This window comes from Streptomyces sp. NPDC090741 (assembly GCF_044769045.1).
Taxonomy (GTDB): Bacteria; Actinomycetota; Actinomycetes; order Streptomycetales; family Streptomycetaceae; genus Streptomyces.
This window is the reverse complement of sequence record NZ_JBIVXF010000025.1, coordinates 1-55,590: the sequence shown is the minus strand read 5'-3', so window position 1 is coordinate 55,590 and position 55,590 is coordinate 1. Positions and strand designations below refer to the sequence as shown.

Here is a 55,590-nt window from a genome sequence, read left to right as displayed (position 1 = left end):
GCTCTGCTCGGCTCCGCGATCCTCGCCCACATGGCGTTCATCCCCGGATGGGTCGGGCAGCGACCCGCCGCGACGGAGCGCATGGTCGCGGCCCGCACCTACAGTCGACGCGGACAGGCCGGCGGCCACTTCGCGGCCTGGCTCGATGCGGTCGAGGCGGAGTGCGCCACCCGCTGCGGGGACACGCGAGCGGCCCTCGACCTGATCGCCCACGGGGAGACCGTCATCGAGGACACCGGCAGTCAGCCCGCACCCGAGTGGATGGACTGGTTCAGCCCGATCCGTCTTGCCGCCTTCAAGGGCAACGTGCAGCTGAGTGCCGGGCACCTGCCGCAGGCCCGCGAGACGCTCCTCCACGTACTCGACGAACTCCCGGGCGATGCCGACAAACAACGCACGGTCATCCTCGGAGACCTCGGTGCGGTGGAGGCCGCCGCCGGGCGGCCGCAGGAGGCGGCCCACTACGCCCTCCGCGCGCTGGAGCTGCTGGAAACGCACTGGTACGCCACTGGGCTGGAGCGGGTCCGCGAAGTGCGGCGTGCACTCGGCCCGTGGGAGCACGAGCAGTACGTCCGCGACCTCGATGACCGGCTCTACGGCTGGGGGGCCGTCGTCAGCGCCCTTGGCTGTTGAACTCCGCGATCCTGGGGGACAGGTCGGCGAGGCTCTCGATGCGGAACGTCGGCAGCTCGCGAGCCTCGGCGGTATCCCATTGGATCGTGGCCCACGGGCCCCGGCGGACGAGCGCGGTATGCATCCCCGCCTTCGCGCCGGGCCGGAGGTCGTTGTCCACCCGGTCACCGACGTAGAGGATCTCGTCGTTGGCGAACGGCACCGCGTCGGCGACCCGTTCGAAGAACTCCAGGTCGGGTTTACTCGCGCCCCAGTCGTCCGACGTACCGATCAGGTCGACGTCGTCGCTGAAGAGGCTCCGCAGGATGCCGCCCGCGCGGATCGTCTGGTTCCCGGCGATGCCCAGCCACAGACCGTCGGCACGCAGCTCGGCCAGGGCCGGGCGGACATCCGGGTAGAGGTCGCTCTCGTCGAAGTGTTCCGGACGGCCGGCGGCCGCGCGGGCGTCACGCTGCTCGGTGAGGTCGAAGCCGGGGCGAAACTCCTGGAAGACTTCCCGGTAGTCGCGGCCCTGTGCCACGACCGCGCCGAACACGGCCGCGAAGGTGTGCCGGGGCACTCCGAGCCAGTCGGCCCACGTTCCGTACTCCCGGGTCTCGTCCACGAGGCACTCGCCGACATCGAACACCACAGCGCGAATCGTCATGCCGGGCAGCCTAGTGCTGCGACCGGCGAGGTTCACCGGGTCACGACGCCCACCTCACGGAACGGCGAGCGCGAACCCGAGCCGGTTCCGGTCCCCGCCCCGTCAGGGCGATTCCTGGAGGTAGGCGGCGATCAGGGCGAGGTCGTTGGCGATGGAGAGGACGTCGGCGGTGTTCGCGGTCGGCGTGGAGGCGCCGTTGACGCCCGCGTAGAAGGTGTCGAAGCGGCCGCCGCCCTTGTCGAGGTAGCCGGCGATGGTGATGGCGCCGACGGCGAGCCGGTCGTTGAGGGCGTCCCCGCCGACGGCCGCGCCGGTCTTCGCGAACACCTTCCCGCGCGCCGGGCAGCCGCGGCAGTTCTCGGCGAGCAGGCCGTCCACGCCGAGGACGGGCAGGGCCTCCCGGAAGCGCCGGGCGTCGGGGGTGCGCTGCCAGTAGGCCAGCATCTGCACCAGCGCCTGCGGGGTGGCCCGGTCGGCGGGGTTGCCGCCCCGGCCGTCCATGAGCTCCACCTGCTCGCGGTCGACGCCGGCCCGGTCCAGGAAGGCGGCGAGCACCGGGAAGCCGTCCTCGCACTGCGTGCTGCCGGTGGAGACGGCCATCAGGCAGATGCCGAGGTTGGCGCCGAGGTTGTGGCTGACCTTGAGGATCAGCTTGGCGTACTGCTCGTACGGGGGTGAGGTGTACGCCGCCACCCGCGGGCGGCCGTCGTAGTCGCGCGGCAGCCGGGCGGCCGGGTTGGGGCCGGTCGGGTCCGCGGTGACCCGTACGCCGGCCCGGGCGAGGGCCTCGATCAGCGCGCTGCGGCCGAACGCGGCGGGATCCGTGACGGGAGCGGTGCGCAGCAGGGGCTTCGCGTCCGCGGCGATGGTGCCGGAGAGCAGGATCCGGCTGCCGCCGTCGGTGGCGGTCACCGTGACGTTCGTGGGCTTGCCGGCGGCGACGGTCTTCACCGTGGAGGTGACCGCGTACGGGGCGACCTTCGGCCGCCAGTCCAGCCGGGCGTCGGCGCCCGCCCGGTCTCCGGGCGTGGTCAGCAGGTCGATGAGGTTGTCGTTGATGATCAGGGGGGTCGGGGTGGGGTCGAGGACCGGGTCGGGGGCGAAGAGGCGGCTGTCGACGATGACGTCGCCGTCGACGCGGGTGATGCCGGAGTCGCGGACCTGCCGGGCGAGCTCGTCGATGCCGGCGAGGGGGTTCTCGGGGGTGAGGGTCGCTCCGGGGAAGTCGTTGGCGTAGGTGTGGTCGAGGTCGGTGTACGCGACGGTGCCGTCGGGGCGCGTACGGCCGCCGAGGGTGAGGTCGCCCTGGGCGACGAGGTCGAGGTCGCCGGTCAGCGTGGCGCCGGTGCGCCGGCCGACGGCGTAGACGGGGGTGACGAAGCGGTGGTCGGTGCCGAGGGTGCGCCAGGTGCCGGAGACGGCGAAGAGCTTCGCCGTGGAACCCGGGATGAAGAACTGGCCGGGGAAGAGGCTGTGCAGCACCCGCCCGTCGTCGGGCCGGGTCTGCAGGAGCCCCCACTGGGCGTGCCGGTACTCGGGTTTGCGCATGATCTCGGCGATGCGCGGATCCAGCCCGGCCTGGGACGGGGAGCGGGTCGGGCTCGGGGTCGGGGAGCGGGTCGGGCTCGGGGTCGGGGAGGGAGCCGTGCCGGTGCCCGCGCCCGAGGCGAGGGCGACCAGCAGCAGGGCGCCGCAGGCGGCGGCCGCCCGGCGCCGCAGCGCCGCGACACGTATCGGACGTCCCACAGCACGCTCCGTTCGTCGCGGCTGCCATCTCCCGAGGCCTGCGAACAGGGTGGCACGCCCCCATCCGGCGCGCATGCGGGTGACATGCGCGGAGCCGCGCCGTGGGCTATTCCTCCCGGGCCGGGCGCAGTACCCGGCGCACGGCGCCACGCAGCCACTGGTGGGCCCCGTCGGCGGTGTGGCGAGGGTGCCAGGCCATGCCGATCGTCAGTGTCGGCAGCGGCAGCGGGACGTCCAGCAGGCGCAGTCCCAGCGCGTGCGCCGCGTCGCTGAGTGGTGAAGGGGGCTCGCCCGGCAGGGCGGTCGGCACCAGGCAGACCACGTCGCCGACCGCGGCCAGCGCCATCGCAGCCAGATGTCCGTGCAGGACGGCGCCGACCCGCCGGCTGAGCCCTTGCTCGGCCAGGGCCGCGTCCAGCGGGCCGGTGAAGCGTCCCCGGCGGCTGACCGCCACGTGCTCGGCCGCGGCCAGTCCGGCGGGCGTCAGGGTTCCTTCGGCGAGCGGGTGCCCGGCCCTGACGCCGGCCGCCATCCGCAGTGTGGTCAGCTCCTCGACCCGGGTCTCCGGGTCCACGTGGTCGATGACCCCGATCTCCAGATCGACCCGGCCCTCGCGCAGCGCGGGGCCCGCCTCCCCTTCCTCGGCCAGCACCCGCAGCGAGACTCCCGGCGCCTGGCGCCGGGCCAGCCCGAGCAGACCCGGCGCCAGCGCCGCGCCGACCAGGTCCGAGGCCTGGACGGTGAAGGTGCGCCGCAGCGCGGCGGGGTCGATCCCACCGCTCGGGGTGAGCAATGCCTCCAGCCGGCGCACCACCGCGGCGGCCTCGTCCCGCAGCGCCTCGGCGCGGGGTGTGGGCACCATCGCCTGTCCCGCCCGCACCAGCAGCGGATCCTGGAGCACCCGGCGCAACCGGGCCAGGGTGCGGCTCATCGCCGCGGGGGAGGTGTGCAGCCGCGCGGCGGCACGGGTGACGCTCTGCTCGGTCAGCAGGGCGTCGAGGGCGACGGCGAGGTGGGCGTCGAGGTTCGGGGCTGGGCTGCTCACCGGCATTATTCCGTTCCAGGCAATGATTGGATGCTGAAGTTCCCATTGTGGCAATGCTGTTGGCGTCTGCACGATGAAGGGGCGTACAGATCCGACAAAGACCCGAGGTTTTCATGATCGTCATTACCGCCCCCACCGGGAACATCGGCCGGCGGCTGCTGTCACTGCTGGTCGAGGCCGCGCCCGCACACGGAGAGGAGTTGCGCGTCGTGGTCCGCGATCCCGCCCGGCTACCCGAGGCCGTGCGCGGACGGGTCGAGGTGGTCACCGGCTCGCACGGCGACACCGCGACCGTCGAGCGGGCCTTCACCGGGGCCGACGCCGTCTTCTGGCTGGTGCCGCCGGACGTCTCGGCCACGCCCGACGAGGCGTACAGCGGCTTCACCCGCCCGGCCGCGCGGGCGTTCGCCGCCCACGGCGTCGGCCATGTCGTCGGCGTCTCGGCGCTCGGCCGCGGCACCCCGCCGGCCGCCCGGGCCGGGCTGGTCACCGCCTCCCTGGCCATGGACGACCTGATCGCCGACTCCGGCGTCGCCTACCGCGCCCTGGCCAACCCGTCCTTCTTCGAGAACCTGCTGGAGGACGCCGAATCGATCCGCGAGGACGGCATCTTCACCGACACCGTCGCCGCGGACCGCAAGGCACCGCTGGTGGCCACCGCCGACATCGCCGCGGCGGCGGCCGGGCTGCTGCTGGACCGCTCCTGGACCGGCGTCGGCAGTGTTCCGGTGCTCGGCCCGCAGGACCTGTCGCCCGACGACCTGGCCCGCATCATGACCGAGGAGCTGGGCCGCCCGGTCCGCTACCGGCGCCAGCCGCTCGACGAGCTGCGTTCTGCCCTGCTCGGCTACGGTCTGGGCGAGGCGTTCGTCGAGGGCATGGTCGACATGAAGCGCGCCAAGGACCAGGGCCTGGACTCGGGCGTCGTCCGCTCGCCGCAGGCGGGCCCGGCCACCGGATTCGCGCAGTGGTGCGCGCAGACCCTCAAGCCCGCCGTCCTCGCCACCCCGGAGGCAACCGGTGCCCGCTGACCGAACCGAGCCGCCGGTCACCGCGTTCATGCTGGTCAAGACCACGCCCGAGTGGCTGGCGATGACCGTGGCCGAACGCGTCGAGGCCTTCACCACCCACGTCGCCCCGGTGATCGAGGCCCGTACACGCGGCGTCCGCTCCCGCTTCTACGACACGGAGTTCTACTCGGCGCGGGTCACCGACATCTGGGTCTGGGAGGCGGACGACCACGACGCCTACCGGCTGCTGATCGACGCGCTGCGCGAAACCCCCTTCTGGGACCGCTACTTCGAGGTGGTGGACCTGCTCGTGGGCATCGAGAACGGCTACGCCCGCACCTACGGCCTGGAGCCGGTGGCCACCTTCGCCACCTGACGCTCCTCCCTGACCGGCCGGTGCCGCCACCGCCCTGCGGAAGCACCGGCCGGCAGTTCACGGCCTGAGGTCGTGTCTTTTGGATCATGCCGGGCCCGCGGCGTCTGGCCTGACCCAAAGACACGGCCTAAGCCTGCGCGGTGGGGCGGACAACGATGTCGCCCACATCCACGTTGTCCGGCTGCTCGACGGCGTAGGCGATGGCGCGCGCGATGGCGTCCGGCGGGATCGCCATCGCATCCATGCGGTCGCGGACCTGCGCCCGCATCTGCGGTGACATGGAGTCCGGGAAGTCCGTGCGCGTGACGCCCGGCGAGACGACCGTCACGCGCAGGCTGTCACCGGCCTCCTGACGCAGGCCCTCGGAGAGGGTGCGTACGGCGTTCTTGGTGGCGGCGTACACCGCCTGGAGCGGAACGACGCGCAGTCCCGCCGTGGAGACCGTGTTGACGAAGTGCCCGGTGCCCTGCTCCCGGAAGACCGGCAGCGCGGCGGCGATCCCGTACAGGACGCCCTTGAGGTTGACGTCGATCATCTTCTCCCAGTCCTCGACGCGGACCTCGTCCAGCGGGGAGATCAGGCCGATTCCGGCATTGCTGACGAGGACGTCGAGGCGGCCGAACCGGCCGCGCGCCAGTTCGACGAGCCCGGTCAGGTCCTCGCGCACCGTGACGTCGGTGCGCGTCCACGCGGCTTCGCCGCCGGCCTGTTCGATACGGGCGGCCAGGGCTTCGAGCCGCTCCGAGCGGCGCGCCCCGAGGACGACCTTGGCGCCGCGTTCGGCGAGCAGCAGGGCGGTCGCCTCGCCGATACCGCTGCCGGCGCCCGTGATCGCCACGACCTTGCCTTCGATTCCCGACATGAGCGGCAGTCCTTCCAGGAGGAATACGGGCAGGCCAGGGCATGCCCTAGAGTCAAGTGGAGGCGCCACCACTTAGTGAAAGGCTAACTGGGCGCGCCTCCACTTAGCAACCGGACAGAGCGGGAGAGAGGACGGCAGCCGCCGATGAACCCGGACGCAGCACGCCCGTTGAGAGCCGACGCGCAACGCAACAGGGACAAGATCCTGGCTGCCGCGGTACGGGTGTTCACCGAGGAGGGACTGGACGCGCACCTCGAACGCATCGCCAGGGAAGCGGGCGTGGGCACCGCGACCCTGTACCGCAACTTCCCCACCCGCGAGGCGCTCGTCGAGGCGGCCTACCGCAACGAAGTGGCCCAGCTGCGCGACGTCGTCCCCGGGCTCCTCGCGGCGCAGCCCCCGTACGAGGCGCTGCGCGCGTGGACCCGCCTCTTCATGGACTACGCCACGGCCAAACTCGGCATGGCCGACGCCCTGCGCGCCATCGCCGCTTCGGGGAGCAACCCGTACGCCCACAGCCACGACATGATCCAGAGCGCCATCACCGCGCTCATGGACGCGTGCGCCGATGCCGGGGCGATCCGGACCGACATCAGCGCGACGGACCTGTTCGCCGCCCTCGCCGGCATCGCCCTCACCTCGGCCAAGCCCGAACAGCGGGAGCAGGCCGAACGCCTGCTGGACCTCACCCTGGACGGGCTGGCACCCCCTCGATCGCCGCGATGACCTCGCGCGCCCACTCGGCGGGCGGCGGGGTGTTCAGGAGGGCGGCGAGGCGGGCGGTGTGCGCCCGGCGCTCCGCGGGGGACATCGCCAGGGCGGTGCGCAGCTTCTCCACCATGTCGTGCGGGGAGTACGGATCGGTGAGGAGGGCGCGGCCCTCCATGTAGGCGGCGGCGCCGGCGTGGCGCGAGAGGATCAGCACGCCGGAGCGGCCGGTCGCCGCCTGGACCGTGAGGAACTCCTGGGCCGTGAGGTTCATGCCGTCGGCCAGGGAGCTCACCCAGAAGACGTCGGCCGCCAGGTAGTGGTCGACGACCTCCTCGAAGGGCAGACCCCGGGACATGTACTCGACCGGCTCCCAGCCGGCCTTCCGCTGGCGCCTGTTGAGTTCCCCGATGGCACGTTCGAGCTGGCTGCGGGTGGTGTCGTACGCGCGGATGCCCGGCTCGGGCGGCGGGCAGACGAGGCGGTAGCGCAGCCGCCCGCGCAGTTCCGGCTGCCGGTCGAGGAGTTCCGCGAGAGCGTGGATCTTGTGTACGGGGGCCTTGGCGTAGTCGAGCCGCTCCACGGAGAGGATCACCGGGCCGTCGTCCCGGCCGCCGGTCGTGGCCGTGTCGGCGGCGCGGGACCGGGCGAGGGAGGCGACGGCCCGGCGGTCGATGCCCAGGGGGTGCACACCGGTGCGCGGTATGCGGGAGGCGGCCGCGCCGCTCAGCAGGGTGCGGAAGTTCTCGGCGAACGCGGCGGTGTGGAACCCGGCCCAGTCCAGCTGTCCGAGGGACGCGCACAGCTGCGCCGCCGCGGGCAGGCGCCGGAACGTCCGCGGGTCGGGGAAGGGCGTGTGGTGGAACAGGCCGATCGTCAGATCCGGCCGGTGCCGCTTGAGCAGGCCGGGGACGAGCCAGAGGTTGTAGTCGTGCAGCCAGACCGTTCCGCCGTACGCCGCGTGGACGCTGACGTGCTGCGCGAAAGCGGAGTTGACGGCCTCGTAGTCCGCCCAGTCGGCCGGGTCGTGCCGGATGAGGTGCGGCTGCGAGGTCAGGGCGGGCCACAGCGTCTCCTTGCAGGCCCGGTGGAAGTACCCGGCCCACTGGCCGGCCGGCAGCGGGAGGAGGGTCAGGGGCAGCCCCGGCGGGACCGTGGCCGCCGTGGCGGCGTCCTCGGTCGTGGCGGCGGCCCATACGGCGTCCAGCTGCCCGTCGGGGTCGGCCCCGAGGGCGGACACCAGGGTCGGGAGGATGCCGTTGGGGCTGGCCGGCGCCCGCCAGTGTCCCTCGGACCGCTGCCACGGCGGACGGTGGTATCCGATCACCACGCGCCGGGGGCGCCGCAGCCGCACCCAGCCGAGCCGTTCCAGTACGTGCAGTACGGCGGCGGCGCCGTCGAGTGCCGGGTGGTGGACCAGCGGGTCCGCGGCCACCTGCGCGACCAGCGCGGGCTCGGCGTTGCCGACGACGACGCCGTGCGTGCCGAGGCGGAAGAGCGACAGGTCGTTGAGGGAGTCCCCGGCCACGAGCAGGTGTGCGCGCGGCCAGTGCAGGCGGTGCATGAGCGCCCGCAGGGCCGGGCCCTTGCCGGCGCGGGGCGGGAGTACGTCGAAGTACCGGCCCGCGGAGTACGTCCAGGAGCAGCCCATCCGCTCCACGGCCGCCGTGATCTCGTCCGAGAGGTGCTCGGCGGCCAGGTAGTAGGAGCACCGGCCCTGTTGTGCCACGGCGTCCTGGTGTACGAGCTGCGGGAACCGGCGCAGTGCCCGCCGGACGCGACGGTGTCCGGGCCATCCCGTGCGCAGCGGTCCTTCGAGGGACTCGGCATGGGACATGTCCGTGGTGTCGATGATGCTCGCGCCGACGTCGGCGATGATCCACCGCGGCCAGGGGGCGAAGGGGTCGTCGGTGAGCACGGTCCGGACGGAGGCGAGGCCGCGGCCCGTCGCGTAGACCACGGTGATGTCGGGATGCCGGTCCAGCGCGTGGCGCAGATGGCGCCGGCTGTCCTCGTCGCCCGCCAGGAGCGTGCCGTCGAGGTCGGTGACCAGGACCCTTGCCGTGCTGCCCATGACGTGTCCTTCCTACGGCCCCCGGGGTCGGAGGCTCACCAGGCGGGGTCGTGGGTCACCGGGTCGATCGCGGCGGGGCCGGGGGGTTCCGCGGGCGGGGAGCCGGCGGTGTTCCCTTCGGTGTGCAGTGCGTGCTGGACGGCTCGCACGGCCCGGCCCAGCCTCACCGCGTGGACGTCGTCGCTCGCCAGGAGGCGATCGACGCTCTCGCGCGGGGCGTCGAGGGCGCAGCCGAGCAATTCGTCGACCAGACGGGCTCGGGCGTTTTCGGACGGCAGCATCACGGAAACGCTTTCCGAGCCGTGCGGAATGCTGAAGGCGAAGGCGACGTCGCCGCCACCACCACCCTGCCGCGTGGCGGGCGGGTCCTGTGTCAGGGTGACGTGCACGTGGGTGTACCCGTGGGTGTACCCACGGCCGTACCCGTGGCGGGGTCTTGTGTGCTCGATCCTCGGTGGCACCGCAGTACCCCTTCCTGTGAACGGGCAGCGGCTCCAGCATTGCCTCCAGGTGGCGCGCGGGCACCTCGGGAGCGCCCGGGGCTCGGCCGTTGGGGTGACGCCCGGCCCTACGGCGGGGGCGGCGGGGCGGCGGGCGCGGTGAGGAGGCGGTGGAGCCAGCGGGTGCGGGTTTCGCGGGCGGCTCGGGTGAGGGCGGCCTCGGGGGCCAGGCCGTCGAAGCCGTGGTACGCGCCGGGCCAGACGTGGAGTTCGGCGTGGCCGCCGGCCTGCCAGATGGCGTTCGCGTACGCCACGTCCTCGTCGCGGTAGATCTCGGCCGACCCGACCTCGATGAAGGCCGGCGGGAGTCCGGAGAGGTCCGCGGCGCGGGCGGGGGCCGCGTAGGGCGGCAGGTCGGCGGCGCCGTGCCGGTCGCCCAGCAGGGCCTTCCAGCCGGTGGTGTTGGAGGTGAGGTCCCAGACGCCGAGGCCGGTCATCTGGTGGCTGGAGAAGGTGGTGCCGCGGTCGTCGAGCATGGGGCAGAGCAGCAGTTGGCCGAGGGGGACGGGACCGCCCCGGTCGCGGGTCAGGAGGGCGAGGGCCGCGGCGAGGCCGCCGCCGGCGCTCTTGCCTCCGATGACGATGCGGTCGGGGTCGATGCCCAGTTCGGCCGCGTGGCCGGCCGCCCAGAGGAGACCGGCGTAGCAGTCCTCCAGGGGTTCGGGGTACTGCGCCTGCGGCGCGAGCCGGTACTCGACGGAGATGACGGCCAGTTCCAGCGGCAGGGCCCACTCGCGGAGGATCCGCGGGAGGGGGGACCAGGCGTTGCCCATGACCATGCCGCCGCCGTGCACGTAGTAGAGGAGGGGCAGCGGCCGCCCTGCGAGCCCGGACGGGCGGGCGCCGACGAGCGTGACGGCGGGGCCGTCCGGCGGCCCGGGGACCTGGAACTCGCGCACCTCGAAACGGCCTTCGGCGCGAAGGTCCTCGGCCGTGGGCCGGGGCCGGGAGGTGACGTCCCGCTCCTGCACGGCGGCGAGGTTGTCCGGGGTGATCGGCTCGCGCGACCGCGCGTCCAAGGCCGCGAGGGCGACGGCCAGTTCGGGGTCGAAGGGCGGTACGGGTACCCCCGTCGGCGACTGGTTTCCTTGTCCGGTGAGACCCATACGGCGTATCCCATCACACCGTCACCCGGCCGCGGCCGGGCGGAGCATGACAGCTGTCATACGGCACACGTGACCCGGAGCTCTGCCCCCGAGACCCCTCCCCCGGAAAAATAGTGATCATCACACCGACCACGGGGGCAGCAGCATGAACATCCTGAAGAAGAAGACCCAGGGCGCACCGGCCGAGGCGATCGACACGAGCGCCATGGCACCGGCCGACTACCGGCTTCCGCTCTGGTTCTTCGGCTTCGAAGGGGTGCTCGCGGCCGCCTTCGACATCCTGAAGGCCTTCCCTTCGGTCTGGCCCGTGCTGCTGGTCCTGCTGGCCGTGAACATCATCGTCTCGCTGACGATGATGCGCAGGCGGATCAAGCTCGCCAAGGCGCTGTGGCGCGGCAAGGAGACGCGCAAGGTCGCGTTCGCGCTCATCGCCCTGCGGGTCGGCAGCCACTTCGCCCTGAACACCCTGGGCCTGGCCGTGACCTCGACCCTGGGCCACGTGCTCTTCGCCCTCGTCATGAGCGCGATGACGATCGGCCTGCTCGCCTACTCCCAGGAGACCGCCATCCGCGCCCTGACCGCCAGGGGCACCCGCTAGCGGGCGCTGCCTATGTTGCGGTCGGCGGCGGAGCCTTCGAGCATCAGGGTGGTCTCCTCGATGCGGTCGAACCGGCCGTCGGGCGCGAGGTCCGCGAACACGTAGACCTCCATGCTCACGGTCGAGCCGTCCTTCTTCGTGATGTGGGCGGTGTGCCGGTCGGCGTACTTGCTGCCGTCGTACAGCTCCTCGTGCACCTCGACATGGCCGTCGGCCACCAGGCCGCGCACGTGGGTGATGTGCTCGATGAACCCGGCGCGGTCCGCCCACTCCCCGTCCGTGCGCTGGCGGTACTCCGGGGTGAAGTGGCGGTCGGCGGCTTCCTCGACGGTGATGTCGCGGTTGAAGATCAGGTCGTGGAGGGCGGCCTCGATACCGGTGCGCGTCATGGGGATTCCTCACGGGACGAAGGAAGAATGAAGGAGAAGTGCGTGCGAACCGCACGCATCTCCTGCACTGTAACACCAACAGCGTGCGTGGCGCACGCTATTCTTTGTGGTGTGGAGAACGAAGCAGGTCATGAGATCGCGGACGCGCTGGGCATCCTGCTCAGGCGCACCACGCGCACGCAGCTGCACCGGCGGCTCACCGAGGGCATGGACGAGGGGCTGGACGAGCTGACGTACCCGGTACTCAGCGCGCTGGCCCGGACCGGTCCCCGCAGCGCCGCCGATCTGGCTCCCGACGTCGGAGTCGACCGCTCCGGCGTCACCCGCCGCGCCTCCCGGCTGGAGGCCGCAGGCCTCATCCGCCGCGAGCCGGACCCCGCCGACGGGCGCGCGTACCTGCTCGTCCTCACCGAGCAGGGCCGGGCAGCGGTGGCGGAACTGCGGGCCCGGCTGGCCGCCCACATCACGGCGAGCCTGTCCTCATGGCCGCCGGGCGAGGCCGAACGCTTCGCCCACGACCTGCGCCGCTTCACGACCGAGGGCCCGTTCGCCTAGTCCTCGTCCAGGGCGCTTATTTCGGATCACCACTGACCAGATCATGAGGCCGGTGCGGTGGCTTCGGGACGGCCTGGTTCGTCCCGTACAGGTCCGCTGTCGGGTGGTTGGAGAACTTGCCGGTCTCCGGGGAGCCCAGCCGCTACGGTCGTCATAATCACGAAGATCACGAGCAGGGGGAGCGATGGGCCGGACAGGCAGGACGCGACGATGGGCCGCTGCTGCGGCGGGAGTGACGCTGGCGACCGCTGCGTTGGTCGCCTGTGGAGACGGCGGTTCATCGGATGCGAAGTCGTCCGGCAAGTCCGCGGAACCGTCACATGCGGCTTCCGGAAAGCCAAGCCGTCCGGCGTTCGACCCGCCCGTGCGCTTCGACGGGCCTACGGTCGAATTGCCGAATGCCAGCCAGCCGAGTACGACGAGCGGGGGAGCGGCACGGCCTGCGGTCACGCTTGCTGACGGGGTTGCCTACATCACCACCGAGGAGGGGCTGGAGGCGATCGACACCGGGACCGGTGCACCGCGGTGGGACGTGACCACGAAGCACGCCGCAGGGAAGGGCGGGTTCGGAAGTAACCGGGCCGCTCCCCTGGTCTCGGCTGACGGTAAAACCGTGTACGCCGCCTGGAACAGGGATGTGAAGGGTGAAGGCACGACGCCGGATCGAGCCGTCATCGAGGTGCTGGCCGTCGAGACGGCCACCGGCAAGACGGCATGGTCGGCCGAGATCGTGGCCGCTCCCAGCTCCCGCGGGCTCGCCGCCACATCCATCGGGGCCGACGAGATCCTCGCACCGCAGATCATCGGAGTCGATGCCAGCACAGCGCTCGTTACCGCGGCTGACACCACGTATGCCGTCGAACCCTCTGCGGGCACCGTCCGCTGGAAGAAGCCCGACTTCCGTGCGGTGACCTTGGCCGACGGCGTTGTTGCCGGCGGCGAGAAGACGGGGTTCGGCGCGGGCAGGCTGCTGGGCCTTGCCGAGGCCACGGGTGAACAGCGGTGGACCGTGGCGGAGGCGCGGCAGCCGGCCGCAGCCGCGCCGCGACTGCTGAGCGCCACCCTCAAAGACAAGACACTGGTCGTGGATGCCGTCAGCGGTGAGCAGCGAGTGGCGCTCGATGGCGGGGGCTGGCGGTGCCGCCACGACGCACAGTCCCTGGTCCTGTGCTCCAAGTACGGGTACGGGGCGGCAGACCGCGGGATCACGGTGTTCGACACCGCTTCGGTCCAGAAGCGGTGGGCCTTGCCCGACGGTTCCGGACGGAAGGTGCCGAAAGTCAACGGATTCTGGCACGGTGCCGTGTACGGGGAGGTGGGCGACGAACCGATCGTCCTGGACGGCACGACGGGACAGGATCGACAGACGTCTGCCGGCGCGGCGCCATACGAGATCGATCGGTACGGCGGTGTGGTGGGATCGAAGTTCCATCGCGCCGCAGGCTGACAATGGCTGATCCCGGATGCGTCACGGTTTCCGGAACCCTGCCGCGCGCCTGAAGCGTGCTAGGCCGTTTCTTCCGGATCACGGAGAATCGGCCTGCGTGTTGTGAAGCGCGCGTGGGAGTACTCAGCACGCCGCCGGGGCCCGTCAAAAGGGCCCCGGCCGGTGAGCCGCACGATCACACCCCCGGCCGGTCCCGCGGCGGACTGACCACCAAGATTCATCTGGCGGCCGACGGCCGGTGTCGGCCTCTGGCTTTCGTCCGCACTCCCGGCCAGGCCGGTGACGCTCCCGCCTTCACGCAGGTCATGTCCGCGATCCGGGTGAGCAGGCCAAAGGGGAGGCCCCGGACCCGCCCGACGACCGTGCCGGCCGACAAGGCGTACTCGTCCCGCGCGATCCGCGTGCACCTGCGAAATCGTGGCATCCGAGCCGTGATCCCACAGCCCGACGACCAGATCGCCAACCGCAAGCGCCTCGGACGAAAAGGCGGCAGGCCGCCCGCCTTCGACAAGATCGCGTACAAGCAGCGGAACACGGTCGAACGCTGCATCAACAAGCTGAAGCAGTGGCGCGGTCCGGCCACGCGCTACGACAAGACGGCAACCATCTACCAGGCGGCCCTTCACCTCGCGGCCATCCACATCTGGTCCGCGAGGTGATCACTGAGAAACGGCCTAGCCCTCTCGTCCTCTAGTCCTCGTCGATGAGGACCTGTACGCCGTCCAGGATCCGGTCCAGTCCGAAGGCGAGCGGGTCGGCGGCGGGCGGCGGGGCGAACGCGCCGTCGGCGATCGCCTTGGTCAGGGCCGGGAAGCGGGCGGCGTGCCGGTCGAGCAGTTCGCCGGTCAGCCGCCCGAACTCCCGGGCGTGCTCGGCGTCGAAGTCGGCCGACTGCTGGGCGAGGGCCCGTACGTGGCCGACCACCAGGAGGAAGACCTGGTGGCGTTCGGCCGCGGCCAGCCCGGTCCGCTCCAGCGCCGCGTGCGCCTCGTCCAGCCAGCCGAGCTGGTTCGGCCCCATCAGCCGGCGCCGCATCGCGGTGGCGGCCAGCAGCCACGGGTGGGCCTCGTACACCGCGAGCATCCGGTGGGCCCAGGCCGTCAGCCGGGGCCGCCAGCCGGGGCCCGCGTCCGCCACGTCGGGGCGTTCCGCCAGGACGGCCTCGACCATCAGCTCCACGAGCTCGGCCTTGCCGGGCACGTAGCGGTAGAGCGCCATCGCCGAGACGCCGAACTCCGCGCCGACCCTGGTCATCGACACGGCCTCCAGCCCCTCCGCGTCCGCCAGCGCCACGGCCGCGGCGGCGATGCGGGGCGGGGTGAGACTGGGCTTGGGGCCCCGGCTGGGCCGCTCCTGCTCACCCCACAGCAGCGCCATGCCCGCGCGCAGATCACGTGCCTTGTCCTCGCGTGCCTTGGCCATCCCATGTCCCTCGTTCGCGTCTCGGTGCCGTCATGGCGGTCGGCGCCCGGGTGTTGACGCCGCCCAGTAACTGTATATACCTTAAACCCATCAACTGATGACACTATAAACAGTTTAAGGAAGTATCAGTCATGGTCGACGCCGCCCTCCTCGCCGCTTCCGCCTCCGCCGTCCTCACCGCCCCCGCCGCCGCCCTGGCCGGCTACCGCGGGCTGCGGCGCGCCGCCCACGCGCGGCGGCTGCGCATCACCACGCCCCACGGCATCGACGAGGCCGGCTTCGTCCGCATCGGCGGCATCGACCAGTGGATCTCCGTGCGCGGAGACGACCTGTCCAACCCGGTCATCCTTGAGCTGCACGGCGGCCCCGGCGCCACGAACCTGCCCTACGCCCCCCGCACCCGCGCCTGGGAGCGCCACTTCACCCTCGTCCGCTGGGACATGCGCGGCGCCGGCAAGACCTTCGACCGCTCGGGCCCCGAGGGCCGGGGTGAACTCACCCTGGAGCGACTGGAGTCCGACGCCCTGGAGGTGACCCGCCACATCCGCGGCCGCCTCGGCGTGGACCGGGTCGTCCTGCTCGCGATGTCGTTCGGCTCGGTCATCGGCCTCCGACTGGCCCGCCGCCACCCCGAGCTGTACTCCGCGTACGTCGGCACCGACCAGAACATCAACGCCGGCGGGCGCGACCGCGCCGCCTACGACGGCCTGCTGGACCGGCTGACCGCGGCCGGCCGCCGCAAGGAGCTGGCCGCCGCCACCGCGATGGGCCCCGACCGTGCGGCCTGGCAAACCGAGCAGTGGTCGCAGTACAACAAACTGACCGTCGGCTCCGACCCGCTGACGCTCGACACCGTCAAGAAGGTGGTGCTCGGCTCCCTGCTCACCTCGCCCCGGCACGGCCTGGGCGACCTCCGCACCCACATGAGGGCCATGGCCTTCTCCGAGCGCCTCGGGCCGCAGTCCGTCGCCATCGACGAGCGGGCCGAGGGCGTCGACTTCCGGCTGCCGTTCTTCCTCTTCCAGGGCGCCGGGGACGTCATCACGCCGGTCGGCCCGGTCCGCCGCTTCTTCGACGAGGTCGCGGCCCCCGTCAAGGGGTTCGCCCTCATCGAGGACGCCGGCCACTTCGCGGCCTTCCGCCAGCCGGACCGCTTTCTCGACCTCCTCCTCACCAACGTCCGCCCGGCCCTCACCTGCGCCCCGGCAACAGCCGCGACGGTTGTCGCGGGCGTATCGGAAAGCGCATACGCCACCGCAACGGCCCTGCGTCTCCAATGACGGCATGAACCACGACGCACCCCCGCCCGCGCCGTCCGCACCGCCCCGCCGCGCGCGCCGGACCGTGCTCCTCGGCCTGGCGGTCCTGGGCCTCGCGCGCGCCCCGTTCGCGGTACGGGGGCCGCTCATGATGTCCGCTCCGAGGTGCACGGCCGGGCGGTGGCACGGCTGCTTCGGCACCTTCAACGGTGTGGTGCTCATGACGTTGGTCGCGCTGCCGTTGGCCGCACTGGCGGCCTGGGCACTGGCGCGCCGTCGGCGTCCCGCCGGCGTCACATCGGCGTGGCGGATGTCGCTGGCCGAGGTGGGCATGGTCCACGGAACGGTGCCGTTCGTCTGGCCGGCCATGATGCCGGGCGCCGGGGCCGGCGCCGTCCCCGCCCGGGTGAGCCCGGTACCGCTGCGGAACCTGGTCACGACGGCTCCCCGGCACGCCCTGGGAACCCTCTGGCCGAAGGGAGGAGCTGCGGCCGGCCGGGATCGGCCGTCCGGGCGGTGCGACCAGGACGACGGCGAACCTGGCGTGGACGGACCGCAGGGGGGACCTGCTGGGATCGGAGGCCGTCGTGCCTGCTCACCGCGTTGACATCACCCTGCCCGCCACGCCCGAGGCCGCCCGCTCGGCCCGGCGGGCCCTGTCCGAAGCCGTCACCGGCAGTGACCTGGCGGACGACGCCCGCCTCCTCGTGACCGAGACCGTCAGCAACGCGGTCCGGCACACCGTGAGCACCCGCATCCGCATGGTGGTCACCGTCGAACCGGGGACCGACCGGCTGCTGTGCGCCCTGCGCGACGACACTCCCCCACCTCGGCCCCGCGAACCCGGCCGCCGCGGGCTGCGCGAAGCCCGAGTCCGGGCGGGGGCTCGGGCTGATCGCCGCCCTCAGCCAGTCCTGGGGCGTCGCCACGGACGGGGCCGGCAAGTGGGTCTGGTTCCGGCTCGGCGCCTCCGCGAACCGCGCCTGAGGGTGGCAGCGCGGTCCTGAGGAGTCAGCGCAGTACGGACTCGGGCGCGCGGATGGCGCGCAGTGCCCGGTCCACCGTCTCCTGCTGCTCGCCCACCGGGGCCGCGTAGCCGATGGCGCCGCGCGCGGCTTCCTCGCCGAGCGTACGGGTGATCACCCACGCGGCGAGGTACTGCGACGCCAGGCAGCCGCCCGCCGTGGCGATGTTGCCCTCGGAGTGGAACGGCGCGTCCAGCACGGTGACGCCGCAGGCCTCGACGTACGGCCGGCTCGTCAGGTCCGCGCACGCCGGCATCCCGGCCAGCAGCCCGAGCCGGGCGAGGACCAGCGCGCCGGAGCACTGCGAGCCGATCAGCTGCCGCGCGGGGTCCAGGGGCAGCATGGCGAGCAGCCGGTCGTCTGCGACCACGTCGCGCGTCTTCACCCCGCTGCCGATCAGTACGACGTCGGCCTCCGGAATGAAGTCCATGGGGCGCTGGCCGGTGACCTCTACGCCGTTCATCGAGGTGACCACGGGCGTGGGCGTGGTGATGAAGGCTTCCAGGCCGTCCTTGCGGCACCGGTTGATCAGGGCCGACGCGATGAAGCTGTCGAGCTCGTTGAACCCGTCGAAAGTGACCACCGCTACCTGCATCACGACCTCCTGGGCATGGCGTTCGAGGGACCTGGGACCTGGGGGCCAGCCTCTCAGCTGCGCGGGGGCAGGTCACAGGCCAATCCTCTGCCATTGGCCTACCTTTATGCATCCATTCCGATGCATCTTTCTTGATGCATCAAGAAAGATGGATTGCCTTCGTGCCGTGGCCGCCGGAACCTGCCGGGGCGCGGACGGAGGGGTGGGGGACGACATGCGGAAGTGGGCCGGCAATCCCTGGGCGGTCCTGGTGACCGTGTCACTGGGGTTCTTCATGACGCTGCTGGATCTGACCATCGTGAACATCGCCATCCCGGAGATGATCGACGCGCTCGGCGCCTCGCTGGACCAGACCCTGTGGGTGGTCAGCGGTTACGCGCTGGTGCTGGCCGTACTGCTGATCAGTGCGGGGCGGCTCGGCGATCTGTGGGGGCCGCGCAGGCTCTTCGCCGGCGGCGTGGCGCTGTTCACGCTCGCCAGCGTGGCGTGCGGGCTCGCGCCGAGCGCCGGCCTGCTGATCGCGGCCCGCGGGCTGCAGGGACTGGGTGCGGCGCTGCTGGGGCCGCAGACCATGGCGCTGATCGTCTCGGTCTTCCCTGCGCAGCGGCGCGGCACCGCGATGGGCGTCTGGGGGATGGTCGCCGGACTCGCCACGCTGTCGGGGCCCACGCTGGGCGGCATCCTCGTGTCGACCGTCGGCTGGCGGTGGATCTTCCTGGTCAACGTGCCGATCGGCGTGGCCGCGCTGGTGCTCACGTACCTGGTGGTGCCGGACGTACGCAACGGGCGCAGCCGCACGTTCGACCTCGTGGGCGTGGTGATCGCGACCGCCGCGCTGTTCTGCCTCGCGTTCGGACTGCAGGAGGGCGAGCGGTACGGGTGGGGGCGCGGGGATCTGGGCGCTGCTGGCCGCCGGTGTCGCGCTGGTCGCGGGGTTCCTCGTACACCAGCGCGGGAAGCAGGAGCGTGAGCCGCTGGTGCCGTTCGCGCTGTTCGGCGACCGGAACTTCACCGTGATGACCGCGCTCGTGGCGCTGGTGTCGATGGCGATGATCGGGCTGGTGCTGCCGTTCAACCTGTACCTGCAGTCCGTACTGCACATGAGCGCACTGAGGGCCGGTCTGGTGCTCGCGCCGTCCTCGCTCGTGTCGATGGCGGTCGGCCCGTTCGCGGGGCGGCTGTCGGACCGGATCGGCGGCAAGTACCTGCTGATGGCGGGGCTGTCGCTGTATGCGGCCGGGATGGTCGCGATCGTGCTGGTCGCCGGGCCCGCGACGCCCTGGTACCTGTTCGTGCCGGCGACGGTGGTGACCGGCCTGGGGGTCGGGTGCGTGGTGGCGCCGATGTCGACCGAGGCGATGCGGAACGTGGAGCCGCCCCTGGCCGGTGCGGCGTCCGGGGTGAACAACACGATCCGTCAGATCGGCTCGGTCATCGGGGCGGCCTCGGTCGGGGCGCTGCTCCAGGGGCGGCTGGCCGAGGAGCTCGGGGCGGGCAAGGCGTACGCGGACGCCTTCGTCGCCACCCTGCACGTGACGGCGGCCCTGCCGATCGGCGCCCTGGGGATCGCGGTGCTGCTGTGCCTGCTGGTACGCAACCACACGAAGAAGCCGGCACCGGAGCCCGAGCCCGAGCCCGTACGTACGGCTACGACTCCCGGCGCGGGAGCCACGCCGGCGGTCGGAACCTCCGCCGCCTAGACGGCCGGGGCGTCCGGGGTCAGGCGGGCCAGCACCTCGGGCGAGAGGCGCTGCGCGAGGGCGTCCAACAGGGCGACGACCTCGGCGAGTTCGGCGGGGTCGCTCGTGCCGAGCGCGGCGGACAGGGCGCCGTCGACGGAGGCGGAGGCGACCTCGGCCCGCCGGTCGGAGACCTCGGGGTTCCGCCGGAGGAGGGTGCGCCGCCGGTCGCGGGGGTCGGTGGCGGTGACCACGGAGCCGGTCTCGCGCAGCCGGGCCACGCAGGCGGACACCGCGCTCTGCGGCAGGCCCGAGCGGACGGCGATCTCGCCGACGGTGGTGTCGGGGTGGGCGTACACGTCGAGCATCACGATCAGGACCGATCGCGTGCTCGTCGTGCGCGTGCCGACTCCGCCGGTCGGGATGGCCTCTTCGCCGATCTTCATCAGCGTCCGGCCCAGCAGGAAGAGCTGCACTGCGTTCATGCGCCCGACCGTACATCAGGACAGATGCATCTGATCTGATGCAGCCTCCCTGCCCCGGCCGAGAAAAGGCTTGGCAGGGCCACGCATGCGGCGGGTACGTTCCCCTCCATGTCCGGTACGAAGATGCATGCCGACGAGGTCGACATCGACGAGTCGCTCGTCGAGCGGCTGGTCGCGGCGCAGTTCCCGCAGTGGGCTCGGCTGGCCGTACGGAAGGTGCGGTCGGCCGGTACGGACAACGCCATGTACCGGCTGGGCGAGGACATGACCGTACGGCTGCCGCGCGTCCCCGGTGCCGAAGGCCAGGTCGGCAAGGAGCAGCGGTGGCTGCCGCACCTCGCACCCCACTTGCCGCTGGACGTGCCCGTACCGCTGGGGCAGGGGGTCCCGGGCGAGGGGTACGCGTTCGCCTGGTCGGTGTACCGGTGGCTCGACGGCGAGAACCTGTACGACGAGCCCCTCGCCGAACGCGGACTGCGTGACGCGGCCGCCGGGTTGGGGCGTTTCGTCGCGGCGCTCCACCGCGTCGACACCGCCGGTGCGCCGGCGTCGTTCCGGGGCGGGCCGGTGGGTACGGCCGACGAGGGTGTCCGCGCGGCGATACGGGACCTGGGCGCCGACGGCACCCACGACGCCGAGGCCACGACGGCCGCGTGGGAGGCGGCCGTAGGGGCGCCGCAGTGGCAGGGCGCGCCCGTATGGCTGCACGGCGACCTGCTGCCGGGAAACCTCCTCGGCCACCAGGGCCGGCTCAGCGCCGTGATCGACTTCGGCGGGGTGGGCGTGGGCGACCCCGCGTGCGATGTGATGGCGGCCTGGACCCTGCTGACCGCCGACACCCGCGAGGTCTTCCGCGAGGCGGCGGGCGTGGACGACGCGACCTGGGCCCGCGGCCGCGGCTGGGCGCTGCGCTTCGGGGTCACCGCGGAGCACTACTACCGCGTGACGAACCCCGTCCTGGCCAGTGTCGCCCACCGGGCGGCGGCCGAGGCCATCGCCGACCACCACGCCTCCTGACGCCACTTATCAGGCGTCAGACAGGCTTCAGGCGTCAGGCGTCAGGCGTCAGGCGTCAGGCGTCGAAGCGGCGGCAGGAGGCCTCGATCTCGCCGAAGTACCGGTGGGTCCAGTCGCACAGGCCGTCGATCGTCTTGCGCAGCGCCCTGCCCGGCTCGGTCAGCGTGTACTCGACCCGCGGCGGCACGGTGGGGTACGCGGTGCGCTCCAGCAGTCCGTAGCGCTCCAGCATGCGCAGGTTCTGGGTGAGCATCTTGTGGCTGATGCCCTCGACCTCGCTCCGCAGCTCGCTGAAGCGCAGGGTGTCGTCACCGAGGGCCTCGATGATCAGGAGCGCCCACTTGTTGGCGACGTCGGAGAAGATCTCCCGTGGAGGCTGTGCACCATGGCCATCACCCTGCTGAACCCCGCCGGACTGCCCGAGATCCCCGTCTACCGGCAGGTGTCGATCGCGTCCGGCTCGAAGCTCGTCTTCATCGCCGGGCAGGTCGCCTGGGAGGGGGGCGACCTCGCCACCCAGGTCGAGCAGGCCTACCTCAACGTCGCCACCGCCCTGGCCGCGGCCGGCGGCTCGTTCGACGACGTGGCGAAGCTGACCGTGTACGTCGTCGACTGGACCCCGGACAAGATGCCGCTCCTGCTGGCGGGGATCGACCGGGCGACCGCCAAACTGGGCGTCACCCCCGTACCGCCGGCCTCCCTGCTGGGCGTCGCGGCCCTGGACGTACCCGAGCACCTGGTCGAGATCGAAGCCACCGCGGTCCTCGACTGAGGAGGCGGCGCAGGAGGGTGGGACCGCCGCGCGGCGCCGGGGGTGGCAGGGGCGCCGGGGGTGTGAGGGCCAGGATCGTCAGGAGGCTCACTTCGCGGTGATCCTCACCGGGAGGCTCTCCAGTCCGTTGACGACGATGGAGCGCAGCGGTACGGCGGGCCCGGTCTGTTCGATGGAGTGCACGGAGTCCAGGAGTTCCGTGAACAGGATCCGCATCTCCGTACGGGTCATCATCGCGCCCAGGCAGAAGTGCTGGCCGGCCCCCAGGGCGAGGTGCCGGTTGGGGCGGCGGGCGATGTCGAAGGCGTCCGGGTTCTCGAAGTAGCGCTCGTCCCGGTTCGCGGAAGGGGTCCACATGACGACCCGGTCGCCCGGTTCGAGTTGGCGCTCCCGCAGCATGACGGGTTCGGTGACGGTCCGCATGATGTGGGTGGCGGTCGAGGTCCAGCGCAGGACCTCCTCGACCGCCGTGGGCATCAGGCTCCGGTCGGTGCGCAGGCGTTCCCAGTCGGCCGGGCGGTCCAGGAAGGTCTGCATGCCGCCGGCGACCGCGAGACGGACGTTCTCCGTACCGCCCACCAGGAGGTTGTCGCAGTTGAGGAGGATGTCCTCCTCGGTGAGCATTTCGCCGTCGACCTCGCCGTTGACCAGGGCGCTCACGAGGTCGTCCGCGGGCTCGTCCATCCGCCGGTACATGAGCTCCACGAAGTAGGCCATGATCTGCTGGTGGGCGATGCTGCGGGTCTCGGGCTCTCCCGCGCCGAAGGCCTGGCTGGTGAGCGAGAACAGCATCTCCTGCTCGTGCGCGGGCACGCCCATGAGCCGGCAGATGACGTAGAGCGGCAGCCGCGCCGCGATGTCGGTGACGAAGTCGCACTCGCCGAGGGCGGCGGCGCGGGCCAGCACCGCGCGGACCGCCTCGCGCATCGCCTCCTCCAGCGCCCGCACCGAGCGGGTGGTGAACCAGTCGGCCACGAGGGTGCGCAGCGCCTTGTGGCGCGGCGGGTCGGTCAGGGCCAGGGTGCGGCCGCCGCCGGGGTCCTGGCCGTGGCCCTGGGGCCGCAGCAGGATGCCTTGGGCGGAGCTGAAGACGCGGGCGTCACCGTAGACGGTGCGGATGTCGTCGTACCGGGTCACCGACCAGAAGCCCGGGTACTCGGTGGCGCCGTGCCAGCGCACCGGGTCGTTGTCGCGCATCCAGCGGAAGACGGGGTACGGGTCGCCGGTGGCGTAGAGCTCGGGGTCGACGAGGTTGACGCTCTCGGGTGCGAGCAGGGTCATCGGGGGTCTCCTTCGGGCAGCGGCAGGGTGTGGACGAGGTCGGCGAGGCCCTTGAGGAGTTCGCGGGCGACGGTCTGGGGCACCGCGGCGGTGCGGTGGCTGACCGCGAGCCGCAGCCGCCCGTCGGGACGGGGCCAGATCTCGGTGTGGACTTCGAGCGGGAGGTCCAGGTAGGGCGGGCGCAGGAGCCTGGTGCCCAGGCCTGCGAGAGGCAGCTCGGCCGGGGCGTTGTCCTGGAGTACGAGCAGCGTCTGGAAGAGCGGGGGCCGGCCCGTGCGCGGCGGGTTGAGGTGGCGTACGAGGGCGTGGAAGGACACGTCCTGGGCGCCGAAGGCCTCGCGGAGGATCCGCCCGGCCTCGGCGACGGCGGCCGGGCCGCCGTCGAGGACCGGTCCGCGCAGCCGCAGGCAGGCCATCTCGATGTGGCAGCCGACGACGTCGTGGAGCCTGGTGTCGTCGCGCTGGGCCACGGGCACGCCGACGGCGAAGTCGCGCCCGCCGGTGACCCCGGCGAGCAGCCGGCCGTAGAGCGCGAGCAGGACGGCGTACCGGGTGGTGCCGGACCGGGCGGCGGCCGCGTCCAGGCGGGGGCCGGCGTCGGCGTCGAGGAGCAGTTCCGCACGGGCCGTGCCGCCGTCGGGTGCGGGCCCCGGTACGGGGGCCGCGGGCCAGCGCAGTTCGGGTACGTCGCGCAACTCGGCCGCGAGGGCGGCGAGCTGACGGTCCGGGTCGGTCTGGGCGAGCCGCTCGGCGCGCAGCCGGGCCGCCTCGGCGACGGGGAGCGCGGCGGCCAGGGCGACGGGCACGGCGACGGGGAGCGCGGGGTCGGTGGCCCGGCGGGCCGCGTCGTAGGCGGCCGCGAGGTCGGCGCTCAGGACCGATTCGGACCAGCCGTCGAACGCGATGTGGTGCACGACGCAGCCGAACACCCGGCGGGTGCCGCCCTCCAGCGGCACCAGGGCGGTGCGCCACACCTCCCCGTCGGTGAGTTCGAGGGGGTCGCCGAGGATCTCGCCCAGGAGCTCGACGGCCGTGCCGGTGTCGGGGCACGTCTCAAGGATTTCCAGGACGGGGGCCGGGAAGTCGCAGGGCCGGGCCACCGGTTGGGGGTCGGCGACATAGGCGGTGCGCAGTGTCTCGTGGCGTTCGTGCACGGCCTCGATCGCGGATTCGAGGGCTTCGTGGTCGAGTGCGCCGTCGATCTCGAAGAGCAGCAGGCAGTGGGCCGACCGGTCCTCGGGGTGGAGGAGGTGCTGGGTGAGGTAGCCGGTCTGCATAGGCGTGAGCGGTACGTCGGATCCGGCTGCGGCGGGGGCCGCGGCGGCTTCGGCGGGGCCGGCGGCGAGCCACTCGCCCAGGGCCCGGGCACTCGGGTGGGCGTACAGCCGCGACACGGGTACGGGCCGGTCGAGTTCGGCGGCCAGGCGTGCGCAGACCCGCCCGGCCGCCAGCGAGGTTCCGCCGAGGTCGGCGAAGGGGACGTACGGGGGTACGGACGGCAGGCCCAGTACCGCGGCGAACACGTCGGCGGCCAGTGCCACCAGCGGGTGCTCGCCCGCCGCCGTTCCGGGCGCACCGGCCGGGGTCCCGGCGGGCGGGGTCGTCGGGGACGGGGCCGGCGCGCCCGCTGCCCCGGCGGATTCCAGCAGCGCCCGTTCGTCGAGCTTGCCGTTGCCGGTCAGCGGGAAGGCCGCGAGGGCGATCACCGCCTCAGGACGCTGGTAGGACACGAGCGCGCCGCGCAGCACCTCCTCGGCGCCGGCGAGCAGGTCGCCCGGCCGCGCGGGCACGCAGAAGGCCAGCAGGGCCTCGGCGGTGCCCGCCGCGTCCCGGCGGGGCACGACGCGGCAGGCGCGCACGCCGGGCAGTACCGCCTCGATCTGCCGTTCGACCTCGGCGGGTTCGATCCGGTGCCCGCGGATCTTCACCTGCCGGTCGGCCCGGCCCAGGTAGTGCAGTACGCCGTCCTCGTCGAGGCGGCCGAGGTCCCCCGTGCGGTAGACGCGGGTCACGGAGCCGTCCGCGAGGACGATGCGGGGGAACTTCTCCTCCGTGAGCCGGTCGTCGCCGAGGTAGCGCAGCGCCAGCCCGTCGCCGGAGACGCAGATCTCCCCGTCGACGAGGTGGACGCCGGTGCCGGGGACGGGGCGGCCGACGGGGATCCCGCCGGGCAGTTCGCAGTCGGCCTCGGTGATGCGGTGCGTGGTGGCGAACACGGTGCTCTCCACCGGCCCGTAGCCGTTGATCAGGGCGATCGAGGGGTGCCGGCGCAGGAAGGCGCGCACGTGCGGTACGGAGAGCCGTTCGCCTCCTGTCATCACCTGGGCCAGTCCGCGGAAGGCGTCCGGGTCCTCGTCCACGGTCATGTTCAGCAGACTGCTGGTGAGCCAGAGGGTGTCCACGCCGTGCACGGTGACCGCCTCGCGGATCGCCTGGCCCGACAGGTACGGCTCGTCGACGACGAGCGAGGTGCCGCCGCTGAGCAGCGCGCCCCACAGTTCGAGGGAGAACGCGTCCCAGGGCATCGCCGCGGCCAGGGGGATCACCGTGCCGGTGCCGAAGCGGGCGAAGGTGCCGGGGCGCAGCAGGCGTGCGGTGGCGCGGTGGGGGGTGAGCACGCCCTTGGGCCGGCCGGTGGTCCCGGAGGTGAAGAACACGCAGGCCGGGGCGGAGGGGTCGGTGTCGGCGGGCCGGAACCCGGCGGGTGGGCGCGGGACTTGGCCGGCGGGGGGCGGGGTCCAGGCCGGCAGTCCGGCGCGGAACCCGGCGGCGCTCCCGCCGATGATCAGGGGCGCGTCGAGTTCGGCGGCCACCTCCCGGATCCGCCGGTCGGGCCAGGCCGGGTCGAGGAGGGCGTAGGCGGCGCCGAGCTTGAGGATCGCGAGGACCGCGGTGATCAGCTCGATGCCCCGGGGCAGCAGTACGGGCACCAGGTCGCCGGCGGCGATGCAGTGCGCGCCGAGCTCGGCGGCCCAGGCGTCGGCGGTGCGGTCCAGTTCCCCGTAGCCGAGGCGGCGTGCGCCGTGGATGACGGCGGTGGCGTCCGGGCGCTCGGCGGCCCGCAGGGCGACCGCCGTGTGCAGGGTCTGCGGGCGGTGGCCGCTCATGCCCCGGCTCCGACGGCCGCGTGCAGGGCCCGGCCGAACGTCTCGATCTCGTCGAGGGTGTTGTAGTAGTGGACCGAGGCCCGTACGGCGGTCTCCACGCCGCGCTCCGCCATGAAGATCGGCGTGTGGTGGCCGACGATCTTCCAGACGTTGATGCGCTGCTCGGCGAGCCTGGCCCGGATCACCTCGGCCGGGACCCGGTCGTGGCGGAACGAGACGATGCCCGACTGCCGGGTTCCCGGGGCGATCAGCTCGGTGCCCGGGGTGGCCTCCACGGTGGCGCGCAGCGCCTGGAACACCTCCTCGTGGTCGAACGGGGTGCCTTCCTCGAAGAGGGTGAGGGCGGTGTTGAACCCGACCGTGGCGGCGGTGCCGCGTTCGGCGAGCTCCAGGGAGCGGGCGCTGTGGTCGTCGACGCGGTAGCCGGTGGGCGAGTCGACCCGGGCCACGTGCAGATCGTGGAAGTCCGTGTCCAGGGCGGCGCGCAGTTCCGGGGCGATGTACGCGAAGGCGGTGCCGCGCGGGCCGCGCAGGAACTTGCGGCCGGCGCCGGTGAGCAGCTGGCAGCCGATGCGGCGGGCGCTCACCGGGATCTGGCCGATGGACTGGCAGGCGTCGACGGCGTAGAAGCAGCGGTACGGCGCGAGCAGCCGGCCGATCTCCTCGACGGGGTTGACGATGCCGCAGCCGGACGGGATGTGCGTCACCGAGACCAGGGCCACGTCGTCGGAGATGTTCGCGGCCATCCAGTCGAGGTCGAGGTCTCCGCCGGGGAGGGTGGGGACGACCTCGATGCGGCAGCCGGTGCGGTCGCGCAGGTTGAACAGGGAGATGAGGTTGCCGGCGTACTCGTACGGGGTGACCCAGACCCGGTCGGCGGGGCCGAGGCGCAGCCTGGGCACCACGGCGCACCAGGCGCGGGTGGCGCTGTCGAAGAGCGCCACGTCCTGGGCCGGGGCGTCGAGCACGCGGGCGATCCGCCGGTAGACCTCGTCGCCCACGATCGGGGAGTAGTGCTCCTCGGTCTCGTAGCAGCCGTGTGCGGCTTCACGGTCGAGGACCTGCGCCATGGTCCGCCGGACCTCCGCGGGTACCAGGCCGGCGCCGGCCGTGTTCAGGTGAATCATGTCTCCCACTGCTCTGCCTCTGCTCGTTCGGGTAAGGGCGCGCCGCGGCGCGGTCAGTAGCCGGCGCCCACGGTGTGGCCGCGGTCGTGGTGGCGCTCGGCGATGTCGGCGAGTGCGGTCAGCACCATCGGCGGGTGCTCGGCCAGCCGGTGCAGGAGGTGCAGCCACCAGTTCTCGCCGTAGGTGGCGTAGATGCGGCAGGCGTGGCCGGCTTCGCGGTAGGTGCGCAGCAGCTCGGGGCGCACCCCGTGCAGCATCTCGATCTCGGTGACGCGGTCCAGCAGGCCGCCCTCCGCCGCCTCGGCGAGGACCGCGGGGTCCTGCGTGGCCAGGCTCAGCCGGGCGCCGCGGTCGAGGAGTTCCCCGGCCAGCTCCAGGTAGCGCTGGTCGAGGGCGGGGCCCCGGCCCAGGGCGGTCCCGGTGGGCTCGTTGAAGGCGCCCTTGACCAGCCGGATCTTCCGGCCTTCCAGGGGGAGGAAGTCGAGGTCCGCCGCGGTGCGGTGCAGGTAGGCCTGGAGGGTGACGCCGAGGTTGGGGTGGTCGGCGGCGAGTTCGCGGTAGGCGCCGAGGACCTCGTCCACGGCGGGTGCGCGCTCCATGCTGAGGACGACCTCGGCGCCGCGGGCCGCGGCGGCCTCGGTGATCCGGGCGGTGTTCTTGACCGCGAGTTCGCGGGACACGGTCAGGCCCAGGTTCGAGAGGTCGAAGCCGAGCTGTCCGGGCACCGGCTCGTGCTCCAGGACGGCGAGGTACTCGTCGACGACCCGCTCGATCTCGGCGGGGTCGGAGTTCTCCTCGCCGACGAACTCCACGGCGATCCGGTAGGACTTGTCGCGCAGCGTCCGGAGGTGGCCGAGGAACTCTTCGCGGCCGGGGGCCAGTACGTAGCGCCGCGCGGCCGGCGAGAGCACGTCCTGGAGGACGGAGCCGGGGGTGGTGAAGGCGTCGCGGCAGCGTTCGTCGGCGGCCAGGATGCGCAGGCCCTGGCCGGCGGCCTGGTGCAGTGCGCGCTGGGACATGGCGGAGGTCATGACAGCACCTTGATCTTCTCTTCGGTACGGGAGGTACGGGAGACCGGGGAGGCGGCGGAGGAGAACGTGTCCGGGGCGGGAACCAGGGAGGCGGGGTCCACGGGGGTTCCGGCCTGGCGGGCGAGCATCATCAGCTGGGCGAAGCTGGGACCGGCCGCGGCGGGGTCGCCGCCGGCCTGCCGCCAGACGCGGTACTTGGCCGCGTAGCTGATCACGGTCTCCTTGTCGCGGCGGGAGCGGGGGCGGGTGAAGGCGCCGGCCCACAGGCCGTCCCAGGCCGCGTAGCCGGGGTCGGCGAGCAGGACCTTGTGGGCGCGGCCCAGGTTCCAGAACGGGATGCCCGCGTTCATGTGGTGCACGAGGTGGTAGCGGTCGTTGTGACGGCTGATCAGGAACCGCTCCAGGAAGATGCCGTGGCGGTTGCGCGTGAGCAGGACCTGCTTGTTCTCGCTCTCCGGCATGGGGTAGTGCTCGGAGAGTTCGGCCAGCCAGCCGATCGCCACGTTGGTGGTGAACAGCGGCACGAACCAGAACAGCAGCAGCTGGGGCAGGACTCCGAACCAGGCGCAGGCACCGAAGATCGCGGCCCACTGGCCGAGGAAGACGATCCGTTCGGTCCGCAGCGGGACCGGCACGGAGACGGTGATCTGGGAGCTGTCGCAGAAGACCCGCTCGCGGGCTATGTAGCCGAGGTAGGCGAAGGTGCGCAGGCCGAGCGCGGAGAGGATGACCTCTTTGAGGAAGAAGTGCCGGTCCGAGCGCTCGGTGTCGTAGAGCCCGCACTCGATGTGGAAGGAGTAGTCGGGATCGTTCTGCTCGTCGCCGAGGTTGCGGTGGTGGTTGCCCACGTGGGAGCTGCGGTAAGGGCCGTAGAGGTGCCACACGAGGTAGCCCGCGAGGACGGAGCCGCCGAGCAGGTTGAGGGCCTTGTTCCTGGCCAGGACCTTGTGGCTGGACTCGTGCAGGAAGTGCGCGAGGAAGCGCTGGACGGAGCCGATGACGAGCAGGGCCAGCGGGTAGAACCAGTAGGAGACCCCGACGCACAGCGCCACGGAGGCGGCGATCAGCGCGTACTCGAAGAGGATGGCGAGCGGACCGTGGTGGTTGTCCAGGGTGCGCAGGGCGCGGAGCTCCTTGCGGACGCCTGGCGCGAGCCGGTCGAAGTTCAACTGTTCGAATGCGGACATGCGGATGCCTCTGTTCGTTCGTGGAGCGGAGAGCGGACGGCCGCGCGGCGGTGCGCGGGAGCGCGCTCAGTGCGCGGGTGAGAAGCCGAGTGCCTGCCCGTAGAGCCGCAGCTCGGCCCGCAGCGAGTCGGCGACGGTGGCGGAACGCCGGAAGCCGTGGCCCTCGCCTTCGAAGGTCAGATAGCGGTGGGGGGCGCGGGTCGCGTCGATCCGCTGGAGCAGCCGCTCGGCCTGCGCGGGCGGGCAGACGGTGTCGTCGAGCCCTTGCAGCAGGACGAAGGGGGTGCGGATGGACTCGGCGCCGGACAGCGGGGACTGCTTCTCGTACCGGTCGGCGGCCTCCGGCCAGGGCCCGATCAGGCCGTCCAGGTAACGGGACTCGAAGTCGTGGGTGCCGCCCTTGGCGCGCCAGCTGACCGGGTCGAGCACCGGGTAGTAGATCCCGGCCGCCCGGTAGAGGTCCGGTTCGGCGACGAGCGAGGCGACGGCCGTCCAGCCGCCGGCGCTGCCGCCGCGGATCGCGATCCGTCCGGGATCGGCGAGCCCTTCGGCTATCAGGCCCCGGACGGCGGTGGCGCAGTCGTCGACGTCGGTCAGCCCCCAGCTGTGGCGCAGCCGTTCCCGGTAGGCGCGGCCGTAGCCGGTGGAGCCGCCGTACTGCACGTCGAGCACACCGATGCCGCGACTGGTGAAGTAGCTGATCTCCTGGTTGAGGACCAGGTGGCTGCGGCTGGTGGGGCCGCCGTGCACGAAGACCAGCCAGGGCGGCAGTTCGCCGTCGGGCCCGGTGAAGCCGGGGTGGTACGGCGGGTGGACGTGCGCGTGGACGTCCTCGCCGCCGGGCCCCCGGTACGTGCGCCGGTACGGCCTCGTGGCGTAGGCGTCGAGCGCGCCGCCGGACGGGGCGCGGACGATGTCGACGCTCCCGTCGGCCGGGTCGGCGAGCACCACGGTGCGGCGCTGTCCGGGCGAGGAGACCACGGCGGCGATGCGGCGGCCGTCGGTCGCGGCGAAGTGCCATTCGGTGGCCGGGCCCTCGAAGTCCGTCAGGGTGCCGTCGGCGGCGAGGATGCCGAGCCTGCGCTCGCCCACTCCGTGGACGACGGCCAGCCGGCCGTCCAGCAGGGGAAGGCACCAGCGCAGGCCGATCCGCCACAGCGCCTCGCCGAACTCCTCCGGGCGCGGGCAGAGGTTACGGGGCCTGCCGTCCCGGGGAATCGCGTGGACGTTCCACCAGCCGTCGGGGTCGCTGACGGCGTAGAGGGTGCCGGATCCGTCGGCGGCCCATTCGGTCTGGGTGACCGACTCCCCGCGACCGCCCATGAGCGGTACCGCCCGGGCGAGGGTGGCGTCGGCCCGGATCTCGGCGACCATCAGGTCGGTGGTGTCCCAGGGCATGTCGGGGTGGTCCCAGCCCAGCCAGGCCACCCGGTCTCCGCCCGGCTCGATGCGCGGGCCGGTCATGAAGTGGTGGGTGGCGGCCAGTTCGCGTACGGCGCCGGGGTCCGTGGCGGCGCGGCCGTCGAGCGGCAGCGCCACCAGGTGGCGTACGGCCTCCACGGCTTGCTCGTCACCGACCGTCTCGCGCAGGCACCACACCTCGGCGCCGCGGACGGCGAAGTCGGCGTAGCGCAGTTCGCCCGGCCAGGCCCCGGCGGGGCTGAGCGGCACCGGGTCGCCGCCCGGCTGCCAGCGGTAGACCCGCTGGTCGGGGCCGTGCGTGAAGACGATCCCGTCCTCGGCCCGGTCGCCCAGGGCCAGCCACGGGCGGCCGCCGTACTCGATGACCCTGGTGCGCACGTCCCAGCCGGACGCCAGTACTTCCCGCACTCCCCCGGGCGTACGGCGCATCAGCGCGCTGCGGCCGTCCTGTTCGGGGAGCACCTCGGTCCAGCACACGTCGGCGCCGAGGAAGCCGACCCATTCGAGCAGGGCGTCGCCGCGGGCGGCGTCCTCGGGGGCGACCGGGGAGGGCCAGCTTCCGTACGGGAGCGGCTGCCGTGCGGCGGTCATGCCGCGCCGCCCTGTCCGTACGCGATCCGGGGGATGCCCGGGGCGCTGCTGTCGAGCCCGTACTCCGCCACGGCCGGGTCGTCGCTCACCCAGAAGTGCCCGTCCAGGTCGGACCAGTCGCACAGCCCCGCGAGCTGCGCGGCGTACGCGATGGCGCGCGGCGGCTCAAGGAAGCAGCCCAGCATGCGGGCGGCGCCGTGTCCGGTCGCGGCGGTCAGCGCGGTGAGGGCGGGCAGCAGTCCGCCGAAGCGCATCGGCTTGACGTTGAGGCCGCCGGCCACGCGGACGGCGAACTCGGCGTCGGCCGGGGTGGCGATGCCCTCGTCGAGGAGGACGGCGGTCGCGGGCAGCGCGGCGCGGATCTCGGGGAGCAGCGCGGGATCGCGGACCGGGTCCTCCAGGACCGCCGGGGCGAGTTCGCTCACCAGGGGGCGCAGCCGCTCCCAGTCGGCCCGGTCCCAACCGCGGTTGGCGTCGAGGATCAGCGGGGCGTCGACCCCGAGCAGGGAGCGCAGCACCGCCTCGTCGTCGGGTCCGCCCAGCTTGATCTTGAGCGGCCGGCCGTCGCGGGGGATCTCCTCGCCGATGGGCACGGTGTGCAGGAGCCGGATGCGGCCGGGCTCGGGCAGGCCGAGGAGCTGCCACACCGGTACCCCGGACCGCCGGGCGGCGCGGTCCAGGAACGCCATCTCGACGAGCATCCGGGCGGGCGCGCTGACCCCGTCGGCCGCCGCCTTCGCCAGGCGGGTGCGGATCGGCTCGACCGGGTCGCCGCTCGCGGTGCACTCGCCGGCCAGGGTGCGGGCCAGTGCCTCGGCCTCGGCGGCGATGGCCTGGCCGTCCTGTCCGTAGCCGAGGTCGGCGGCGATCTCGCCCTCGCCCTCGTCCTCGCCCTCGCCGCCGCCGGCGCCGGCGGCGGACAGCAGCCGCAGCCGGACGATGTCGACCGTTTCGATGGTCATGTGGGAGATCTGGAAGGAGCTGGTCAGCCGCCTCGGCTCCACGGTGACGGCCACCTCGGGGGCCCGTGCGGGCGGTTCGACGGTGATCCGGACGGAGTCGACGAGTGCGCGGGCGAGTTCCCGGGCCTCCTCGGGGGTGTCCGCCCCGACGACCACGGCGCCCACCCGGTCCCCTCCGCTGCGGAAGCCGGAGACGGTGTCGCCGGGCGCGAGGCGGAGTTCGGCGTGCAGCACGGCCGGGTGCGCGGCCACCTCCTCCCAGCCCTCGACGGCGGTGACCCGGCCGGCGGGCGGGGCGAAGTAGCGGGTCGCCGCGGCCCGGGTGAGGGCCGGCAGCTCCACGCTCCGGCCGAGCGCGTCGTCGTAGACGGCCCCGTACGGCTCCAGGCCGGCCCGGGCGTGCGGCAGCATCCGGTGGATCCAGCCGCCGCCGATGCGGGCGTGCACCTCGCCGAGCACGATCCCCTCGGCGGTCAGCCACAGTTCGACGTGGAACAGTCCGAAGCGCAGGTCGAGGGCGGTGAGCGCGGCGCGGACCGTGTCCTCGATCTCCTGGCGCGTGTCCTGCGGGAGGGCGGCCGGCAGTACGTGGCCGATCTCGACGAAGTACGGGGGCGCCAGCTTCTCCTTGGCCGTGACGGCGAGGACGCGGGGGGCGCCGCCGAGGAAGATCCCCTCGACGCTGAACTCCTCGCCCCGGACGAACTCCTCGACGAGGAACGGGGCTTCGGGGTCCGGCAGCCGGTCGAGCGCGGCCCGCAGGTCGGCGGGGCCGGTGACCTTGCGCACTCCGGCGCTGTCCGCGCCGTCGCGCGGCTTGACCACCCAGGGCCCGGGCGTCGCGGCGAGGAAGGCGAGGGCGTCGGCCTCGCCGTGGCACAGGCGCACGCCGGGCTGGCGGAATCCGGCGGCGGCGAGGGCCTCGCGGCAGGCGTCCTTGGTGCGGATCCGGCGGACCGCGGCGGGCGGGTTGCCGGGCAGGCCGAGGCGCTGCGCGGTCTCGGCGACGGCGACCTGGGCCATCTCCCGTACGCCGAACACGACGGCGGGGGTGTCGCCGGACGCGGCGCGGGCGGCGGCCCAGTCGGCGGTCTCGCCGGGTCGGGTGAAGTCGACGGCGGTGGCGCCGTCGGCGGCGGCCGTGACCTCGGGGGTCGCGGCGAGCGTGTCGGCGAGGTTGGTCACGTGGGTGGCCAGTCCCCGGGAGCGTGCCTGCTCCAGTGCCTGGACGGCGACGTCGACGCTGAGGGTCATGGCCCCGCCGCCGCCGATCAGCAGCAGCCGGCGGGCTTCGGACGCTTCGGACGCTTCGAGTGCTTCGGATGCGGTGTTCATGCGGCCGCCTTCGCGTCCTCGCGCAGGAGGTACACGCGGTCCGCGAGCTCCTGGATGCGGGCGTAGTCCCGTTCCAGGACCTCGGTCGAGTCGTGGCGGGTCCACACCACGAGGGTGGCGGTGTAGAGGTCGACCGTGGGGCGGATGCGGCTGCCCGGGGCGAGCTTGGGGATCACCAGGTGGACGGATTCCAGCGCCTGGATCTGCGCGAGGACGTCCTGGTCGAGGCTGTCGACGACGCCGTCGAGGGTGGTGGCGGCGAAGATCTGGCTGGCCTCGGTCAGTTTGCGGTAGGGGCGGCCGGCGTACCGGTCGAGGAACTCCTGCGGCCGGGCGTAGGCGAGGGCGGTGAGGTCGGCCTGGTTGACGCCCACGCAGAGGTCGTGGAAGTCGGGCAGAACGCCGCCGGAGAGGCGGGCGCCGATCTCGACCAGGGCCGGTCCCTGCGGGGTGACGATGACCTCGGCGTGGGTCGGTCCGTACTGGATGCCGAGGGCGTCGAGCACCTCGTGCATGTAGGCGGTGATCTCCGGCTCGGGGCTCGACCCGGGCGTGGTGATGGAGTCGCGGTCGTAGATCCGGTGGGTACCGTCGAGGCGCTTGTGGTACTGCCAGATGCCGCACGAGCGGCGCTGCCCCGCGTACGAGACGAAGTCGACCATGTACTCCTCGCCCTGGAGGAAGGACTGGACGAGGACCTCGTCGTTGCGCTCGCCGAAGATGTTGACGGTGCCCAGGACGGCTTCGGCGGCCTTGCGCACCTCTTCGGGGCCGCGGCAGACGGCCACCCCGTCGGTGGCGGCGGAGGACAGCGGCTTGACGACCACCGGGTACTCGCCGCGCCGCTCGGCCCAGTCGACGAGCTCCTCGGCGCTGCCGCTCTTGAGCTGGTCGGCGCAGCGGACTCCGGCGCGGCGCAGGGTCTCGATCATCTCGTACTTGTCGCGGCGGGCGCGGGAGAGCGCCGTGCCGTTGGTCGGCAGGCCCAGCAGCTCGGACAGTTCGTCGGCGAGCTCGACTCCGGGCTCCTGGCCGGCGACCACGCAGACCGGGTCGAACTCCCGGAGGCGGTCGGCGGTTTCGGCCGGGGTGCCGTACGGGACCGCTGCCCGGTATGCGGTGAGATCGGGCAGCCGCATCGAGGTCATCAGCTCGGGCGTGCTCTGCACGTGTACGACGTCGACATCCAGCTTGGCAAACGCCGGGGGCAAATGGTTGCCGCTGGTGTACGCGTCCACCAGCACCGCCACCGGGCGCCTTTGAGCGCTCCTCATGTTCTCCACCTTGTGCTCACAGAAGACCCACACAACCGGTTGGGCCGGGGTTGTTTCCAGGGATTGGCAAGAGATTGCCACACGAGTTGCCTAACTGGCAATATCGTTCCGGCACCATCCACTGATCCCGTACGCGGAGGGACGGCCATGACCGTCACAGCACTCGACACACCGCCCCGACCGGGCCTGAGCCGCGGCACCGCGGTGGCGCTCGCGACCGCGGGCGCCCTCACCGTCGCGAACATCTACTTCCCGCAACCGCTGTTGGACGCCATCGCCACCGGTCTCGGCATCACGGGATCGGCCGCGGGGCTGGTGGCCACCGCCGCCCAGGTCGGGTACGCCCTGGGCATCGGCCTGGTCGTCCCGCTCGCGGACGGGGCCCGGCTGCGCCGGCTGACCACGGTGCTGCTCCTGCTGACCACGGCCGGGCTGCTGGCGGCGGCCCTCGCCCCCGGGCTGGCCACGCTGACGGCCGCGACGGTGGCCCTGTCCACCACCACCGTGCTGCCGCAGGTGATCATGCCGACGGCGGCCTCGATGGCGGGCCCGGGCCACAGCGGCCGCGCGCTGGGGGTGATCGGCATCGGGCTGACCCTGGGCTCGACGCTCTCGCGCACGCTCTCCGGGGCGGTCGTGGGCCTCAGCGGCGACTGGCGCACCGCCTACGTTGCGGCGGCCGCGCTCACCGGCTCGCTGGTGTTCTTCCTGCCGAGGCTGCTGCCCGAACGGGCGGCCGGCGGCGCGGTGCCCTACCGGCGGCTGATCGCCTCACTGCCGCGGCTGGTGACGGCCCATCCGGAGCTGCGGCTGTCGGCGTTCCTCGGGGCGACGGTCTTCGCGGCGTTCAGCGCGTTCTGGGCGACGCTCGCCTTCCACCTCGCCGGTCCGCCCTTCGACAAGGGGGTCGCCTGGGCGGGGCTGTTCGGCCTGTTCAGCCTGCCGGCGGCGCTGCTGTCCTACTCGGCGGGCCGGCTCAGCGACCGGCGCGGCCCCCGCCACGTCAACCTGGTGGCGTTCGCCTGCGTGTGCGCCGCGTTCCTGGTCCTCGGCCTCTTCGGCGACCGCTCGATGGCCGCCCTGGTCGTCGGCTCCAACCTGCTGGTCTACGGCGGCAGCTGCTGGCAGATCGCCAATCAGGTGCGCATCTTCCGGCTGGACGAGGGGATCCGGGCGCGGCTCAACACACTGTTCATGCTGGCCAGTTTCACGGGCGGCGCGGCGGGGTCGTTCACCGGCACGGCGCTGTACGCGGCCCACGGCTGGGGCGGGATGGTCCTCGGCTGCGGCGGCTTCCTGGCTCTGGCGGGCGCGGGCCTGGCCGCCGGGCGGCGGCTCGGCTGAGGCGGTACGCCGGACACCGCGCGCGGCGCACCGCGGTACGCGGCATACGCGAAGGGGGTGTCGTACGGGCGAGGCCCGTACGACACCCCCTTCGGCTGCGTGGCGCGCGGCGCGCGGCGCAGCCGTCAGGACCGGGAGGTTCCGCGCGACCGGGCGAGGGTCTCGGCCAGCAGCCGCCAGATGTCCGCGGCGAGGTCGATGTTGGAGGCCGCCTGGGCCTGTTCGGCGAGGCGCCGCATCCGCTCCAGCCCCTCCTCCTCGTCGCCCTCGATGATCAGCAGCCGGCTGTCCAGGATGTCCAGCCGGACCCGGTTGCGGTACGTCATGTTCGGGTCGGCGCCGCGCACCCGGTCCAGCAGGGTGCGGGCGTCGGCGAACCGCCCGCCCTCGAAGGCGATCTCGGCCTTGAGGGCGTTCACCTCCTGTCCCAGCGCCGGGATGCCCACGAAGGCGAGGCTCGTCTCGGCCTGTTCGACGTAGGTCTCGGCGACGTCGAGTTCCGGCGGGGCCTTCTGCAGGTGCAGCCGGGCGGCTGCGACCCTCAATCGCGTCCACAGCGACAGGTTCTCGGCGCTGCCGAACCCGGCCAGGGCCCGGTCCAGGAGCTTCTGGGCGCTGGCGAGATCGCCCTGCCGGACCCGGACGGCGGCGGCCGTCCACAGCGCCTCGGCCCACAGGGTGTCGGTGCGGCCCTCGGTGAGGGCGGTCAGCTCGTCCGCGTGGGCGCGGGCCTCCGAGAGGCGGCCCGCTTCGGACTCGACCGAGACCAGCGCGAGCAGGCTGGCGGCCACGTCGGCGACCGGGAGCCGGTGCTCGCGGGCCAGCCGGTGGGCCTCCGAGGCGGCCTCGGCGGCCCGGGGGATCTCGCCGCACGCGCGCAGGCAGCGCGCCAGCTGGGTCAGGCTGCGGGAGCGCAGTTCGGGCAGGCCGAGTTCGTCGCCGAGCCGGACCAGCTCCTCCAGCGCTTCCCCCTCCTGCTTGTGCTCACCCCGGCGTCGGCGCCACTGGGCGACCATCCACAGGGCCTGCCAGCGCAGCAGCGGATCCTGCCCGCCGCCCGCGTCGAGCGCGCGCTGGACTTCCACCACGTTCTCGTCGGAGTCGGCCGAGGCCGCTATGGCCAGGGACCGGGTCAGCGAGTCCGTGACGGCCTCGGCGAACGCCGAGGCGTCGACTCCGAGTTGCGCGGACAGGTGCTCCACGGCACGGGCCGTGGGCTGCCGGGCGCCGGACTCCAGCCTCGACAGGTATCCGGTGGACATGCCTTCGCCGGCCAGGGCGGCCTGCGAGAGCCCCCGCTCGGTCCGGAGCTGCTTGAGCCTGCGGCCGAACAACGGCTGTTCCAACACGTGATCAACCCCAGGGATCGGACGGACAGGGGACTAGGGGGGCCGCGGGCGGGGCGGATGGTCCCGTCGCTCTCCATGCGGCGGGAGGGGTTCCGCTGCAGACAAGGCGAGGCTAGCCCGAAATGGGACGGCCGGGCAAATTCTTGCCCAATGGGCGGACAGGGGAAACCGCGGACATCGCATTCCGGCCAGTTCTTAAATTGCCAATCAGTTGGCAACATCTTGCCAAGGCGTGGGTGCCTGCACTAGCTTCATCGTCATCGCGGCAGTCAGGACCACGCCGCGGACCACCAGCTTTTCCTCTGCCAAGGAGTCGTTTTGCGTTCCTTCATCCGTGCCATCCGGGTTCGCGTCGCCGCGGGCGCCATCGCCTTCGTCGCCCTGCTCGCCGTCACGGGAGCGGCCGGAAACTCCCTCACCGACATCGGCTGGCCGTCGCCGCCGAAGAGCAACGTCGTCGCCGGCGACATCGGCTGGCCCGCCGCCGTGGTGTCGTCGAACGTCGCCCGCGCCGACATCGGCTGGCCGTCCCCGCGCCCGTAACCGCGCCCCCGACCCCGCCCCCGACCGCGCCGGCATCCCCGGCCGGCTCGCCGGCCGCCCCTCATACCTCGCACACCGCTCCAGAGAGTGAAGGACCCGATGGCTTCCGACTCGCCTCCGGCCCGCCCGGTCAAGACCGCAGTGATCGTCGACGGATACTCGACCGGGACCTTCCTGCCCCCGGCCTTCGCCCGGCTCGGCGTCGACGTGGTGCACGTGTACAGCTCCGCCGAACCTATGTCGACCATGCTCCAGCCGGATCCCGGCGCCTACCGGCAGCAGTTCTCCTGCCCGGACGCCGCCGCCTTCGAGACGACCGTCGAGGCGCTGCGGGCACTCGGCCCGGTGGCCGTCCTGGCGGGCCAGGAGCCCGGCGTCCCGCTCGCCGACGCGCTCAGCGAGGCCCTGGGCCTCGCCACCAACGGGACGGCGCTCTCCGCCGCCCGGCGCGACAAGTACGAGATGATCGAGGCCCTGCGCCGTGCCGGAGTGCGCTGCGCGGACCAGTACAAGAGCGGTGACCCGCAGGCCCTCGCCGACTGGGCCGAGCGGGCGGGCACGTACCCGGTGATCGTCAAGCCGCTGAGCTCGGCCTCCACCGACCACGTCTACCGCTGCCACACCGCGGCCGAGGTCCTCGCGGCCGCCCGCGCGGTGCTGAGCTCGACCGACATCTTCGACCGGCGCAACTCCGAGGCGCTCGTGCAGTCCTTCCTGGAGGGCACCGAGTACATCGTCGACACCGTCAGCGTCGCCGGACAGCGGTACGTGTGCGGGGTGTGGGAGTACGAGAAGGAGATCCTGCCCAGCGGCAAGAACATCTACGACCTCGACGTCCTGCTCGCCCCCGACGCCCACCCGGTCCCCGAGCTGATCGCGTACGTCGACACCGTGCTCCAGGCCCTCGGCATCGAGCACGGCCCCGCCCACGCCGAGGTCATCATGACCCCGCGGGGCCCGGCCCTGGTCGAGATCGGCGCACGCCTCAACGGCAACATGAACCCGGGCTTCCACGACGTGTGCCTGGGCGCCAACCAGGCCGATCTGACCGCCCTGGCCTACGCCCGCCCGGGGGAGTTCACCGAGCGGTACGCCGGCCAGGTCTACTCCCCGCGCGCCGCGGCCGCCGTCCACAGCACCCGCACCGAGCTCAGCGGCCTGGTCGAGTCCGTGGACCGGGAGGCGGTCGAGCGGATCGAGGCCCTGCCCAGCGTCCACCTCGTCGGGGTCAAGCTCGGCCCCGGCAAGCGCATCAGCCCCACCGCGGATCTGCTCACCAGCCCGCTGCGGATCTTCCTGACGGCGGACGACATGGAGCAGGTCCGGGCCGACCGGCGCACCATCCAGACCCTGAAGGACGAGGTCTACGCGGTGGCCGAGGACGCGCGGCGCCCCAGCGTGCTGCTGCTGGGCACCGACAAGTACGTCATGCAGGCCTGCGTACGCGGCGGCATCGACGCGGTGGTCGTACGGGGCGCCGCCGGGTACGACCACGGACTCGCCGAGGTCCCCGAGGAGCTCACCGTCCTCCTCGTCGACGACCACAAGAGCCCCGAGGCCGTCCTGATGGCCCTGCACCGGGCCGGACTGGGCGAGCACCGCTTCGACGCCGTCCACACCTCCGACGAATGGGCGCTGGTCACCGCCGGCGTGCTCGCCGCCCAGCTCGGCTGCCGCGCCGTCGACCCGGTCACCGCCGTGCACTTCCGCGACAAGTCGCTCCAGAAGCGCAAGGTGGCGGCGGCCGGCATACCGACCGCCCGGGTCACCGTCATCGACGACGTCCACGACGTCTCCGGCGTCGCGTGGGAGTACGACAAGGCGGTGCTCAAGCCCGTCGCCGGCGCGGCGACCGCCCGCACCGCGGTCGTCGACAGCGCGGAGGGGCTGCGCGCCCTCAGCCGCCGCTACCGCGCGGAGCGCACGGCGCAGCGCACCTTCGTCCTGGAGGAGTACGTCGGCGGCGAGGAGTGGATCGCGGACGGCTTCGTGTACGGCGGCGAGCTGCTCTTCCTGGCCGTCGGCCGCTACGGGGCGCCCTGCCTGACCATGATCGACGAGCAGACCCCGCTCTCGATGTGGCACTTCGACCCCAAGGACGACACCTGGGCCTACGACCGGGGCGAACCGGTGGTACGGCGGGCCCTGGAGGCCCTCGGCCTGCGCGACGGCGTCTTCCACATGGAGCTCTTCCACGATCCCGGAACCGGGCGGCTGACGTTCAGCGAGTGCGCGGCACGCCGCGGCGGCGGGCTGATCCACGAGCAGATCCAGGCCAAGTTCGGCATCCACCTGGGCGAGGCGGCGCTGCTGAGCGCGCTCGGCCGGACCCCCTCGACCGCGGTCGATCGCCGTCCCGGGATCTTCGGCACCAGCTACCTCAAGGGCCGGGCCGGCATCATGTTCTCCTGCCCCTCCCCCGCCGAGCTGCGCGCCCTGCCGGGTGTGGAGTTCGCCCGGGTGGAGTTCCCGGCCGGCGAGCGCTTCCTCGGCGACATCGACAACACCAACCACCGCGTGGGACAGGTGCTCGTGTCGGCGCAGGACGAGGAGCAGCTGCACGCCCGGTTCGCCGAGGTGGGTGCCTGGTTCGACGAGCGCCTGGTGATCGCCCCGCAGGGCGTCACCGGCCGCGAGATCCGTGCCTGGGGCCGCGAGCTGCGGCCCGAGGCGGACTTCCGGGACCCGCTGTGGCCGTGACCGCACCCGCCCGGGGCCCGCAGGCCGACGGCGCGGCGCCCCGGCGGGGGCCGCTCGCGCGGCTCCTGCCGGAGCCCGGTCCCCGCCGGACCCTGGCGGGGGCGACCTTCGTCAACGCGTTCGGCAGCGGGATGTTCATGTCGTCGAGCGCCCTGTACTTCACCCGCGTCGTCCACCTCCCCATGTCCCAGGTGGCGTTCGGGCTCTTCGCCGGAGCGATGGTCGGCCTGGTGGCCGGTGTCTTCGGCGGCCGGATCGCGGACCGCTGGGGTGCCCGGGAGACACAGATCGCCGTGATGCTCTCGGGCGCGGTGTTCATGGGCTGCTTCCTGCTGGTCGACGCCTTCTGGTCGTTCCTGCTCATCTCGGTCCTGACCGGGGTGGTGTTCGCGGCCGACAAGTCCAGCCGGGCGCCGCTGGTACGGGGCTTCGGCGGCGAGGACCCGGCCGGCTTCCGCGCCTATCTGCGGGCCGGGACCAACCTGGGCATCTCGCTCGGGGCGCTGGCCGCGGGAGTGGCCATCCAGCTCGACACCGCGCCGGCCTACCTGAGCCTGGTCGGCGGCCGGGCCCTCGCGTTCGTGGGCTGCGCCCTCGCGCTCCTGTGGCTGCCCCGGCTCGCCCCCGTGGAGGCGCCTCCGCTCAGCGGCCGCTGGGAGGCCCTGCGGGACCGGCCGTACCTCGCGGCCACCCTCCTCAACTCCCTGATGTCCCTGCACTTCGCGGTGCCGACCTTCCTGCTCCCGCTGTGGATCGTCGAGCACACCGAGGCCCCCCGGTGGATGGTCTCCGGGGTGCTCGTCCTCAACACCGTCCTGGTCATCACCCTCCAGGTCGCGGTCAGTAAGAACGTCAGCGACCCGGCGTCGGCCGGCACCCGGATGCGCTGGGCGGGCGGCGCCGTCGCCGCCGGGCTGGTCCTGATGATGGCGGCCGGCGATCTGCCCGCCTGGGCCTCCGTCGCGCTCCTGCTGGCGGCCACCGCCGTCTACACGCTCGGCGAGCTGTGGCACGCGGCCGCCGCGATGGAGTACTCCTTCGGGCTCGCCGCCCCGCACGCCCAGGGCCAGTACTCCGGCGTCTTCGGTCTCGGCGGCGGCCTCGCGGAGGCGCTCGCCCCCGCCGTGCTCGGCACCCTGGCCTTCGGCCTCGGGCGCCCGGGCTGGCTGCTGCTGGCGGTCGTGTTCCTCGCCGTCGGCTGGGCCGCCCGCCCGCTCGTCGCCTGGGCCGTACGGACCGCTCCGCGGGCCCGGACCTACGAGGGCCCGGTCGTCTGAACCGTCCGCGCCGGACGCCCTCTTCCCCGTCCTTCCCGCCTTCTTCTCCCCTTCCTTCTTCTTCCTTCTTCCCTGTTTCTTCACCTTTCAGGAGATCACCATGGCCACCCCGACCCTCAGCGTCATCGACCCCGAGCTCGTCGAGATCGTCCCCGGGCTCACGCTCGACCACGACGAGCTCCAGAAGGCCCACCAGCAGTACCTCGACCTCCTCCCCGACGCCCCGTCCGGCAAGCCGGAGGACCGACTGCGCCGCCTGGGTCTGACCCACCGCGCCGGCGCCGAGGACCCGTGGCGCGACGCGGGCAACGGCCAGTTCGACCAGCGGACCGGCCTCAAGAACTTCGAGGAGGGCGAGTTCGCGTTCTTCAACGAGGAGTTGAAGGACACGTACTTCCACGAGCTCTACAAGAGCCTGCCGTTCCGCCCCGGCCGGATGCGCCTGGTCACCCTGCACCCGGGCGAGATCTACCACATGCACACCGACCACTCGCGCGTCGCGCACGTGGCGCTCACGACCAACGAGGACAGCCGCCTGCTGTTCCGCAGCGGCCACACCTACCACGTGCCGACCGACGGCCGGGTCCACATCCTCAACACCCTGCGCCACCACTCCGCGTACAACGCCGGTGGCACCGACCGCATCCACCTGACGATGACGCTGGCCGACTGACCCCCGCCGCCCCGCGCCCCGACCGTCACCGAAGGAGTACCGATGTCAACGCCGTCCGCCGCCCGGGCCGGTCAGTCCCTGGCCCACCGCAGCACCGAGGAGTTCCGGCAGTGGGCCGACGAGGTCCGCGCCGCCACCACCGATCGCCCGCTGGGCGTCGGCGGGGCCCGTCCAGCCCCCGGCGGGCGATCCGCGCTGGTGCGGCTGCCCCTTGACGCCGCCCTGCGCGCGGCGGTCGGGCGCGCGGCCCGCGCACACCGCGTCACCCCGCTGACCGTGGGCCTCGCCGCCCTCGCCGTGACGCTCACCCGGCGGACCGGCACGGACCGGGCGGTGGCCGGGGCGCTGCGGGTGCCCGTCGTACTGGAGGTACGGGACGAGGCGGCCCCGGCCGAGCTCCTCGCGGCCACCGACCGGTCGCTGGAGCGGTCGATCTCCCTGTGGTCCGACGGGGCGGACGGCCCGGTCCCCGACCACCTGGTCGAGTTCCGGCACGGCGCCGCCCCGGTCGCGCTGTCGGGGGCGCTGGAGATCTCCGTCGCCCTGTGGGACACCGACCCGGCCGGGGATGCGGCCGAACTCGTCGCGCGGTACAGCGAGGAGCGGTACTCCGCTTCGGGCGTCCTGCGGCTGCTCGCCCAGCTGCGCACGGTCCTGCGCGGGCTGACCGGCGAACAGGCTCCGGCCGTCGGCGCGCTGCCGCTGCTGGAGGAGGACGAGCAGCGGGAGCTGCTGGCGCTCGGGCAGGGCCGCGCGCTGCCGGCCGAGGGCCGCGAGCCGGTGCACGAGCGGGTCTCGGCACTGGCCCGCACCGAGCCCGGCCGGACCGCGGTGGTCTGCGGCGACGACCGGGCCGACCGGGGCGAACTGGAGGCCTGGGCGGGCCGGATCGCCGCCCGGCTGGCCGCGGCCGGCGTCGGCCCGGGCGACCGGGTCGCCGTGCTGGCCGACCGCTCCGTCGCCATGGTCGCGGCGGTGCTCGGCGCGCTGCGGGCGGGAGCCGCGTACGTCCCCGTCGATCCGGCCAACCCGGACGCGCGGATCGCGGCGGTGCTCGCCGATGCCGGGGTCGTCGCGGTCCTGGTGACCGGGGAGCTCGGGCAGCGGGTCGCGGAACTCGGCCTCACCGTCGTCGCCGCCGACGAGGGTGCCCTGCGCGAGCCGGGCGAAGTGGCGGGCAAGGTGGCGGGCGAGGTGCTCCCGGTGGTGGAGACCCGCCCCGAGGACCCCGCGTACCTCATCTACACCTCGGGAAGCACCGGTACACCCAAGGGCGTGGTGGTGGAGCACGCCCAGCTGGCCGCCTCCACCCTCGCTCGCCGCGAGGTCTACCCGGACCGGCCCGTCTTCCTGCTGCTCTCCCCGCTCGCCTTCGACTCCTCCGTCGCCGGTCTGTGGGGCACGCTGACCGCGGGCGGGCAGCTGGTGGTGGCGGGCCCCGACGAGTACCGCGACCCGGAGGCGCTGCTCGGGCTGATCGAGCGGCACGCGGTGACGCACCTGCTGTGCGTACCGTCCCTGTACGACGCGATCCTGACGGCGGGCGAGCGGCTGGGCCGGCTGCCCGCCGGTCTGACCACGGTGATCACGGCCGGCGAAGCGCTCTCGGAGGACCTGCTGCGCCGGCATGCCGGACTGCTCGGCGCCACCGCCCTCGTGAACGAGTACGGGCCCACCGAGGCGACCGTGTGGGCGAGTTACCGGCGCTTCGAGGCCGCGGGCCCCGTCGACATCGGCGGTCCGGTGCCCGGCGCCCTGCTGTACGTACTGGACCGGGCGGGGCGGCTGGTGCCGCCCGGCGTCACCGGTGAGCTCCACATCGGCGGAGCCGGTGTCTCCCGCGGCTACTTCGGGCAGCCGCAGGCCACCGCGGAGTCCTTCGTCCCGGACCCGTTCGCGGGCGGCGACGCCCGGATGTACCGGACGGGCGACTTGGTCCGCTGGTCCGGGACGGGCACCCTGGAGTTCCTCGGGCGCCGCGACAACCAGGTCAAGATCCGCGGGCACCGGGTCGAGCTGGGCGCGGTCGAGTCGGCGCTGCGGTCCTGCCCCGGCATCCGCGACGCGGTCGCGGTCGCGGACGCGGCCGGGACCCGGCTGACCGGGTTCGTGGTCACGAGCGATCCCGCGGCCCTGGACTCCGTACGGGAGCGGCTGGCCCGGCTGCTGCCCGCGGCGGCGGTGCCGGCCCGGCTGCGGGCGGTGGACGCCTTCCCGGTGACCGTCAACGGCAAGGCGGACCGGGCGGCGCTCGCCGCGCTCCCGGAGCAGGAGGCGCAGGCCCCGGCCGCCGACGGCGTTAACGGCGTTAACGCCGTTAACGGCGGCGGCGATACGGTCGCGCAGGTCTCGGCCGCATGGGCGGAGGTCCTGGAGATCTCCTCGGTGCCCACCGGTGTCAACTTCTTCGACCTGGGCGGGCATTCGCTGCTCATCATGCGGCTCCAGGAGGCGCTGGGCCGCCATACCGGCGTACGGCCCTCCGTCGTGGAGCTGTTCCGCTGCTCCACGGTCGACGCCCAGGCCGAGCTCGTACGGGCCGGCGGCGGGGCGGACGCCGCCGCGGCCGCTCCGGCCGACGGCCGCGCCGAGCGGGCCCGCCGCGAGCGCGCCGCCCGCGCCCGCCAGCGCCGTGCCCTGCAGGGAGCCACCCGATGACCGCACCGACGGCACCTTCCGAGTTCCCCGGCGCCCCCGAGGACGACGACCGGGACCGGTCCCTGGACATCGCCGTCACCGGCATGGTCGGCCGCTTCCCCGGCGCCGGCGACATCGGCTCCTGGTGGCAGGCCCTGCTGCGCGGCGAGATCCTCACCTCGCGCCTGGACCGCGAACGGCTCCTGGCCGACGGGGAGCCGGCGAGCGTCCTGGACGACCCCGACTACGTTCCCGTACGGGGCCTGCTGGAGGACGCCGACCGGTTCGACCACGAGCTCTTCGGCATCAGCCCCCGCGAGGGCGAACTCATGGACCCCCAGCACCGGCTGATGCTGGAGGCCGCCTGGACGGCCCTGGAGGACGCGGGCTGCGATCCGCTGACGGAATCCCGCACCACCGGCGTGTACGCCAGCGCGAGCAGCAGCGCGTACCTGCGCGCCATGCTCACCTCCAACACGCTGGACGCGGCGGGCATCGAGGAGGCCCTGCGCGCCAACGAGCCGGACTACATGGCCACCCGGATCGCCTACCGGCTCGGGCTGACCGGCCCGGCGATGAGCGTGCTGACCGCGTGCTCCTCCTCGCTGGTCGCCGTGCACCTCGCCGTACAGGCCCTGCTGGCCGGCGAGTGCGAGCAGGCCGTGGTCGTCGCGGCGGCCGTCGACTTCCCGCAGGCCGGGCACGTGCACCTGCCCGGCGGCATCCTCTCCGCCTCCGGCGAGTGCCGGCCCTTCGACGCCTCGGCCGACGGCGCGCTGGCGGGCTCCGGAGTGGTGGCCGTGGTCCTCCGTCCGGCCGAGGAGGCCCTGGCCGACGGCGCCGACCCGTACGGACTGATCATCGGCAGCGCCGTCAACAACGACGGCTCCGCCAAGGCCGGCTACCAGGCACCCTCCGCCGCCGGGCAGGAGGCCGTCATCCGGTCCGCCCTCGCGGCCGCGGACATCGGCGCCGACACCCTGGGCTACCTGGAGGCGCACGCCACCGGCACCCGGGTCGGCGACCCCATCGAGTGGTCGGCCGCCTCCTCCGTCCTGCGCGGCCTGGGCGCCGCCCCGGGCCGGATCGCCGTCGGGGCGGTGAAGGCCAACATCGGCCACCTCGACGCGGCCTCCGGGCTGGTCTCGCTGATCAAGACGCTGCTGGTGGTGCGCGAGGGCCGGATTCCGCCGGTGGCCGGATTCAGCAGCCTCAACCCGCTCCTGGAGACCGACGGTTCGCCCCTGTACGTGCCCACCGGCCTGCTCGACTGGGCGGGCCCCGGCCCGCGCCGGGCCGGCGTCAGCTCCTTCGGCATCGGCGGGACCAACGCCCATGTCGTCGTGGAGCAGCCCCCCGTACGGCCCCGGACGCCGCAGCCCGCGGACGGCGGCCCGCAGGACCGGGTGCTGCTGCTGTCGGCCGCCGGGCCGGAGGCCCTGGCGCGTACGGCACGGCTCCTCGCCGACCGGCTGCCCGGCCTGGACTCCACGTCCCTCGGCGACATCGCCCACACCCTGGCCGCCGGGCGGGCCCGGCTGCCCCACCGCACGGCCGTCGCCGGGCGTACCCACCGGGAACTCGCCGACCGCCTGCGCGCGGCCGCCGACTCCCCCTCGTACGCGGACAGGCCGGCCCCCGTGGTGTTCCTGCTGCCCGGCCAGGGCAGCCAGCGCCCCGGCATGGCCCTGCCGCTGCGGGACGCGCTGCCCGGGTTCGGCGCCGCGCTGGAGGGGTGCCTGGCGCACTTCGAACCGGACCTGGCGGCGCGGCTGCGTCCAGCCCTGTTCGATCCCGCGTTCCCCGCCGGGGAGCTGGCGCGGACCGAGCTGGCCCAGCCCGCGCTGTTCTGCGTGGAGTACGCGGCGGCCACCGCGCTGACGGGTCTCGGCCTCGCCCCGGTCGCCCTGGCCGGGCACAGCCTCGGCGAGCTGACCGCGGCCGCGCTGGCGGGCGTACTGCCGCTCGGCGATGCCGCGGCGCTGGTGGCGCTGCGCGGCCGGGCCATGCAGGCCTGTCCGCCCGGCGCGATGCTGTCCCTCGCCGTGGGCGAGGCGGAGGCACGGGAGCTGGCCCGGGAGTTCGCCGCCGCGGGCGGGCCCCTGCTGGAGCTCGCCGCCGTGAACACGGCCGACAGCTCGGTCCTGGCCGGGCCCGGCGACGCGGTGGACGCCTTCCGGTCCTGGCTCGGCGACCGGGAGCGGACCCGGCGGCTGCAGACCAGCCACGCCTTCCACACCTCGATGATCGATCCGGCCGTCCGGGAGCTCGGGCGGGCCGTGGCGGGGGTGGCCCTGGGGCGCCCGCGGCTGCCGTACCTGTCCAATGTCACCGGAACGCTGGTGGCGGCCGGCAGCGAGGTCGAGGCCGGGTCGTTCGCCGAACAGGCGCGCAGCACCGTACGGTTCGCGGCCGGACTGGCGGCGATCGCCGGGGCCCACCCGGACGCGGTGGCGATCGAGGTCGGCCCCGGCAGGGCGCTGAGCGGTATGGCAGAGGCCGCGGGGCTGACCGCGGTGGCCCTCGCGGCGGGGCGCACGGACCGGCCCGGCGAGGAAACACTGGCGGCGCTGGCCGGCCTGTGGAGCGCCGGACTGCCGCTCGACGCGGTGGCACTGGCGGGCCCCGGACGCCCCGTGCACCTTCCCGGCCACGCCTTCGCGGGGCCGCGGCTGGTGGCGCCCGCGGCGCGGACCGGGGCGCGCCCGGCCGCCGCGACGGAGTCCGTACCGGGCGGCGGGGCGGGGAGGACGGCCGCGGCCACGCCGGCCGCGCCCGCCACTCCGGCGACTCCCGCCACGCCCGCGACGCCCGGCGAGGCGGTGTCGGCCCGGTGGACCGAGCTGCTCGGCCGGCCCGAACTGTCTCCCGAGTCGGACTTCTTCGACCTCGGAGGGGACTCGCTGCTGGTGGTCCGCCTCGCCCGGCGGCTCGGCGACGACCTCGGAGTCCGCGTTCCGGTCCGCGCGCTGATCACCGGCCCGACGCTGGCCCAGCAGACGGCCCTCGTGGAATCGCTGATCACGGCAGGAGAGCGACGATGACGATGACGAAGACGACCTGGCTGAAATGCCCCGCCGTGCGCCCGGAGGCGACCCATCGCCTCGTCTGCTTCCCGCACGCCGGCGGCTCCGCCTCCTTCTTCCACGATTGGGCCCGGCAGCTGCCCGGGTACGAGACCCACGCGGTCTGCTACCCGGGCCGCGCGGCCCGGCTCGACGAGCCGCTCCACACCGACCTGCACCGGCTGGCCGACGACATCGCGGACGCCCTGCTGGCCCTGCGGGACGACCGGCCCGTGGCCTTCCTCGGCCACAGCATGGGCGCGGTCGTCGCCTACGAGACCGCACGAAGGCTCCAGGCGGCCGGCCGGCCGGTGGCCCACCTCTACGCCTCCGGCGCCCGAGCCCCGCACCTGGCGCACCCCGCCGACGACGGCCCCGACGGGGCCGACACGGCGGACATGGACGACGAGGCCATCGCGGACGCCCTCGTGGCGCTGGGCGGCACCGACGCCGAGCTGCTGTCCGACCCGGACTTCCGCGAGCTGGTCCTGCCCTACGTGTGCGGGGACTTCAGGATGTTCGACGCCTACGAGCACCGGCCCGGTCCGCTGCTGACCTGCCCGGTCACCGCCATCGCGGGCGACGCGGACCCCCAGGTGGGCGAGGCGCACGCGGCGTCCTGGGCGGCCGTGACCGAGGGGGCGTTCCGCCACCACACCGTGCCGGGCGACCACTTCTACCTGATCCCGCGGCCACCGATCGCGGTACTCGCCCAGGGGCTGCCGCATGAAGTCCGCTGACCTGTTCCCGGCTTCCCGGGCCGGCCGGACCATCGCGCTCGGCGCGGCCGTGGACGCCATCGCCGTCGGGATGTTCCTGGCGGCCGCCACCCTCTACTTCGTGGGCCTCGTAGGGATCCCGGCGGTGGCGGTGGGCGGCGCGCTCACCGCGGCCAACGTGCTGGGCCTGCTCGCCCCGGCGCCCTTCGGGGCGCTGGCCGGGCGGCTGGGGGCACTGCCCGTCTACGTGGGGCTGACCCTGGCGCGGGCGGCGGGCTTCACCGCGTACGCCTTCGTCGACGGGTACGCCGGCTACTTCGCCGTCACCTGCCTGATCACGGTGGCCACGCGCGCGGCGATGCCGCTGCTCCAGGTGGTGGTGGGCGAGCTGGAGTCGCCGGCCCAGCGGACCAGGACCATGGCCTCGCTGCGGGCCGTGAGCAACGTCGGGATGACCGTGGGCTTCCTCCTCGCGGCCGTCGTGCAGGCGGCGCACTCGCGGGCCGCGTTCACCGCGCTCTTCGCCTTCAACGGAGCGGCGTTCGTGGCGGTGGCGCTCCTGATCCGCACGGCGGGGGCGCGCCCGGCCGCGCAGCCGTCCGGGGGGTCGTCCGCGGGGTCGTCCGCCGTGACGGAGCCGGATATAGAGCGGGCTCCGGGGCCGGTCCTTCCGGGCCCGGAACCCGGTCCGGACCCGCGCGCGGGAACCACCGCGGCGGGCTCCCCGTACCGGGACCGCCGGTTCCTGACGGCCACGCTCGCCAACTCCGTGCTGCTGCTGAACGACTCGATCCTGTTCATCCTCGTACCGCTCTGGATGACCGAGCGGGCCGGACTGCCCGAGGGGGCCAGCTCCGTGGTCCTCGCCGTCAACACGGTGCTGACGGTGGTCCTCCAGGTGTACGTGGCCCGGTTCGCCCAGGGCGCCTCGAAGGCCCTGCGGCTGCTGCGCTGGGCCTGCGCCCCGCTGGTGCTCTCCTGTGTCCTGTTCGCCGCGGCGGACGGCGGGGGCCTCGTCGTCGCGCTGGTGGCCGTGCTGCTCGCCGTGGTCGCGCTGACCGTCGGCGAGAACCTGCACGCCGTGGCCGCCTGGGAGCTGTCGTACGAGATGGCCCCGGCGCGCTCGCGCCCGCAGTACCTGTCCGTGTTCAGCATGGGCATGAGCGCCCAGCTGATCGTCGGCCCGTTCCTGATGACGGCGTACGTGCTGCCGGCCGGTCCGGTCGGCTGGCTGGTCGTCGCCGGGCTCTTCCTCGCCGCCACGGCGGCCTTCTCCGTGGCCGCCCGGCCCTTCACCGCCGCCGCCCCCTCCCCGACTCCCACCCCCGAAAGGGCCGTGTCCCATGCCTGACCTCGCCCACTCCGGCACCCACGCCGAAGCCCACGCCGGCGACCACTACCTGATGTTCGCGATCGGTCCCCGCCTGGAATTCGCGGCCCGGCTGCTGGAACTGGACCCGGACGCCGCCATCTCGGTCGTCTGCCGCCCCGAGCACCTGGCCCGGATCACCGATTCCGGCCACTACGTGCGCGTGCTCGCGGTGCGCCAGGACGCCCCGCTCGACGAGGTCGTCGCGCTGGCCCGCACCGTCCACGCGATCCGGCCGGTCACCCGGATCACCACGTTCTGGGAGCACGACCAGGACCGCGCGGCGGCGGTGGGCGCGGCCCTGGGCATCGCCACGCACAGCCCGGAAACGGTCCGGCTGGTGCAGGACAAGCACGCGATGCGGGAGCGGCTGCGCGAGACGGGCGTGGAGGACACGAAGGCGGCACGTGCGTACGGCGAAGCGGACCTGCTCGCGTTCGGCGAGGCGGCCGGGTACCCGTTCATCGTCAAGCCGACGGCGGGTACGGCCAGCTTCGGGGTCACCCTCGTGCACACCCCCCGGGAGGCGTCGGCGGCCTACCGCACGGCGACCGGCGACTTCCCCGGGATCGCCCGCCTGGGCGTGCTGGCGGAGCAGTACCACACGGGTCCGCAGTACAGCGTCGAGGCCTTCTCCGAGGCCGCCGAGCACGTGGTCGTCGCGATCACCCGGAAGTACTCCGACCCGCGGGACATGGTCGAGCTCGGCCATGTCCTGCCGGCCCCGCTGGACGCCGCCGCGCAGGAGGCGATCGGCGGCCACGTGATGTGCGTCCTGGACGCCCTCGGCGTCGAGTTCGGACCGACGCACACCGAGATCGTCCTCACCGCCGACGGCCCGCGGATCATCGAGACCCATCTGCGCGTGGGCGGCGACGAGATCTTCAACCTGGCCAAGGACGCCACCGGCGTGGACATGATCGAGTTCCAGGCCCGCCAGGCCGCCGGCCTCAAGGTCCTGCCGGACATCCGCGCCGTCCTGGAATCCGGGCGCGCCCCGCGCTGCGAGGCCGTCTGGTACACCGCCCCGGAGGTCACGGGCACCTTCATGGGCCTGGCGGACGGGGACCCGGGTCTGACCGACCCGAACGTCACCGTCCTGCTGCCCGAGGGCTCGGAACTCACCGGCCTCGCCGGGTCCTTCACCCGCATCGCCCGCGCCCGCGGCGCGGCCCCGACTGCGGAGGAGGCGCTCGCGGCCGCCCGCTCGACGGTGGAGGCCCTGTCCTTCGTCTTCCACGTCTCCCCGCCCCCGCGCCGACTGGTCTGACACCGCCCCGCACACCGGCCCACGCTTCGGCCCCCACCCGCCCGCCCCCCGACCGGCCGTCAGGGGGCGGGCATGCCGCTGACCGCCCGGCCTGGGGGGGGGTGGCCGGGCGGCGTGCGGGATCGTCCTTCGTGTGGGGGGCGGGCGGTTGGGTGAGGGCCTACGAGGCCCAGGCGCCCGGTGCTGTGAAGGACGGTCGGGGACGCAGGGGCAGCTTGTACACCTGGGCCTCCGGCTGTGAGGACTGCGCCTCGTTCTGGAGCCGGATACGGGCGGTGAGGAGCACGGCCAGGGCCGCGACCTCCTCCGCGGTCGGGTTGCCCCTGGTGATGCGGATCGAGGCCGCGAGGGCGAGGGCGGACGTGTCGCCGGCGGCGTCCGGGGTGGGGCCCGGAGCCGGCGTGGGGGCGGTCACAGGGGGACGTTCCCGTGCTTGCGGCTCGGCTGCTGCGTGTGCTTCGTACGCAGCATGTCGAGCGTGGAGATGAGCCGCACGCGCGTCTCGGCCGGGTCGATGACGTCGTCCACGAGGCCGCGTTCGGCCGCGTAGTACGGGTGCATCAGCTCGGTCTGGTACTCCTTGATCTTCTGCGCGCGCGTGGCGTCGGGATCGTCCGAGGCGTTGATCTCACGCCGGAAGATGACGTTCGCCGCACCCTCCGCGCCCATCACCGCGATCTCGTTCGAAGGCCAGGCCAGGGCGACGTCCGCGCCGATGGACCGGGAGTCCATGACGATGTAGGCGCCGCCGTAGGCCTTGCGCAGGATCAGGCTGATCCGCGGGACGGTCGCGTTGCAGTACGCGTACAGCAGCTTCGCGCCGTGCCGGATGATGCCGTTGTGCTCCTGGTCGACGCCCGGCAGGAAGCCCGGTACGTCGATCAGCGTGACCAGCGGAATGCTGAACGAGTCGCAGAACTGGACGAAGCGCGCCGCCTTCTCGGAGGCCTGGATGTCCAGGACGCCCGCGAGGTGGGCCGGCTGGTTGGCGACGATGCCGACGACGTGGCCGCCGAGGCGGGTCAGGGCGCAGACGACGTTCTGGGCCCACTGGGCGTGGACCTCGAAGTAGTCCCCGTGGTCGGCGATCTCCTCGATGAGGTCGCGGATGTCGTAGCCCTGGGTCGGCTTGGCCGGGACCAGGTCCAGCAGGCTCTCGCAGCGCCGGTCCACCGGGTCCTCCAGGTCGCCGGCGGGGGCGAGTTCGCGGTTGTTGGAGGGCAGCAGGGAGAGGAGGTGGCGTACGTCCTCCAGGCAGCTCTGCTCGTCGTCGTACGCGAACGCCGCCACGCCCGAGGCGCCGGCGTGGCTGTCGGCCCCGCCGAGGTGCTCCATCGTGACGGCCTCGCCGGTGACGGCCTGGACGACGTCCGGGCCGGTGATGAACATCTGCGAGGTGCCACGCACCATGAAGACGAAGTCCGTGAGAGCGGGCGAGTACGCGGCGCCGCCGGCGCACGGGCCCAGGATCACGGAGATCTGCGGGATGACGCCCGAGTTGCGGACGTTGCGCTGGAAGATGCCGCCGTAGCCGGCGAGCGCGGTGACGCCCTCCTGGATACGGGCGCCCGCGCCGTCGCACAGGCCCACGATCGGGGCGCCGGCCGCCTCGGCCAGGTCCATCAGCTTGTGGATCTTCTCGGCGTGGGCCTCGCCCAGCGCGCCGCCGAAGATGCGGAAGTCGTGGGCGTACGCGAAGACGGTGCGGCCGTGGACCTTGCCCCAGCCGGTGACCACCCCGTCCGTGTGCGGCTTCTTGTCCTCCAGGCCGAAGCCGGTGGCGCGGTGCTTGCGGAGCTGCTCGACTTCGTTGAACGTACCTTCGTCGAAGAGCAGTTCGATCCGCTCGCGGGCGGTCAGCTTGCCCTTCGAGTGCTGGGCCGCGGTGGCGCGTTCGCTCGGGCCGGCCTCGGCCAGCGCCCGTACGGCGTGCAGTTCCGCGGTGCGCTCGCGCAGGGAGGCGAAGCGGGTCTCCTCCCGGCGCGGGGAGATCGCAGCCGCGGGTCGGGAGTCCGCAGCGGGTCGGGAGTCCGGCGCGAGTACGGTCTCCAGTGGTCTTTCCTCGACGATGCTCATACGGGCCCTTTCGACACAGAGGCACCGGGTCCGGCCGGTGTCGCGTCGCCCAGCTTCACCGTGGGCGCTACAGCTTGGCTTGACTCCGGCCCGGGAGCGGGTCGAGCTCCCGGGCCGGGGCACGTGACAGCAGGTCAGACGGGGTCCAGCAGCCCGGAGACCATCGCGACGAACCCCTCGTCGAGCATGGTGGACACGGCGGTGTCGCGGGACGGATCGAGTCCGGCGTCGTGGCAGGCGACGCTGACGAGGTAGCGGCCGAGGACGGGGTAGGTGCCGAAGGCCCATTCGCCGTGGGCGGCGGGAGTGCCGTCGGGGGCGAGCAGGCCGGTGTCGCCGGTACCGCCCGCGGCGAAGCCGAACTCGGAGAAACCCATCCGCAGGCCCTGACCGAGGGCCTTCGTGTACGCCTCCTTCAGCGTCCACAGGCGCAGCATGCCGGCGGTCTGCTCCGCCTCGGGGAGGGCGGCGAGCTCGGCGCGCTCGGCCTCGGTGCACACCTGGTTCTGGAGCAGGGAGAACGCCAGCCTGCGGTCGGCGGGTTCGGTGTCGATGCCGATGCGGCCGTTGCGGCTGATGCCGACCGCGATGAGGTCGTCTGTGTGGGTGAGGCTCAGGTCGATCTGGTCCAGGCCGCGCAGGTACGGGCGCCCGCCCGGCTTGTACGAGAGGTCCAGCTTGGCGGGGTCGGTCCCGAGGGCGGCGGCGGCGGTGTACCGGACGGCGAGCCGGGAGGCGACGAAGCGGAAGCGGATGGTCGGGTCGGTGGTGTGGCGGTAGCGCTGCCAGTCCCGGCCGAGGAGGGGCCGCAGGGCGGGCTCCGCGAGGGCGGCGGTGAGCCATTCGCCCCAGGTGGTGTGGACGGAGGCGTTGCCCCGCCGGGCCATGCCCTCCCGTACGGCATCCCAGGGTCCGGCGGGGCCGGTGACGTGGACGGGCGCCGTGATGCGCTGCGCCGTGTCGCATCGGGGATCTTCCATCGGCATCGGCATCGCCCTCTCGTGGCATGTGTTTCCGCTGGCGGCGGCGGTGACGTGGCGCTGTCACGCTCGGCGCGCCGGGTCGAGGAATCCTCGAACTCCGCTTGAGAAGCACCACAGATCGCACCGCGGAGCGATCGGTACCGCCTCGCCCCGGCGCCTCCCACCACGGGCGCCGCCCCGGAGAGCGCCTCACCCAGGTACCGCCGCAGGGACGCCCCCTACCCCCTAGGTGTTCTGTCCAGGGAGGTTGTGGACGGGTGATGCAGGTCTCGGCTGAGGTGTCTTGAACGGGTGAGGGCCTTCCGGGTTCGGTGTGGAT

At 73.3% G+C, this 55,590-nt stretch carries 48 protein-coding genes and 1 pseudogene (1 of these 49 only partly in view); 25 read left to right on the top strand and 24 right to left on the bottom strand.

All coding sequences use genetic code 11. The features are described 5' to 3' along the window. Positions 1-633: the 3' portion of a transcriptional regulator gene (locus ACIQU4_RS39980; RefSeq protein ID WP_403742085.1), read on the top strand. Its footprint begins 369 nt before the window's first position; 633 of the gene's 1,002 nt are visible here — the last part of the coding sequence; its start codon lies beyond the left edge, outside the window; the stop codon is at positions 631-633. Here ACIQU4_RS39980 and ACIQU4_RS39975 read toward each other — a convergent pair. From ACIQU4_RS39975 to ACIQU4_RS39965, 3 genes are all read right to left on the bottom strand, one after another. Then, entirely contained in the window at positions 614-1,279 is a 666-nt protein-coding gene (locus ACIQU4_RS39975) for an HAD family hydrolase (protein WP_403742082.1), read from the bottom strand. The two genes, ACIQU4_RS39980 and ACIQU4_RS39975, sit on opposite strands and share 20 nt — an antisense overlap. Positions 1,280-1,381: 102 nt before the next feature. After that, positions 1,382-3,025 (bottom strand): D-alanyl-D-alanine carboxypeptidase/D-alanyl-D-alanine-endopeptidase, encoded by a 1,644-nt coding sequence (gene dacB / locus ACIQU4_RS39970; RefSeq protein WP_403742079.1) that lies wholly within the window; start codon positions 3,023-3,025, stop codon positions 1,382-1,384. Positions 3,026-3,131: 106 nt separating this feature from the next. Next, on the bottom strand, positions 3,132-4,076 hold the full coding sequence (locus ACIQU4_RS39965) for a LysR family transcriptional regulator (protein ID WP_403742076.1): 945 nt from the start codon (positions 4,074-4,076) through the stop codon (positions 3,132-3,134). Between the two features lie 107 nt (positions 4,077-4,183). Here ACIQU4_RS39965 and ACIQU4_RS39960 point away from each other — a divergent pair, with 107 nt between their 5' ends. Together ACIQU4_RS39960 and ACIQU4_RS39955 are read left to right on the top strand one after the other, a co-directional pair. Next, complete coding sequence (locus tag ACIQU4_RS39960) at positions 4,184-5,101, top strand: NAD(P)H-binding protein (RefSeq protein WP_403742073.1); 918 nt, start codon at positions 4,184-4,186, stop codon at positions 5,099-5,101. Positions 5,102-5,129: 28 nt separating this feature from the next. Then, positions 5,130-5,456, top strand: a complete 327-nt coding sequence (locus tag ACIQU4_RS39955; protein WP_403742142.1) for a darcynin family protein — start codon at positions 5,130-5,132, stop codon at positions 5,454-5,456. A 127-nt stretch (positions 5,457-5,583) separates the two neighbouring features. Here ACIQU4_RS39955 and ACIQU4_RS39950 read toward each other — a convergent pair whose 3' ends face one another. Next, positions 5,584-6,318, bottom strand: coding sequence for an SDR family oxidoreductase (locus ACIQU4_RS39950; RefSeq protein WP_403742072.1), 735 nt, complete (start codon positions 6,316-6,318; stop codon positions 5,584-5,586). A gap of 144 nt (positions 6,319-6,462) precedes the next feature. On the opposite strand from ACIQU4_RS39950, the gene ACIQU4_RS39945 reads away from it, so the two are divergent. After that, positions 6,463-7,044, top strand: a complete 582-nt coding sequence (locus tag ACIQU4_RS39945; protein WP_403742069.1) for a TetR/AcrR family transcriptional regulator — start codon at positions 6,463-6,465, stop codon at positions 7,042-7,044. Here ACIQU4_RS39945 and ACIQU4_RS39940 read toward each other — a convergent pair. From ACIQU4_RS39940 to ACIQU4_RS39930, 3 genes are all read right to left on the bottom strand, one after another. Then, the gene (locus tag ACIQU4_RS39940) at positions 7,004-9,100 is read right to left on the bottom strand and encodes an HAD-IIB family hydrolase (RefSeq protein ID WP_403742066.1); all 2,097 of its coding nucleotides are present in this window, start codon (positions 9,098-9,100) and stop codon (positions 7,004-7,006) included. The two genes, ACIQU4_RS39945 and ACIQU4_RS39940, sit on opposite strands and share 41 nt — an antisense overlap. Before the next feature lie 35 nt (positions 9,101-9,135). Beyond that, positions 9,136-9,381, bottom strand: a complete 246-nt coding sequence (locus tag ACIQU4_RS39935) for a hypothetical protein (protein WP_403742064.1) — start codon at positions 9,379-9,381, stop codon at positions 9,136-9,138. A gap of 287 nt (positions 9,382-9,668) precedes the next feature. Beyond that, the gene (locus tag ACIQU4_RS39930) at positions 9,669-10,706 is read right to left on the bottom strand and encodes an alpha/beta hydrolase (protein WP_403742061.1); all 1,038 of its coding nucleotides are present in this window, start codon (positions 10,704-10,706) and stop codon (positions 9,669-9,671) included. Positions 10,707-10,851: 145 nt separating this feature from the next. Between ACIQU4_RS39930 and ACIQU4_RS39925 the strand changes: the two genes are divergently transcribed. Continuing rightward, entirely contained in the window at positions 10,852-11,304 is a 453-nt protein-coding gene (locus tag ACIQU4_RS39925; protein WP_403742058.1) for a hypothetical protein, read from the top strand. Here ACIQU4_RS39925 and ACIQU4_RS39920 read toward each other — a convergent pair. Beyond that, positions 11,301-11,693: a nuclear transport factor 2 family protein gene (locus ACIQU4_RS39920; RefSeq protein WP_403742056.1), complete on the bottom strand. Its 393-nt coding sequence runs from the start codon at positions 11,691-11,693 to the stop codon at positions 11,301-11,303. The genes ACIQU4_RS39925 and ACIQU4_RS39920 overlap by 4 nt on opposite strands. 111 nt (positions 11,694-11,804) lie before the next feature. On the opposite strand from ACIQU4_RS39920, the gene ACIQU4_RS39915 reads away from it, so the two are divergent. From ACIQU4_RS39915 to ACIQU4_RS39905, 3 genes and pseudogenes are all read left to right on the top strand, one after another. After that, positions 11,805-12,248 (top strand): MarR family winged helix-turn-helix transcriptional regulator, encoded by a 444-nt coding sequence (locus ACIQU4_RS39915; RefSeq protein ID WP_403742054.1) that lies wholly within the window; start codon positions 11,805-11,807, stop codon positions 12,246-12,248. Between the two features lie 232 nt (positions 12,249-12,480). Then, positions 12,481-13,695: a PQQ-binding-like beta-propeller repeat protein gene (locus ACIQU4_RS39910; protein ID WP_403742051.1), complete on the top strand. Its 1,215-nt coding sequence runs from the start codon at positions 12,481-12,483 to the stop codon at positions 13,693-13,695. Between the two features lie 185 nt (positions 13,696-13,880). Next, positions 13,881-14,354, top strand: a pseudogene (locus ACIQU4_RS39905) (IS5 family transposase); the annotation flags it as partial. Positions 14,355-14,385: 31 nt separating this feature from the next. Here the strand turns inward: ACIQU4_RS39905 and ACIQU4_RS39900 are convergent. Beyond that, positions 14,386-15,117: a TetR/AcrR family transcriptional regulator C-terminal domain-containing protein gene (locus tag ACIQU4_RS39900; RefSeq protein WP_403742048.1), complete on the bottom strand. Its 732-nt coding sequence runs from the start codon at positions 15,115-15,117 to the stop codon at positions 14,386-14,388. Positions 15,118-15,248: 131 nt separating this feature from the next. Here ACIQU4_RS39900 and ACIQU4_RS39895 point away from each other — a divergent pair, with 131 nt between their 5' ends. Genes ACIQU4_RS39895 through ACIQU4_RS39885 form a run of 3 tightly spaced genes read left to right on the top strand, consistent with a single transcriptional unit; the run spans position 15,249 to position 17,383 of the window. Beyond that, the gene (locus ACIQU4_RS39895; protein ID WP_403742045.1) at positions 15,249-16,397 is read left to right on the top strand and encodes an alpha/beta fold hydrolase; all 1,149 of its coding nucleotides are present in this window, start codon (positions 15,249-15,251) and stop codon (positions 16,395-16,397) included. Between the two features lie 4 nt (positions 16,398-16,401). Then, complete coding sequence (locus ACIQU4_RS39890) at positions 16,402-16,983, top strand: hypothetical protein (RefSeq protein ID WP_403742043.1); 582 nt, start codon at positions 16,402-16,404, stop codon at positions 16,981-16,983. Then, positions 16,964-17,383 carry an ATP-binding protein gene (locus ACIQU4_RS39885; RefSeq protein ID WP_403742040.1) on the top strand — a complete coding sequence of 140 codons (420 nt, stop codon included), beginning with the start codon at positions 16,964-16,966 and terminating at the stop codon, positions 17,381-17,383. The genes ACIQU4_RS39890 and ACIQU4_RS39885 overlap by 20 nt, the downstream gene beginning before the upstream one ends. Positions 17,384-17,387: 4 nt before the next feature. Here ACIQU4_RS39885 and ACIQU4_RS39880 read toward each other — a convergent pair whose 3' ends face one another. Continuing rightward, positions 17,388-17,996 (bottom strand): DJ-1/PfpI family protein, encoded by a 609-nt coding sequence (locus tag ACIQU4_RS39880; protein WP_403742037.1) that lies wholly within the window; start codon positions 17,994-17,996, stop codon positions 17,388-17,390. Positions 17,997-18,210: 214 nt separating this feature from the next. Between ACIQU4_RS39880 and ACIQU4_RS39875 the strand changes: the two genes are divergently transcribed. After that, entirely contained in the window at positions 18,211-18,966 is a 756-nt protein-coding gene (locus ACIQU4_RS39875) for an MFS transporter (protein ID WP_403742035.1), read from the top strand. A 7-nt stretch (positions 18,967-18,973) separates the two neighbouring features. Continuing rightward, positions 18,974-19,696 (top strand): MFS transporter, encoded by a 723-nt coding sequence (locus ACIQU4_RS39870; RefSeq protein ID WP_403742032.1) that lies wholly within the window; start codon positions 18,974-18,976, stop codon positions 19,694-19,696. Here ACIQU4_RS39870 and ACIQU4_RS39865 read toward each other — a convergent pair. Then, positions 19,693-20,160 (bottom strand): MarR family transcriptional regulator, encoded by a 468-nt coding sequence (locus ACIQU4_RS39865; RefSeq protein ID WP_403742029.1) that lies wholly within the window; start codon positions 20,158-20,160, stop codon positions 19,693-19,695. The two genes, ACIQU4_RS39870 and ACIQU4_RS39865, sit on opposite strands and share 4 nt — an antisense overlap. Before the next feature lie 108 nt (positions 20,161-20,268). On the opposite strand from ACIQU4_RS39865, the gene ACIQU4_RS39860 reads away from it, so the two are divergent. After that, positions 20,269-21,177 (top strand): aminoglycoside phosphotransferase family protein, encoded by a 909-nt coding sequence (locus ACIQU4_RS39860; protein WP_403742025.1) that lies wholly within the window; start codon positions 20,269-20,271, stop codon positions 21,175-21,177. Positions 21,178-21,232: 55 nt separating this feature from the next. Here ACIQU4_RS39860 and ACIQU4_RS39855 read toward each other — a convergent pair whose 3' ends face one another. Then, a complete protein-coding gene (locus ACIQU4_RS39855; RefSeq protein ID WP_403742139.1) occupies positions 21,233-21,619 on the bottom strand; it encodes a winged helix-turn-helix transcriptional regulator in 387 nt (128 codons plus the stop codon). Between ACIQU4_RS39855 and ACIQU4_RS39850 the strand changes: the two genes are divergently transcribed. After that, positions 21,563-21,949, top strand: a complete 387-nt coding sequence (locus ACIQU4_RS39850; protein ID WP_403742022.1) for a RidA family protein — start codon at positions 21,563-21,565, stop codon at positions 21,947-21,949. The genes ACIQU4_RS39855 and ACIQU4_RS39850 overlap by 57 nt on opposite strands. 87 nt (positions 21,950-22,036) lie before the next feature. On the opposite strand, the gene ACIQU4_RS39845 is transcribed toward ACIQU4_RS39850, so the two are convergent. The 8 genes from ACIQU4_RS39845 to ACIQU4_RS39810 form a co-directional block, all read right to left on the bottom strand. Next, entirely contained in the window at positions 22,037-23,230 is a 1,194-nt protein-coding gene (locus ACIQU4_RS39845) for a cytochrome P450 (RefSeq protein WP_403742020.1), read from the bottom strand. After that, positions 23,227-26,337, bottom strand: coding sequence for an AMP-binding protein (locus tag ACIQU4_RS39840; protein ID WP_403742016.1), 3,111 nt, complete (start codon positions 26,335-26,337; stop codon positions 23,227-23,229). Before ACIQU4_RS39840 ends, ACIQU4_RS39845 begins: the two co-directional genes overlap by 4 nt. Further along, positions 26,334-27,464 carry an aminotransferase class V-fold PLP-dependent enzyme gene (locus ACIQU4_RS39835; RefSeq protein WP_403742013.1) on the bottom strand — a complete coding sequence of 377 codons (1,131 nt, stop codon included), beginning with the start codon at positions 27,462-27,464 and terminating at the stop codon, positions 26,334-26,336. The genes ACIQU4_RS39840 and ACIQU4_RS39835 overlap by 4 nt, the downstream gene beginning before the upstream one ends. Positions 27,465-27,517: 53 nt before the next feature. Beyond that, entirely contained in the window at positions 27,518-28,495 is a 978-nt protein-coding gene (locus ACIQU4_RS39830; RefSeq protein WP_403742010.1) for a proline dehydrogenase family protein, read from the bottom strand. Beyond that, positions 28,492-29,682, bottom strand: a complete 1,191-nt coding sequence (locus ACIQU4_RS39825; protein WP_403742007.1) for a fatty acid desaturase family protein — start codon at positions 29,680-29,682, stop codon at positions 28,492-28,494. The genes ACIQU4_RS39830 and ACIQU4_RS39825 overlap by 4 nt, the downstream gene beginning before the upstream one ends. A 66-nt stretch (positions 29,683-29,748) precedes the next feature. Continuing rightward, a complete protein-coding gene (locus ACIQU4_RS39820; RefSeq protein WP_403742004.1) occupies positions 29,749-31,695 on the bottom strand; it encodes an alpha/beta hydrolase family protein in 1,947 nt (648 codons plus the stop codon). Continuing rightward, complete coding sequence (locus ACIQU4_RS39815; RefSeq protein ID WP_403742001.1) at positions 31,692-33,992, bottom strand: ATP-grasp domain-containing protein; 2,301 nt, start codon at positions 33,990-33,992, stop codon at positions 31,692-31,694. Before ACIQU4_RS39815 ends, ACIQU4_RS39820 begins: the two co-directional genes overlap by 4 nt. Then, positions 33,989-35,266 carry an ATP-grasp domain-containing protein gene (locus ACIQU4_RS39810; protein WP_403741998.1) on the bottom strand — a complete coding sequence of 426 codons (1,278 nt, stop codon included), beginning with the start codon at positions 35,264-35,266 and terminating at the stop codon, positions 33,989-33,991. Before ACIQU4_RS39810 ends, ACIQU4_RS39815 begins: the two co-directional genes overlap by 4 nt. A gap of 147 nt (positions 35,267-35,413) precedes the next feature. Here ACIQU4_RS39810 and ACIQU4_RS39805 point away from each other — a divergent pair, with 147 nt between their 5' ends. After that, positions 35,414-36,610 (top strand): MFS transporter, encoded by a 1,197-nt coding sequence (locus ACIQU4_RS39805; RefSeq protein WP_403741996.1) that lies wholly within the window; start codon positions 35,414-35,416, stop codon positions 36,608-36,610. 125 nt (positions 36,611-36,735) lie between these two features. Here ACIQU4_RS39805 and ACIQU4_RS39800 read toward each other — a convergent pair whose 3' ends face one another. Then, positions 36,736-37,959 (bottom strand): helix-turn-helix domain-containing protein, encoded by a 1,224-nt coding sequence (locus ACIQU4_RS39800; protein WP_403741992.1) that lies wholly within the window; start codon positions 37,957-37,959, stop codon positions 36,736-36,738. A gap of 318 nt (positions 37,960-38,277) precedes the next feature. Between ACIQU4_RS39800 and ACIQU4_RS39795 the strand changes: the two genes are divergently transcribed. The 9 genes from ACIQU4_RS39795 (at position 38,278) to ACIQU4_RS39755 (ending at position 52,212) form a co-directional block, all read left to right on the top strand. After that, complete coding sequence (locus tag ACIQU4_RS39795) at positions 38,278-38,502, top strand: hypothetical protein (protein ID WP_403741990.1); 225 nt, start codon at positions 38,278-38,280, stop codon at positions 38,500-38,502. Positions 38,503-38,601: 99 nt separating this feature from the next. Then, complete coding sequence (locus tag ACIQU4_RS39790) at positions 38,602-41,202, top strand: ATP-grasp domain-containing protein (RefSeq protein WP_403741987.1); 2,601 nt, start codon at positions 38,602-38,604, stop codon at positions 41,200-41,202. Continuing rightward, entirely contained in the window at positions 41,199-42,479 is a 1,281-nt protein-coding gene (locus ACIQU4_RS39785; RefSeq protein ID WP_403741984.1) for an MFS transporter, read from the top strand. The genes ACIQU4_RS39790 and ACIQU4_RS39785 overlap by 4 nt, the downstream gene beginning before the upstream one ends. 100 nt (positions 42,480-42,579) lie before the next feature. Continuing rightward, positions 42,580-43,152 (top strand): hypothetical protein, encoded by a 573-nt coding sequence (locus ACIQU4_RS39780; RefSeq protein WP_403741980.1) that lies wholly within the window; start codon positions 42,580-42,582, stop codon positions 43,150-43,152. A 42-nt stretch (positions 43,153-43,194) separates the two neighbouring features. After that, positions 43,195-45,810: a non-ribosomal peptide synthetase gene (locus ACIQU4_RS39775; protein WP_403741977.1), complete on the top strand. Its 2,616-nt coding sequence runs from the start codon at positions 43,195-43,197 to the stop codon at positions 45,808-45,810. Next, positions 45,807-48,833, top strand: coding sequence for a type I polyketide synthase (locus ACIQU4_RS39770; RefSeq protein WP_403741974.1), 3,027 nt, complete (start codon positions 45,807-45,809; stop codon positions 48,831-48,833). The genes ACIQU4_RS39775 and ACIQU4_RS39770 overlap by 4 nt, the downstream gene beginning before the upstream one ends. After that, positions 48,830-49,594 (top strand): thioesterase II family protein, encoded by a 765-nt coding sequence (locus ACIQU4_RS39765; protein WP_403741972.1) that lies wholly within the window; start codon positions 48,830-48,832, stop codon positions 49,592-49,594. The genes ACIQU4_RS39770 and ACIQU4_RS39765 overlap by 4 nt, the downstream gene beginning before the upstream one ends. Beyond that, a complete protein-coding gene (locus ACIQU4_RS39760; protein ID WP_403741969.1) occupies positions 49,581-50,924 on the top strand; it encodes an MFS transporter in 1,344 nt (447 codons plus the stop codon). The genes ACIQU4_RS39765 and ACIQU4_RS39760 overlap by 14 nt, the downstream gene beginning before the upstream one ends. After that, positions 50,917-52,212, top strand: a complete 1,296-nt coding sequence (locus ACIQU4_RS39755; RefSeq protein ID WP_403741966.1) for an acetyl-CoA carboxylase biotin carboxylase subunit family protein — start codon at positions 50,917-50,919, stop codon at positions 52,210-52,212. The genes ACIQU4_RS39760 and ACIQU4_RS39755 overlap by 8 nt, the downstream gene beginning before the upstream one ends. Before the next feature lie 160 nt (positions 52,213-52,372). Here the strand turns inward: ACIQU4_RS39755 and ACIQU4_RS39750 are convergent, their stop codons facing one another. From ACIQU4_RS39750 to ACIQU4_RS39740, 3 genes are all read right to left on the bottom strand, one after another. Next, positions 52,373-52,627, bottom strand: a complete 255-nt coding sequence (locus tag ACIQU4_RS39750; RefSeq protein WP_403741964.1) for an acyl-CoA carboxylase subunit epsilon — start codon at positions 52,625-52,627, stop codon at positions 52,373-52,375. Next, positions 52,624-54,288 carry an acyl-CoA carboxylase subunit beta gene (locus tag ACIQU4_RS39745; RefSeq protein ID WP_403741961.1) on the bottom strand — a complete coding sequence of 555 codons (1,665 nt, stop codon included), beginning with the start codon at positions 54,286-54,288 and terminating at the stop codon, positions 52,624-52,626. Before ACIQU4_RS39745 ends, ACIQU4_RS39750 begins: the two co-directional genes overlap by 4 nt. Before the next feature lie 134 nt (positions 54,289-54,422). After that, complete coding sequence (locus ACIQU4_RS39740) at positions 54,423-55,268, bottom strand: 4'-phosphopantetheinyl transferase family protein (RefSeq protein WP_387289341.1); 846 nt, start codon at positions 55,266-55,268, stop codon at positions 54,423-54,425. Positions 55,269-55,590 lie beyond the last annotated feature (322 nt).

Excerpts from the sequence above, each read along its gene's own strand:
- ACIQU4_RS39890 (WP_403742043.1), top strand. The coding sequence starts at position 16,402 with ATGAACCACGACGCACCCCCGCCCGCGCCGTCCGCACCGCCCCGCCGC.
- ACIQU4_RS39790 (WP_403741987.1), top strand. The coding sequence starts at position 38,602 with ATGGCTTCCGACTCGCCTCCGGCCCGCCCGGTCAAGACCGCAGTGATC.
- ACIQU4_RS39840 (WP_403742016.1), bottom strand. The coding sequence starts at position 26,337 with ATGAGCGGCCACCGCCCGCAGACCCTGCACACGGCGGTCGCCCTGCGG.
- ACIQU4_RS39860 (WP_403742025.1), top strand. The coding sequence starts at position 20,269 with ATGTCCGGTACGAAGATGCATGCCGACGAGGTCGACATCGACGAGTCG.
- ACIQU4_RS39745 (WP_403741961.1), bottom strand. The coding sequence starts at position 54,288 with ATGAGCATCGTCGAGGAAAGACCACTGGAGACCGTACTCGCGCCGGAC.
- ACIQU4_RS39805 (WP_403741996.1), top strand. The coding sequence starts at position 35,414 with ATGACCGTCACAGCACTCGACACACCGCCCCGACCGGGCCTGAGCCGC.
- ACIQU4_RS39920 (WP_403742056.1), bottom strand. The coding sequence starts at position 11,693 with ATGACGCGCACCGGTATCGAGGCCGCCCTCCACGACCTGATCTTCAAC.
- ACIQU4_RS39875 (WP_403742035.1), top strand. The coding sequence starts at position 18,211 with ATGCGGAAGTGGGCCGGCAATCCCTGGGCGGTCCTGGTGACCGTGTCA.
- ACIQU4_RS39740 (WP_387289341.1), bottom strand. The coding sequence starts at position 55,268 with ATGGAAGATCCCCGATGCGACACGGCGCAGCGCATCACGGCGCCCGTC.
- ACIQU4_RS39780 (WP_403741980.1), top strand. The coding sequence starts at position 42,580 with ATGGCCACCCCGACCCTCAGCGTCATCGACCCCGAGCTCGTCGAGATC.
- ACIQU4_RS39760 (WP_403741969.1), top strand. The coding sequence starts at position 49,581 with ATGAAGTCCGCTGACCTGTTCCCGGCTTCCCGGGCCGGCCGGACCATC.
- ACIQU4_RS39775 (WP_403741977.1), top strand. The coding sequence starts at position 43,195 with ATGTCAACGCCGTCCGCCGCCCGGGCCGGTCAGTCCCTGGCCCACCGC.
- ACIQU4_RS39880 (WP_403742037.1), bottom strand. The coding sequence starts at position 17,996 with ATGCAGGTAGCGGTGGTCACTTTCGACGGGTTCAACGAGCTCGACAGC.
- ACIQU4_RS39895 (WP_403742045.1), top strand. The coding sequence starts at position 15,249 with ATGGTCGACGCCGCCCTCCTCGCCGCTTCCGCCTCCGCCGTCCTCACC.
- ACIQU4_RS39925 (WP_403742058.1), top strand. The coding sequence starts at position 10,852 with ATGAACATCCTGAAGAAGAAGACCCAGGGCGCACCGGCCGAGGCGATC.
- ACIQU4_RS39940 (WP_403742066.1), bottom strand. The coding sequence starts at position 9,100 with ATGGGCAGCACGGCAAGGGTCCTGGTCACCGACCTCGACGGCACGCTC.
- ACIQU4_RS39815 (WP_403742001.1), bottom strand. The coding sequence starts at position 33,992 with ATGAACACCGCATCCGAAGCACTCGAAGCGTCCGAAGCGTCCGAAGCC.
- ACIQU4_RS39850 (WP_403742022.1), top strand. The coding sequence starts at position 21,563 with ATGGCCATCACCCTGCTGAACCCCGCCGGACTGCCCGAGATCCCCGTC.
- ACIQU4_RS39930 (WP_403742061.1), bottom strand. The coding sequence starts at position 10,706 with ATGGGTCTCACCGGACAAGGAAACCAGTCGCCGACGGGGGTACCCGTA.
- ACIQU4_RS39965 (WP_403742076.1), bottom strand. The coding sequence starts at position 4,076 with ATGCCGGTGAGCAGCCCAGCCCCGAACCTCGACGCCCACCTCGCCGTC.
- ACIQU4_RS39825 (WP_403742007.1), bottom strand. The coding sequence starts at position 29,682 with ATGTCCGCATTCGAACAGTTGAACTTCGACCGGCTCGCGCCAGGCGTC.
- ACIQU4_RS39945 (WP_403742069.1), top strand. The coding sequence starts at position 6,463 with ATGAACCCGGACGCAGCACGCCCGTTGAGAGCCGACGCGCAACGCAAC.
- ACIQU4_RS39835 (WP_403742013.1), bottom strand. The coding sequence starts at position 27,464 with ATGATTCACCTGAACACGGCCGGCGCCGGCCTGGTACCCGCGGAGGTC.
- ACIQU4_RS39830 (WP_403742010.1), bottom strand. The coding sequence starts at position 28,495 with ATGACCTCCGCCATGTCCCAGCGCGCACTGCACCAGGCCGCCGGCCAG.
- ACIQU4_RS39935 (WP_403742064.1), bottom strand. The coding sequence starts at position 9,381 with ATGCTGCCGTCCGAAAACGCCCGAGCCCGTCTGGTCGACGAATTGCTC.
- ACIQU4_RS39810 (WP_403741998.1), bottom strand. The coding sequence starts at position 35,266 with ATGAGGAGCGCTCAAAGGCGCCCGGTGGCGGTGCTGGTGGACGCGTAC.
- ACIQU4_RS39960 (WP_403742073.1), top strand. The coding sequence starts at position 4,184 with ATGATCGTCATTACCGCCCCCACCGGGAACATCGGCCGGCGGCTGCTG.
- ACIQU4_RS39865 (WP_403742029.1), bottom strand. The coding sequence starts at position 20,160 with ATGAACGCAGTGCAGCTCTTCCTGCTGGGCCGGACGCTGATGAAGATC.
- ACIQU4_RS39770 (WP_403741974.1), top strand. The coding sequence starts at position 45,807 with ATGACCGCACCGACGGCACCTTCCGAGTTCCCCGGCGCCCCCGAGGAC.
- ACIQU4_RS39950 (WP_403742072.1), bottom strand. The coding sequence starts at position 6,318 with ATGTCGGGAATCGAAGGCAAGGTCGTGGCGATCACGGGCGCCGGCAGC.
- ACIQU4_RS39820 (WP_403742004.1), bottom strand. The coding sequence starts at position 31,695 with ATGACCGCCGCACGGCAGCCGCTCCCGTACGGAAGCTGGCCCTCCCCG.
- ACIQU4_RS39755 (WP_403741966.1), top strand. The coding sequence starts at position 50,917 with ATGCCTGACCTCGCCCACTCCGGCACCCACGCCGAAGCCCACGCCGGC.
- ACIQU4_RS39955 (WP_403742142.1), top strand. The coding sequence starts at position 5,130 with ATGCTGGTCAAGACCACGCCCGAGTGGCTGGCGATGACCGTGGCCGAA.
- ACIQU4_RS39900 (WP_403742048.1), bottom strand. The coding sequence starts at position 15,117 with ATGGCCAAGGCACGCGAGGACAAGGCACGTGATCTGCGCGCGGGCATG.
- ACIQU4_RS39765 (WP_403741972.1), top strand. The coding sequence starts at position 48,830 with ATGACGATGACGAAGACGACCTGGCTGAAATGCCCCGCCGTGCGCCCG.
- ACIQU4_RS39845 (WP_403742020.1), bottom strand. The coding sequence starts at position 23,230 with ATGACCCTGCTCGCACCCGAGAGCGTCAACCTCGTCGACCCCGAGCTC.
- ACIQU4_RS39975 (WP_403742082.1), bottom strand. The coding sequence starts at position 1,279 with ATGACGATTCGCGCTGTGGTGTTCGATGTCGGCGAGTGCCTCGTGGAC.